We start from the raw sequence: 52,969 nt of genomic DNA, 5'->3' as shown, positions 1-52,969 counted from the left end.
TCGCGAGGGCGAGGCCATCTCCTGGCACGTTCTGGAGGTGCTGAAGGAAAAGCGCGCGCTCAAGGACCAGCCGGTCTCCCGCGTGGTGTTCAACGCCATCACCAAGCAGTCGGTGCTGGACGCGATGAAGCATCCGCGCATCATCGACGCGGCGCTGGTCGATGCGTATCTCGCCCGCCGGGCGCTGGACTATCTCGTCGGCTTCACGCTGTCGCCGGTGCTCTGGCGCAAGCTGCCGGGCGCGCGTTCGGCCGGGCGCGTGCAGTCGGTTGCGCTGCGCCTCGTCTGCGACCGCGAACGCGAGATCGAAACCTTCGTCCGCCGCGAATACTGGTCCATCGCCGCCCAGCTGGCGACGCCACGGCAGGAGACGTTCGAGGCCCGCCTCGTCGGCGCCGACGGCAAGAAGATCACCCGGCTCGACGTGGGCACGGAGGCGGAGGCGCAGGATTTTCGCGCCGCGCTGGAGCGTGCCGCCTTCAAGGTGCAGTCGGTCGAGGCGAAGCCGGCCCGCCGGCACCCCTCGCCGCCCTTCACCACCTCGACCCTGCAGCAGGAGGCAAGCCGCAAGCTCGGCCTGGCTCCGGCCATCACCATGCGGATCGCGCAGCGGCTGTATGAAGGCATTGATGTGGGCGGCGAGACGGTCGGCCTCATCACCTATATGCGAACCGATGGCGTCGATATGGCGCCGGAAGCGGTGGCCGAGGCGCGCACGGTCATCGGGCGCGAATATGGCGACCGCTACGTTCCCTCCGCCCCGCGCAAATACACCGCCAAGGCGAAGAACGCCCAGGAGGCGCATGAGGCGATCCGCCCGACCGAACTTGCGCGCCGGCCCAAGGATGTCGCCCGCCAACTGGAGCCCGACCAGGCGAAGCTTTATGAGCTGATCTGGCTGCGCACCATCGCCAGCCAGATGGAATCGGCCGAGCTGGAGCGCACCACCGTTGACATCGAGGCCGCCGCCGCCGGGCGCGCGCTTGAGCTGCGCGCCACCGGCACGGTTGTGAAATTCGACGGCTTCCTCACCGTCTACCGCGAGAGCAGCGACGATGGCGAGGAGGACGAGGAAAGCCGCCGGCTGCCGGCCATGTCGGCTGGTGAAGCGCTGGCCAGCAAGGGCATCAAGGCCGACCAGCATTTCACCGAGCCGCCGCCGCGCTATTCGGAAGCCTCGCTCGTCAAGCGCATGGAAGAGCTCGGCATCGGTCGACCCTCGACTTATGCCTCCGTGCTCGCCGTGCTGCGCGACCGTGAATATGTGAAGATCGACAAGCGCCGGCTGGTGCCGGAGGACAAGGGACGGCTCGTCACCGCCTTCCTAGAGAGCTTCTTCGACCGCTATGTCGAGTACGACTTCACCGCCGACCTTGAGGAGAAGCTCGACCGCATCTCCAATGGCGAGCTGCAATGGAAGGACGTGCTCCGGGACTTCTGGCGCGATTTCGCGGCGGCCGTCGGCGAGACAAAGGAACTGCGCGTCTCCGACGTCATCTCGGCGCTGGACGGCATGCTGACCGCGCACATCTTTCCGCCCCGGGAAGACGGCGCCGACCCGCGCATCTGCCCGACATGCGGCACCGGCCGGCTCTCGCTGAAGGTCGGCAAGTTCGGCGCCTTCATCGGCTGCTCGAACTATCCCGAGTGCAAGTACACCCGTCCGCTCGCGGTTCAGGGCGGTGACGACGAGAATGGCGGCGAGGGCAATGGCACGCGGGTTCTCGGCACCGATCCGGTCTCCGGGCTGGAGGTGACGATCCGCGCCGGGCGCTTTGGCACCTATCTCCAGCTCGGCGAGGCCAAGGACGGCGAGAAGCCCAAGCGCTCCAGCTTGCCCAAGGGGCTCGCACCCGCCGATGTGGATATCGACACGGCGCTCTCGCTGCTCTCCCTGCCACGCGAGATCGGCAGTCATCCCGAGACCGGCGAGCCCATTCTCGCCGGCATCGGCCGCTTCGGGCCCTATGTCCAGCACGGCAAGACCTACGCGAATATCGAGCCGGGCGACGATATCCTGGCGATCGGGCTGAACCGCGCGGTGGCTTTGATCGCTGACAAGCAGAGCAAGGGCCCCGGCCGGCGCGGCGCGGTCGGCGGGCGCGAGCTGGGCGAGCATCCCACGCTGGGAGGGCCGATAACGGTGCGTCCGGGCCGGTTCGGCGCCTATGTGAACCATGGCAAGGTCAACGCCACGCTGCCCAAGAGCATCGAGCAGGACGCGGTGACGCTGGAGCAGGCGGTAGAACTCATCACCGCCAAGGCCGCCACCATGCCCGTCAAGCCGGCGCGCCGGGCGCCGGCCAAGGCAGCGGCCAAGTCTGCCGGCAACGAGACGGCGACGAAGAAGCCCGCCGCCAAAAAGTCTGCAGCAAAGAAGCCGGCTGCCAAAAAGGCAGCGGTCAAGAAAGCGGCTGGCGCCTGAGCGCCGGCTGCCGGCCCCGCCGGATCACTCCGGCAGGGGCGCCGGGGAGTGGCCCGAGCGCAGCGGGCGCTCTTCCATGGCCATCATCGCGATGAGCGAGACCAGCAGCGAAGCCGCCGCCGCGACGAACACCCAGCGGAACGCGCCGGCGAGCGGCGCCACCTGCGCCCGCCCTTCCAGCAACCGCTCCAGAAGCGCGCTGGTCTCGATGCCCGACATGCTGATCACGATGGCGCCGAAGCCGGCGGTGAGCACGGCCGCGCCGAGCGAGCGAAAAAGGTTCACCACGCCCGTCGCCGTGCCCATCTGCGGCAGCGGCACGGCGTTCTGGATGGCGACCGTGGAGACCGGCAACACCGTACCCAGCCCCATACCAGCAATACCCATGGCGATGGCAACGGCGTAGATCGGCATGCCGAGCGGCACCAGCGCCAGGACACCCAGCGCCGCGATGCTCGCCAGAAGACCGATGATCGGCAGGCGCTTGTAATGGGTGAAATGGCCCATCACCCGGCCCGCCCCCGTTGCTCCGACCACGACGCCGGCCATCAGCGGGATCAACGCCACGCCTGATTCCGACGCCGTCAGCCCCATGACGCCTTCGAGATAAAGCGGCATCTGGATGGAGAGGCCGACCAGCGTTCCCATGGCGAAGGCGGCCGAGGGCACGCCGGTGCGGACCACCTGGTTCGACAGCACCGTCAGGGGCACGAGAGGCTCACTTGCCGTTGCCACGCGAAAGGCGAACCCGATCCACAGCACCACCGCCGCCATGACCAGGGCAAAGACCGGGAGCGAGAGCCAGGGAAAATAGGTCCCGCCCCAGCTCAGCGCCATCAGCAGCGAGACGGTGCCCGCGCACATCAGCAGCGCCCCGAGAATGTCGAGCCGGTGGGGATGGTGGTGCGCCGGCAGGCGCCGCAGCGCCCGGTCGCTCATCGCCGCCGCCACAAGGCCGAGCGGCACGTTGATCCAGAAGATCAGCGACCAGTGCAGATGCTCGGCGAAGAAGCCGCCGAGGATCGGGCCGGCAATGCTCGATGTAATGAAAACGATGGCGAAATAGCCTTGATACCGGCCCCGTTCGCGCGGCGCGATCAGAATGCCGATGATGGTTTGCGCCAGCGCGATCAGCCCGCCGCCCCCCAGCCCCTGCACCGCGCGCGCCACGATCAGCCATGGCATGCTCTGCGCCGTGGCGCACAGCACCGAGCCGATCAGGAACGTGCCGATGGCCACCAGCAACACCGGGCGCGGACCGTGAATATCCGCCAGCTTGCCGACCAGCGGGGTGATCGCCGTGCCGGTAAGCAGATAGGCGGTGACGACCCAGGACAGATTTTCGAGGTCGCCGAACCCCGCGCCGATCGTCGGCAGAGCCGTTGCGATGATTGTCTGGTCCAGGGCGCTCAGAAACATCGCGACCATGACGCCGATCACGATGACGCGGATATCGGCATGGGAAAGAGGGGCGTCGACGGCCTCTGGCGCGCGGGCATCCATGGTACAGAATCCAAATCGGCGCCTCGATGCGCCGCGAAAGGCCGGCAAACTTGTCCCATCGGGTCCGAATTGCAAGCGCTGTCGACAGGTTGCCTATGGGGAAGCCAGCCACGCCGGTCGACGCGAGGCGTCTATGCCGCTAGCCTTGGGCTGCCCCTCCCACTCGCGGTGAATCGTGCGTAAGCCAATAAAAGCCAAAGGGCGCAAGCCCGCCCGCCCGGTCCTGCCCGCCGGCCTCACAAAGGGCCTGCCCGGTCGCGAGGAGTTGATGACGTTCATCGCCGCGCATGGCGGCGATGTCGGCAAGCGGGAGATTTCGCGCGCTTTCGGCCTCGACGGTGGCGACCGCATCGCGCTCAAGTCGCTGCTGCGCGAGCTAGCCGACGAGGGCGTGCTGGGAACCAAGCGCCGCAAGATCCACCTGCCGGGCGCCCTCCCCGCCGTGGTGATGTCAGAAATTGTCGAGCGCGACGAGGACGGCGAACTCATCGCCACGCCGGTGGACTGGGACACAGAGGAGAATGGCGAGGCGCCGCGCATCCTGGTGCGCCTCGCACGTCGCGGCCGGCTTGCCGGTCCCGCGCCCGCCCTCGGCGACCGGGTGCTGCTGAAGACCGAGGAGATTGCCGAGGCGGATGGCCCCATCCGCCACAATGGCGTCGTGCTCAAGCTGCTTGAGAAGGCCCGCTCTCTCACCCTCGGCATCTTCCGCCGCGATGCTCAGGGTGGCGGCCGTCTCATCCCCATCGACAAGCGCAATATGGGTCGCGAACTGTCCATCCCGCCCGACTTCGCCAGCGACGCGCAGGAAGGCGACCTCGTCTCGGTCGAAATCGTGCGCCACCATGCCTATGGCCTGCCCACTGCCAAGGTGAAGGAGCGTCTCGGCTCGGTTTCCACCGAAAAGGCCATCAGCCTCATCGCCATCCACGCTCACGGCATTCCCAGCGTGTTTCGACGCGAGGCACTGGCAGAGGCGGAAGCCGCCAAGGCCGCCACGCTGGCCGGCCGCGAGGACTGGCGCGACCTTCCCCTTGTCACCATCGACCCGCCCGACGCCAAGGACCATGACGACGCCGTGCATGCGGCGCCGGACCTCGACCCGGACAATGAGGGCGGCTTCATCGTCACTGTCGCCATCGCCGATGTGGCGGCCTATGTCCGCCCGGGCAGCGGGCTGGACCGCGAAGCGCTGGCGCGCGGCAATTCGGTCTATTTTCCCGACCGTGTCGTGCCAATGCTGCCCGAGCGCATTTCCAACGACCTGTGCTCGCTGCGCCCGCTGGAAGATCGCCCGGCGCTGGCGGTACGCATGGTGATCGGCGCCAATGGTCGCAAGAAGCGCCACGTCTTCCACCGCATCATGATGCGCTCGGCTGCCAAGCTCGCCTATGCGCAGGCGCAGGCGGCGATCGACGGGCGCCTCGACGATATCACCGGACCGCTGCTGGAAGACGTGCTGCGCCCGCTCTGGGCGGCCTATGGCGTGGTGAAGAAGGCCCGCGACATCCGCGCCCCGCTGGACCTAGACCTGCCCGAGCGCAAGATCCTGCTGAAGCCGGACGGCACGGTCGACAAGGTGATCGTCCCCGAGCGGCTCGACGCCCACCGGCTGATCGAGGAGTTCATGATCCTCGCCAACGTCGCCGCAGCCGAGACGCTGGAAGAGAAGCACATCCCGCTGATCTACCGCGTTCACGACCAGCCTTCGCTGGAGAAAATGTCCGGCCTGCGGGACTTTCTGCAGACGCTCGACATCAAGCTGGCGAAGACCGACAGCATTCAACCGGCCCAGCTCAACGACATTCTCGCCCGCGTCGCCGGCTCGGAACTGGCGCCGCTGGTCAATCAGGTGATCCTGCGCAGCCAGGCGCAGGCAGAGTACGCCAACGAGAATTACGGCCATTTCGGCCTGCACCTGCGCCGTTACGCGCATTTCACCTCGCCCATCCGCCGCTATGCCGACCTCATCGTGCATCGGGCGCTGGTGCGAGCGCTTGGCCTTGGGCGCGACGGGCTGCCGGAAACCATGACGCCCGAACAACTGGCCGAGATCGCCGCGCGCATTTCCGCCAGCGAGCGCCGGGCCATGGCGGCCGAGCGCGAGACCATCGACCGGCTGATCGCCCACCACATGGCCGAGCAGATCGGCGCCACCTTCAAGGCCCGCATTTCCGGCGTCACCAAGGCCGGGCTGTTCGTCGCGCTCAACGACACCGGCGCCGACGGTTTCATCGCCGCCGTTACCCTCGGGCAGGACTATTATCGCTATGACGAAGTACGCCACGCCCTCGTCGGCGAGCGCACCGGCGAGATGCACCGGCTCGGCGACCGCGTCGAAGTGAAGCTCGTTGAAGCGGCGCCGGTGGCTGGCGCGCTGCGGTTCGAGCTACTATCAGAGGGGAGGTTCGTTGCGCCCGACAAGCGCCGTCCCGGCGGCGGACGCGGGCGTTACGGAAGGCCGGACGAGCGCCCCCACGGACCGAGGCGCATCGGCAAGCGCAAATAGCGCCGGAGGCACCACGCCATGCAGGATCACGCCCACAAGCCCCACCGCCCGGTCGGGCCGGCCATGATGAACGGCTTCCGCCTGCGCTGCCCCGCCTGCGGCAAGGGGGCGATGTTCTGCGCCTACCTCAAGGTGAACGAGCACTGTCCGGACTGCGGTGAAGAGTTCTGGCACCACCGCGCCGACGATGCGCCGCCTTACATGGTGATCACCATCGTCGGCCATATCGTCGTGCCGCTGCTGCTGGCGGTGGAGATGGCGCTGCACCCGGCCCTGTGGATTCACCTGGTCATCTGGCTGCCGATGACGGTGATCCTGTCGCTGCTGCTGCTGCCGCCGATCAAAGGCGCGCTCATCGCCTTTCAGTGGGCACTGCACATGCACGGGTTCGACCCGACCGATTCCGAGTATGAGCCCGAGCCCCCGAGCCGCCGGAACGAGGTGGCGCTTGCCGGCCCGTCCGCCCGACACAGCTGACTTCACCGGCATCCGATTTTCATGAGCCTGACCGACGTCTCCGAGCATTTTCCGCGCGACCGCCCTGACGCGGTGCATCCGCTCGTTCGCCCGACCGACGCCGCTGCGCTGATTCTGGTGGACCGCTCGAAACGGACGCCCCGCGTCCTGCTCGGACGCCGCAACCCGGCGCTGCGCTTCATGCCGGGCAAATACGTGTTTCCGGGCGGGCGGGTCGATGCGGTGGACCGGCGGGTCCCGGTTTATGGCATGCTCGACCCGGAGAGCGAGCGCCGCCTGCTCGCCCGCGTCGCCCGCCCCAGCCCCGGTCGTGCCCGAGCCCTCGCGCTGGCGGCCATACGGGAAACCTGCGAGGAGACCGGCCTCCTGCTCGGCACGGACGAGGCCGGCGATCCCGGCCGGCTTCCGGGGACGTGGAGTGCCTTTGGCGAGGCCGGACTGTTTCCCAATCTGGAGGCGTTGACCTTCGTGGCGCGCGCGGTCACCCCGCCGCGCCTTGCCCGCCGGTTCGATACCCGCTTCTTCATGGCGGATGTCGCGCAGGTGGCGCACCGGCTGGAGGGCGTGGTCGGCCCCGACGCCGAATTCGTCGAGGCCGGATGGTTCTCGTTCGAGGAGGCGCGGGCCGCCGAGGTGCCGGCCATCACCCGGGCCATTCTTGACGAGGTTGCGGCGCGCCTCGCTGGCGGCAACCGGCCCTGGCAGCCGGTGCCGTTCTATTTCTCCCGCGCCGGAAAGGTCTTGCGCGAAACCATCGCGTGAGCCGCGCGGGGCGGTACAAATTTCCCACATGAAGTCATTTCCAAAAGTCATTCGACTTTTGCCGTCCATCGGCTAGTGGCAGCGGTCCGGGAATCGATGTCCCGCGCCAGGTGCCCGTCATGCATGTCCCCGCCCTCTCGCCTCCCGTAAATGTCGCCTCCATCGCGGCGGCCATCGCTGCCATATCAGTGGTGGGGCTAGGTCTTGCGCTCTCCATTCCGCTGCTTGCGTTCGAGCTGCACGACCGGGGCATCTCCTCGACATGGATCGGCATCAACACGGCGGTGGGCGGGCTCGCCACGATCGTGCTCGCGCCCTTCCTGCCAAAGCTGGTGCGCCGCATCGGCGCCGGGCCGTTGCTGCTGGCGGCCCTCCTCAGCGCGGCGGTGAGCCTGCTCGCCTTCAAGGTCACCGCGTCCTTCGTGCTGTGGTTTCCGCTGCGCTTCATCTTCGGGGCGGCGCTGTGCGTGCTGTTCGTGGTCAGCGAGTTCTGGATCAACGCCGCATCGCCGAACCACCGGCGCGGGCTGGTCATCGGCATTTACGGGACGGTGCTGTCGATGGGTTTCGCCGGAGGTCCCGCGATCCTCAGCCTGGTGGGGACGCAGGGCTGGGCGCCCTATGTCTGCGGTGCCGTCTTCTTCGCACTGGCCGGCATCCCGGTGCTGATCGGCGCGGCCGGCGCGCCGGCCATCGAGGAAGACCATTCCGGCGGCGGCGTGTGGACGCTCATGCGGATCGCCCCTGCGGCTACCCTCGCCGCTTTCATTTTCGGGGCTGTGGAGACGGGGATGATCAATTTCCTGCCGCTCTACGGCCTGCGGCGTGGGCTGGATGCCGGCGAAGCCGCGCTACTGCTCACCATCGCCGAGCTTGGCAATGTCGCCCTGCAACTGCCGCTCGGCCTGCTGAGCGACAGGGTCGACCGGCGCCGGCTTCTGCTCGGCTGTGGAATCGTCGGCGTGCTCGGCTCCTTCCTGATCCCGCACCTCGCCATCGACAGCTGGGCGATGTGGATCGCGGCGTTCTTCACCACGGGAATCGTCGCCGGCCTCTACACGGTCGGCCTCGCCCTGCTCGGTGCGCGCTTCAACGGGGCCGCGCTCGCCACCGCCAATGCGGCCTTCGTGATGCTCTATTCCATCGGCCTGACGGTGGGGCCAACCGCCGTCGGCGGCAGCATGCAACTGGTCGATCCGCACGGCTTCGCCTGGGCGATCGGCGCCTTCCTCCTGCTTTATGTGCTGGTGGTCGCCGGGCAGATTTGGCGCGATCGCTGACCGCGCTTCCTTGACATTCGCGCGCCGATCACGGATACGGACGCGCAACGAGCGGCGGAACTGCCGCGCGAACCCGTTTACTTCGGCGTGGCGCCCCCACGTTCGAGAGCCACGCTCCAGGAGACCCGGTCATGGCCAAGGCAACGACCATCAAGATCAAGCTCGTGTCGAGCGCCGACACCGGCTTCTTTTACGTGACCAAGAAGAACTCGCGCACCATGACGGACAAGCTCGTGGTCAAGAAGTACGACCCGGTCGCTCGCAAGCATGTCGAGTTCCGCGAAGGCAAGATCAAGTGATCTGAGCCGCCATACGGGCCTTGCCCGAGACGCAAAAGGCGCCGCGAGGCGCCTTTTCTTTTGGCCGCACGCGCCTGACGCGAACCGCCTGTCGTGTTCTGGCGAGGACCGCCTGTTCTGTTGGGGGCGGACCGCTCGTCCTGGAATTGAATTTGGGGGAGCTATCCGCGGGGACGAGGCTGGAATCGGCGGGCAGTGAACGGAGAGGCCATCCGTAGACACCGCCCGCCGACCAAACCCTACGGACCCGGGAGATGCGGCGGACCCGAGCACTCCGCAGGGGAACGGATACCGCGAAAAGCCTATCCGAACCGGCGCCAATTGCAACGGGGATTCGCGGCTGATTCGCGGTGGCAGTGGCGGGGCCCGTCGTGTCCCCGGCCCGCCCTTCAGGGAAGCGGGGCGAACTGGCGCACGGTCTCCAGAAATTTCGCTACCGAGATCGGCTTGGAAAGATAGGCCTCGCAGCCGCCCTCGCGGATGCGTTCCTCGTCGCCCTTCATGGCGAAGGCGGTGACGGCGATGACGGGAATCGCCTTCAGCTCCGGATCGGCCTTGAGCGCGCGGGTCACGTCGAGGCCTGAAACTTCGGGAAGCTGGATATCCATCAGGATCAGGTCCGGCCGGTGCTTGCGCGTCAGGTCCATGGCCTCGATGCCATTGCGCGTGCCAACCGTGATATAGCCATGGGCTTCGAGCAGATCGTTGAAGAGCTTCATGTTGAGCTCATTGTCCTCGACGATCAGAACGGTCTTGGGCATTGCTCGACGGTCCTTGCGACGACGGCACGTTCTGGCGAGCCGGAATCGCTCGCCCATCCGCCGGTCGATGCCCTAGCTTTACCCACCCATTCCTTACGGAACCGGAAATGAAAAGCCGCAACTCCCGTACACCCACCCAGGTCGAGGCCGCCCGGCAGGTCGCCCTCGGCGCCCTCGCCTTTCTCGCGAGCGATCCCGAGCGCATCGGTCCCTTTTTGGCGGAGAGCGGCCTCTCGCCCGGGGATCTGCGCGGGGCGGTGGGCTCGGCCGCCTTTCATGTGGCGCTGCTCGACCATCTGATCAACCACCAAGAACTGCTCATCGCCTATGCCGGCGAGGCGGAGATTGATCCCGGCCATGCGGTGGCGGCGCGTGAAATCCTGTTTCACGCCGATATGGGCGAGGACTGAGCGAGGCAAAGGGGGCACGGGCCACGGAGCACGAGCATGGCGCGCCTGCCGGCCTTCTGCCGCGACTGCCTGAGCGAGGCCGGCGAGGAACGCCGCTGCGCCCGCTGCGGCAGTCCGCGCCTGCTGCGCCATGCCGAGCTCGACACGCTGCACGTCGCCCATATTGATTGCGACGCCTTCTACGCCTCTGTGGAGAAGCGCGACGACCCGGCGCTGCGCGACGTGCCTGTCATCATCGGCGGCGGCAAGCGCGGCGTGGTGTCGACGGCCTGCTACCTCGCCCGCGTGAAGGGCGTTCGCTCGGCCATGCCGATGTTCAAGGCTCTCGCCCTCTGCCCGGAGGCGGTGGTGATCAAGCCGAGCATGGCGAAATATGTCGCTGTCGGCCGCCAGATCCGCGAGCGCTTCCTGCGCCTGACGCCGCTGGTCGAGCCGCTCTCCATCGACGAGGCCTTCTTGGACCTCGCCGGCACCGAGCTGCTGCATGGAGAAAGCCCGGCGCGGGCACTGGCCCGGCTTGCCCGCGCGGTCGAGACCGACATCGGCGTGACAATCTCGGTCGGTCTCGCGCCCAACAAATTCCTCGCCAAGATGGCCTCCGAGCTCGACAAGCCGCGCGGCTTCGCGGTGATCGGCACGCAGGAGGCGGTGGCGTTCCTCGCGCCGCACAGCGTCGGCGCGATCTGGGGCGTCGGCAAGGCGACGCAGGAGCGCCTCGCCCGCGAGGGCTACCGGACCATCGCCGACCTACAGGCGGCCGACGAGACGGCTCTGGCCCGCCGCTTCGGCAATGAGGGATTGCGGCTGTGGCGCCTCGCGCGCGGCGTCGACAGCCGAATGGTGAACCCGGAGCGCGAGACCAAGAGCGTCTCGACCGAGACCACCTTCGACACCGATATTGCCGATTACCGGACGCTGGAGCAGGAACTGTACCGGCTCACCCGCAAGCTCTCCGACCGGCTGAAGGCCGCCGACCTCGCCGGCCGCACCGTCACGCTGAAGCTGAAGACGTCCGATTTCCGCCTCGTCACCCGCGCCCGCTCGCTGGAGGACCCGACGCGGCTCGCCCACCGCATTTTCGACCATGCCCGCGAACTGCTCGCCCGCGAGACGGACGGCCGGCGCTTCCGGCTGATCGGCGTGGGTGTTTCCGAACTCGCCGACCCGGTGCTGGCGGACCCGGCGGACCTCGTCGACACCTCCGCCACCAAGCGCGGCCTGGCGGAACTGGCGACCGACGCGCTGAGGGCGCGCTTCGGCAAAGAGATCATCGACCGCGGGATCGCGCTCGACGCGCCGCGCCGGCGGGAGCCCGAGCAGCCACACCGCAACCGGCCCGACGACGGGCCATCGGGAGCCAACGCCAGCGGCGGAGAGGCCTCCGCCACGCCTATTTCGCGCAGTCTTCCTTCGCCAACGCCTCGTAGGAAATGAGCGTGCCGTTCAGCGCGAACTCGCCATAGTCGAGCGTCAGCTTACGGCTCACGCCATTGTCGAACATGTCGAAGCTGATGACGTAGTCCGGCGTCTCGCTGGAGCCACCGCGCTCGTAATAGCTGATGGTCACGGGAAAGCGCGGGCGCCCGGCAAGGTCGCCGGCGGTCGCGGCGTCTTCCAGCCCCTTGGCGTCGCGGGTCTCGCGGCCAATGACCGCCAGCGTGTCGTAGACCTTCCTGGCGTCGGGCGAGCCATCGAAAACAGGCGCCTCCAGCACCGCCTCGCCGCTTTCCGCACTGCGGATAAGGCGAAGCACGTGCTGTGTCGGCAGCAGGATGTTCTTGCCGAGCGCGAGGGTGCGCTCTTCCGGCTTGGTTGCCATCACCGTCAGGTCCCCCTCCTTGCGTTCGGCCACGCCGTCGGCCTCCTCAGAGGTTTCGCCATTGACCCTGTTGGTGACGCGGAAGCGGTAGGACTTGCCTTCGCCATCCTCCCAGGTGGCCGTCGTCACCTCGCTGTTGACCCGTCCCCCCTCGGTCGCAAGAGCCGTGTCCTGCCGCAGCTGGACCGAATACCCGTCGCAGGCACTGCCGCGCATCTCGTAGACGATGCGCCCCTCGGCACCGTTGATGCGGGTTCCGGATTTGGAGGCGTCGAGCGAGACCGCATAGGTGGCACGGTGCGGCGAAAGCTGGATCGCCATGGCCGGAAGGGCGGACGCGCCGAGCAGAAGGGCGGTAACAACAAGGCGAGTGGAAGATGCGGATGGCATAGGCAAAGGGCTCCTCGCAGACGTCAGACGCAGCTTGCGAATGGCGAACCGATCCGCCAAACATGACCCGTCGAAGATGGCAATTGCAGGTCGATTGCCGCTCATTGGCCGCCGCCGCATGCCGGACGGGCGTGCTCGCTCAAGATAGCAGGAGATCCCCATGACCGGAACGGTTGAGGCCAAGCTCGCGGCCCTCGGCATCACCCTCCCCGAGGCCAGCGCCCCTGCGGCGAATTACGTGCCCTTCGTCATCAGCGGCAACCTTCTGTGGATCTCCGGCCAGATTTCCATGGCCAATGGCAGCTTGATGACCGGAAAGCTCGCGGGCGAGGCCGACATCGAGGCCGGGCGCGCCGCTGCCCGCCAGTGCGCGATCAACCTCATCGCCCAGATCAAGGCGGCGCTCGGCGATCTCGACCGGGTGAAGCGGGTGGTGAAGCTGGTGGGATTCGTCAATTCGGCGCCTGATTTCACCGACCAGCCCAAGGTGGTCAATGGCTGCTCCGACCTGTTCGTCGAGGCGTTCGGCGATGCCGGGCGGCATGCGCGCTCGGCCGTCGGCGTCGCCCAACTGCCGTTCAATGTCAGTGTCGAGGTCGAGGCCGTCATCGAGATAGCCTGAGGCCACGCCAATGGCCGACGCCCCCGCCCCCAACGCGCCGGCCTGGCTCACCGCCCGGCCGATCGCCCACCGCGCGCTGCACGACGCCGCGCGCGGTGTGATCGAGAACACGCCCTCGGCGGTCGACGCCGCGCTGGCGCGTGATTACGCCATCGAGGTGGACATCCAGCTCTCCGCCGATGGCGAAGCGATGGTGTTTCACGACGACACGCTGGAGCGGCTGACTCTCGCGGAGGGGCCGGCGAAGGCGCTTTCCGCCGCGCAACTCAAGGCCGCAGAGATGCGCGGCACGACCGACCGGATGATGACGCTTGACGACCTGCTCGCCCGCATCGCCGGGCGCGTGCCGCTCATTATCGAACTGAAGAGCCGTTTCGATGGCGACACAGCGGTGGCCGCCCGTGCCGTGGCTGTGCTCGCCGGCTATGACGGGCCGGCGGCGCTGATGTCCTTCGATCCCGATCTGGTGGCCGCGGTGCGAACCCTGGCGCCCCACATCCCGCGCGGCATCACCATGGAGCACCTTTACGACGATCCCGAATGGGGCATCCTCAGCGCCGACACCCGGCACGAATGGGGCAACCTGCTGCACCTGCCGCGCACGCGGCCCGACTTCATCGCCCACTACGTGAAGGAACTGCCCTCCGCCGCCGTCGACCGGGCACGTGCCGGCGCACCCTTGCCCGTCCTCGCCTGGACGGTGCGGACGCCGGAAGACCGTGCCGTGGCGGCGCTTCATGCCGACCAGATGATTTTCGAGGGCTTCCTGCCCTGACCGGCGCCGCCTTCGCGATTGCGTGAGCGGCCTTCCGCCAAGACTGTGTGCGGCGCAAAATAGAAACCGGGACTGTGAACCCGTTCCGCCGATCGACGCCTGCCAAGCCTACGCCGCGAGCCCTTCTGCATGTCCGACGAAACCTTCCGTCTGCGCGTCGAGAGCGACATCCGTTCGCTCGCAGCCGACGCCTGGGATGCCTGTGCCGGCGCCTCCGCTTCGCAGGCCGATTCAAAAGACACGTATAATCCCTTCGTAAGTCACGCTTTCCTCTGCGCACTGGAGGAATCGGGTTCGGTCTGCGCGGCGACGGGCTGGCTGCCACAGCACCTTGTCCTGGAGGGGGAAGAAGGCGAGGTGATGGGCGTCTGCCCCGCTTATCTGAAGTCCCACTCGCAGGGTGAATATGTGTTCGACCATGGCTGGGCGGAGGCCTTCGAGCGGGCGGGCGGGCGTTATTACCCCAAGTTGCAGGTCAGCGTGCCCTTCACCCCGGCCACCGGCCCGCGCCTTCTGGCAGGCGCCGGGCCACAGGCCGGCACCGTGCGCGCGGCATTGGCAGGCGGGCTCGTGGCGCTGGCGAAGCTGCGCAAGGTCTCCTCGGTGCACGCCACCTTCCTCACCGAGGCGGATGCCGGAACGCTGGAGGCGGAGGCGTTCCTGCCGCGCACCGACCAGCAATTCCACTGGCGCAATCAGGGCTATGCCGATTTCGAGGACTTTCTCGACGCCCTCGCCTCCCGCAAGCGCAAGCAGATCCGCCGCGAAAGGCGGGAGGCGCTGGAGGACGGCATCACCATCCATTGGCTCACCGGCTCCGACCTGACCGAGGACGTGTGGGAGGCGTTCTACGGCTTCTACAGGGAGACCGGCTCGCGCAAATGGGGCCGTCCTTATCTCACCCGCGCCTTCTATTCGCTGATCGGCGAGCGCATGCCCGAACGCATCCTGCTGGTCATGGCGAAGCGCGCCGGGCACTGGATCGCCGGGGCGATCAACTTCATCGGCGGGGATACGCTCTATGGCCGCCATTGGGGCGCTATTGAGCATCACCCCTTCCTGCATTTCGAGGTCTGCTACCATCAGGCCATCGACTTCGCCATCGCCCACGGGCTTTCAACGGTGGAGGCCGGGGCACAGGGCGAGCACAAGCTGGCGCGCGGCTACATGCCGGTCATCACCCGCTCGGCGCACTACATCGCCGATCCGCAATTCCGCTCCGCCGTCGCCCATTATTTGGAGCGCGAGCGCCGCTATGTCGCCGAGGCCGGCGCCGAACTGAGCGAACTCGGCCCCTTCCGCCAGCAGGTTTTGGGTGAGCACGCCGACGAGCCTTGACCCGCGCGTGGCGGCTTGCGATCAGGTCAGGCCGACAGGGAGGAACCCATGGCTTACGATCCCGGCAATATCTTCGCGAAGATCCTGCGCGGGGAAATTCCCGCTCACAAGGTCTATGAGGACGACCGTGTCCTCGCTTTCCTCGACATCATGCCGCGCGCGGCGGGACACACGCTGGTCATTCCCAAGGCGCCGGCGCGCAACCTGCTGGATGTGGACGCCGGCGACCTCGCCGCCGTCATGGCGGTGGCGCAGCGCATCGGGCAGGCGCAGATGAAGGTGTTTGCGGCGGAAGGCATCACCCTCACCCAGCACAATGAGAAGGCCGGCGGGCAGGAGGTGTTCCACCTGCATGTCCACGTCATTCCGCGCCATGCCGGCGTCGAGCTGCCGGCGCCGCTGTCCTATAATGAAGCGCCCGACGTGCTGGCCGAGCAGGCGGCGCGGCTGAAGGCGGCGCTTACGGGCTGACGCCGAGCCACCAGGCACCCGCCACCAGCACCGCCTCGGCGACGAGCACGCCGGCGAGGACAGAGCGGCGCAGGATGAGGAAGCCGGCAATGCCGCTTCCCACGGCGCCGACGCGCAGCCAGAGCGGCAGAGCGACCAGCGCGCCGCTCGGCACCAGCAGAAGCCGCGCCACCACAGCCGCCAGCAGCGCCGTCGCCACCGCCTGCACCCATTGCATCCACGCGCTACCGGGATCAATTCGCCGGCCGAACAGCACGCCGAGCACGCGCCAGACCTCGTTCGGCAGGAAGCCGATGAAGATCACCACGAGCATGGCGCCAAGTTCGGTGGAGTAAAAGCTCATGCCCGACGCCCGGGCAGATAGCGGGCGATGAAAAAGGCCAGCGTCCCGCCACCCACGCCTGCCCAGAACAGGTCGAGCCCGCCCGGCGAGTTGGCGACCAGCGGCGAGATTGCGGTTCCGAGGCCGATGGCGAGCCAGTCGACCGGCTGGCGCGCGTTGCGCACCAGAAGGATGGCGAAGGAAATCGGCGTTAGCAGGAGCAGAGCCACTGCGAGCGGGCCCGGGAGGGCGCCGGTGAGATAGAAGCCGATCGCCGTGCCCGTCATGCTGAGCGCGGTGAGGCCGCAACCGAGCCCGACGGCATAGGAAGGACGCCCCTCCAGCGCCACCTTGGGCAGCAGCCGGAAGCCCTCGGCCCACAGGGTGACAGCGACGAAATGGGCGCAGACGAGTTCGCTCAGCAGCCTCGGGCGAGGGCCGCGCATCAGCGGCATCAGCGACACCACCATGGGCAGAAGCCGCACGCCGGAAAGACACACCGCCACCGCCAGGGCCGGCAACGACGCCCCGGCCGCGAGGCCGCCGACCAGAATCACCTGCGCCGGCAGCGCCCAGACCAGCAGCGTCGAGAGGATGCCGGCGAGGACGGGAAAGCCGAGATCATGGAGCAGCCCGCCAAAGCCGATGAAGGTCGCCACCAGTACAAGACCGGGCGTCGACACGGCGGCGCGCATCCCGCGCGCAAACCAGCGCGCCGGGCGGGCGGGGTCGTCGGGATGAGAATCCGGGAGGGCATTCATGTGAACTCGCGCCGGCGTTCTGCGGCGGGGCCCCCCTGCCCGTCAAGCAGAACGACGCGCCACGTGCCGCATGGCTGCCATGACCGTACTCCGCCCCGGCCCACGATACCGCCGCACGGAAATTGACACGAAATCGCCCGCGACAGCGTCGCGGGCGATTCCTCAGTTCGGGTTCCGGCGATGAGCCGGACGGGATCAGGCCTTGACCAGCGGCACCTTCGGCACCTTCGAGGAGCCGGGCTTGGCACGGCTCGCCGTCGCGGCCGGCTTCTTGGCCTTGGCGGCGGGTGCCTTGCGGCGCGGCGCGCGCTTGGCCTTGGGCGGCTCGATCTTCTCCGGCTTGGGCGTGATCGGGCCTTCCGGGAACTCGAAGGCAAGCGAGGTCTCGCCCTCCTCATCGGTCTTGAGGACCACGCGAACATGGCCACCCGAGCGCAGCCGACCGAACAGCACCTCGTCGGCCAGCGCCTTCTTGATATGCTCCTGGATCACCCGGCCCATGGGCCGCGCACCCATCTGCTGGTCGTAGCCACGCTCCACCAGCCAGGCGGTTGCTTCGTCCGACAGCTCGATGGTGACGTTGCGGTCGGCCAGTTGCGCCTCAAGCTGCAGCACGAACTTTTCCACCACCAGCGAGATGACCTCGTTGGTGAGATGGGCGAAGGGGATGATCGCGTCGAGGCGGTTGCGGAATTCCGGCGCGAACAGCCGGTTGATCGCCTCCACGTCGTCGCCCTCGCGCTTGGTGCGGGTGAAGCCGAAGGCCGACTTCGACAGGTCGGCGGCGCCCGCATTGGTCGTCATGATGAGAATGACGTTTCGGAAATCCACCTGCTTGCCGTTGTGGTCGGTCAGCTTCCCGTGGTCCATCACCTGCAACAGGATGTTGAACAGGTCGGGATGGGCCTTCTCGATCTCGTCCAGCAGCAGCACGCAATGCGGGTGCTGGTCGATGCCATCGGTCAGGAGCCCGCCCTGGTCGAAGCCGACATAACCGGGAGGCGCGCCGATCAGCCGCGAGATGGTGTGCCGCTCCATGTATTCGGACATGTCGAAGCGCAGCAGCTCGACACCGAGGCTGGAGGCCAGTTGCTTGGCCACCTCGGTCTTGCCAACGCCGGTGGGACCCGAGAACAGGTAGGAGCCGATCGGCTTCTCCGGCTCGCGTAGGCCCGCCCGCGCCAGCTTGATCGCCGACGACAGCGCCTCGATCGCCTTGTCCTGCCCGTAGACCACCCGCTTGAGCGTCGTCTCCAGCGCGGAGAGTATCTCGGTATCCGACTTCGACACCGACTTTGGCGGGATGCGGGCGATAGTGGCCACCGTGGCCTCGATCTCCTTCACGCCGATGATCTTCTTGCGCCGCCCCTCCGGCAGCAGCATCTGCGCCGCACCCGATTCGTCGATGATGTCGATCGCCTTGTCCGGCAGCTTGCGGTCATGGATGTAGCGGGCAGAGAGTTCCACCGCCGCCTTGATGGCGTCGTTGGTGTAGCGCAGCCGGTGGTAGTCCTCGAAATAGGGCTTCAGCCCCTTCAGGATCTCGATGGCGTCCGGCACCGTCGGCTCCGGCACGTCGATCTTCTGGAAGCGGCGGACCAGCGCACGGTCCTTCTCGAAATACTGGCGGTATTCCTTGTAGGTGGTCGAGCCGATGCAGCGCAGCGTGCCCGCCGCAAGGGCAGGCTTGAGCAGATTGGAGGCATCCATGGCCCCGCCCGAAGTGGCGCCGGCGCCGATCACCGTATGGATCTCGTCGATGAACATGATGGCGTCGGGATAGGCCTCGATCTCCTTGACCACCTGCTTGAGGCGCTCCTCGAAATCGCCGCGGTAGCGGGTGCCGGCGAGCAGCGCGCCCATGTCGAGCGAGAAGACGGTAGCCTTCGCGAGAACCTCGGGCACCTCGCCGGCGATGATGCGGCGCGCCAGCCCTTCGGCGATGGCGGTCTTGCCCACGCCGGGATCGCCCACGAAGAGCGGGTTGTTTTTGGAGCGGCGGCAGAGCACCTGGATGGTGCGCTGGATCTCGCTGTCGCGGCCGATCAGCGGGTCGATCTTGCCCTCGCGCGCCTTCTTGTTGAGGTTCACGCAATAGGCCTCAAGCGCATCGGCCTTCTTCTTGGTGTCCTCCCCGGTCTTCGTCTCCGTCTCCTCCTCGGCGCCGCGAACGGGTCGACTTTCCGACATGCCGGCGCGCTTGGCGATGCCGTGGCTGATGTAGTTGACGGCATCATAGCGCGTCATGTCCTGCTCTTGCAGGAAATAGGCCGCATGGCTCTCACGCTCGGCGAATATCGCCACGAGCACGTTCGCGCCGGTGACTTCCTCGCGGCCGGAGGACTGCACATGGATGACGGCGCGCTGGATCACGCGCTGAAAACCGGCCGTCGGCTTGGAATCCTCGCCGGCGTCCTGAACCAGATTGTCGAGCTCGGTATCGATGTACTCGATGAGATTGCGCCGCAGCTTGTCGATGTCGACATTGCAGGCCCGCATCACCGCCGCCGAGTCCTGGTCGTCAACCAGCGACAGCAGCAGGTGCTCAAGCGTCGCGTATTCGTGGTGGCGCTCATTGGCGAGCGCGAGGGCCCGGTGAAGCGACTGTTCGAGGCTTCGGGAGAAGGTGGGCATCGGGACCTCTTCGTTTAGCCGTCGCGGGGCGTCACTTCTTCTCCATGACGCACTGCAAAGGATGCTGGTGCTTTCGCGCGAAGTCCATCACCTGCGTGACCTTTGTCTCGGCCACCTCGTAGGTGAAGGTACCGCATTCCCCCACGCCATGCTGATGCACATGCAGCATGATCTGGGTGGCTTCCTCCCGATTCTTACTGAAAAAGTGCTCCAGTATGTGCACGACGAACTCCATTGGCGTGTAGTCGTCGTTGACCAGAAGCACCCGGTAGAGATTGGGCCGCTTCACCTGCGGCTTGGTGCGCGTGATGACAGCCGTGCCGGGCGCGTTGTCGCCCCGGCGGCGGCGTTCGTCTTCGGCCATCATGGTCTCACGCGGCTGAATTTCGGCGTGGTCGGACATTCGTGCATTCCTCAACCGGCGAGCCGGCCTTCGCTAGCTATAATAAGTACACATCCCCGCTCACGCCAGAGGCCCGAACGGAACCGACTGTCGCATTCCGGTGACAATTCCATGAGGCAGGCGGCTGATCGGCCACCATTGCGGCTGCAATTCACGGGGTAGCGGCCGCGCGCGTGCGCAAAGAAAAAGGCCCGGCACTGGGGCCGGGCCTTTTGAAACACATGGACAGCCCGAACTCCCGTTCCGAGCCACCCTCGACACCGGAGAAACGTCCGGCGCCGGAATGTCAGTCGCAACCCATCAGTCGTCGTCCGTCACTTGGTGACGGAGACCTTGGCAAGGGCGCTCTCATACGGCTTGTAGGTTTCCTTGGCGAGGTCGGCATAAAGCTCGCCCATCTTGGTCGCCTGAGCGACGAAGCTCTCATAGGCGCTCTTGAAATAGGCCGACTGAATCTCGACAGCCTTGTCCAGCGTCTTGGCGCCGAACAGCTTCTCAGCGGTGGCCGTGCCTTCCTCGAACGACTTCTTCGAGTAGTCGGCAACCTCGACGGCGATCGCCTGAACGCCCTTGGAAACCGTGCCGAAGCTCTTCGTCGCAAGCTCGAGATTGTCCTTGCCGGCCTTCTGGATGTCTTCAAAATTCTGCAGCATGAGCCAACTCCTGTGGTGTTTCGCCACGCGCGTCGCGCATCAGCCGCACGCGCCCGCCCGGGAATTCTCCCTGGAGTTTTTGTAATGCGCCGCACCACGGTACGTCAAGGAAAATTGTGCAACGCAACATAGTGCCCGGCCACACTCCGCCCCCGCACCATCTTCGCGCCATATCAACAGGGTTGATGGCATTCTTTACGACTCTGTAACCGTGCCCTTTTTAAGATTTGGGAAGTGATGGTTCGGCAGGGTTCCTTAACCGGTCGAGGCCTTCGCAAAGGCAGCAAATGCCGTGCGATGCCTCGTCCCTGGCGAATGTGTGGAGTTCCCGGCGTCAGCCGGCAGAAAAGTGACGGGACGGTCAAATGCGGGTTCCGGGAATGGTTGGCACCACGTTCATGCGTGCCGCCGTGGCAGTTCTGGCGGTCTCCCTCCTGGGAGCGGGCGTGGCGGAAGCCGCGTCCAAGAAGAAGAAGTCGGTGCGCGCCAAGGCGGCCGTCACGCGCAGCGTGGCAAGCACGGGCAACTGGCAACGGGGCTATTCCCATATCGTCGTAGACGCCAATACCGGACGCATTCTCGACGGCGAAAATGCTGACGCCCTCCGTCATCCGGCTTCCGTCACCAAGGTGATGACGCTCTATCTGCTGTTCGAGCAGATGGAGAGCGGCCGCATGAAGCTCAACACGCCGCTTCGCGTCTCCCCTTATGCCGCCGCGCAGCAGCCGTCCAAGCTCGGGGTGAAGGCGGGTTCGACCATTTCCGTCGAGGATGCGATCCAGGCCCTCGTCACCCGCTCCGCCAACGACGTTGCCGTCGTGATCGCCGAAAACATCTCCGGAAGCTCGTCCAGCTTCGCGAACCTGATGACGCGCCGCGCCCGCCAGCTCGGAATGTCGCGCACGGTCTTCAAGAATCCCAACGGCCTGCCCAGCGCCGAGCAGGTCACGACGGCCCGCGACCTCGCCACGCTCGGCCGTGCCGTGCAGGAGCGCTTCCCGAAATATTACGGCTATTTTGAAATTCGTAGCTTCCAGTATCGCGGCGTCGCCATCCGCAACCACAACCGACTGCTGGGTCGCGTCGAAGGCGTCGATGGCATCAAGACCGGCTACACCAACGCCTCCGGCTTCAACCTGCTCACCAGCGTCAAGAAAAACGGACGCTACGTGATCGCGGTGGTGATGGGCGGCAAGAGCGCAGCCTCGCGCGACAACCAGATGGTGGCGCTGCTCAACCAGAATCTCGGCAAAGCCCAGTCCGGTCGTCAGCTGGTCGCCCGCATGAGCGGCCCGCCGCAGGGAGCTTCGACCGACGACGCCGTCGCGCCCGTCGCGTTTGCTGCCGAAGCGGAGCCCAAGACCATTCCGGTTCCCACTGGCAGCCCGCGCGTGGCCATGGCGTCGGCCGTTGCCAGTCCGGACGTCGTTGTTACGGTTCCCACTCCCGCCCCCTCCCCGGCCCGTCCGGCCCAGGTCCGCCCGGCTCAAACGGTGGCAAGCGCACCGGCCCGCAACGCACCGCCTGTTGGGTCTGTTGCGCCGATCGTGCCGGTTGCTGTGAAGACGGTGGCCGTGGCCCGGCCGAGCGAGCCCGTCGCTTCGTTCAGCAACCAGCCGGGCATTCTCGGCACCCTGTCCTTCACCAATGGCTTCGTCTCCGACGCCACCGAAACGCAGGCGGCGGCGCCGGCCCAGCGCGCCATCAAGCAGCAGCAGGTTCAGGTGGCGAGCGCCGGCCCGATCGAGATTCCCCGCATGGACGCCGAGAGCGCCGAGCAGTCCGCCGCGCCGCGTGCGGGATGGGCGATCCAGATCGGCGCCTTCGGCAGCGAGGCCGATGCTCGCGCCCAGATCGCCAAGGCGCAGCAGAAGGCCGGTGGCGCGCTTGCCAAGACCGACGCGTATACCGAACAGGCGGTCAAGGGCTCCACCCGAATCGTGCGCGCCCGCTTCGCCGGCTTCGACGCCGAATCCGCTGCCCGCAAGGCCTGCCAGGCCCTCAAGCGCAGCGACTTCGGTTGCATGGTCTTCCGCAACTGAACCGGGGGGATGGGATCAATGGCGGTCGAGCAGGACATCCTTCGCTTCGTTTACCCGGGCAGCGAGATAGTTCGACCCGCCCTGGTCGGGATGGAGTTTCTTCATAAGGGATCGGTGAGCCTGGCGGATCTCATTCGCCCCCGTCCCCGGTTGAAGCCCCAGGATCTGGTAGGCCTCCTCTTCCGTCATCGCGCTGCGGCGCGGCGCGTCAGCGCTCCGCCCGCCCGCATGTCCCTCCACGTTCTCACGCCAGCCGGGCGACCGGCGGTCAAGATAAGCTTCGAGTAACTGGCGGCTCTCGACATCCACGTCGAGCGCGAAACGCGCAAGGCTCGGCACGTCAAGCGTTTCCAGGGCCGCGCCACTGAGCGGACCGTTGATCACCTTGCCGCCCAGTCGCCCGCTGTCATGGTCCAGTTCCATGTGGAGAAAGGCCGTCCGCACCTTCGAGGTCCGCCCCTGGCTGGGCTCGGCGCGCGCCGAGGTGAACGCCTTGCGGATGTCCCACCCGAAAAGCGACAGGCCGAAGATGCCGAGCGGCAATGCCGTCTCGATATGACCGCGCATCCCGAGAAAGCCGGCCACGAGGACAAGCGCTCCACCGCCGACGCGGCGGCCGAGCTTGGCGAGAATGGCCGGGTTGGAACGACCGAACGCCTTCAGCCCATAATAGAGCAGAGCGACGATCGCCGCCCCGATAACCAGATTGATCATCGCGTATCCTGCATCGCGGAAATAAGCCGGCGCGCGCCCGGCGAGGCGCCCGCCAGGGCTGCCAGCGCCTTCGCTCCGCCTGCGGCATAGGAGGCGGCCGCGCGCAACAGGGCCCGCAACTCGGCGGAGGCCCCGGCGTCGAACCGGCAATAGGCACCCTTGGTCAACCGCGCAATCTCGCGAAAGGCGCGCTCGGCAGTGGGGTCCGGGCCTTCCTGGAACATGAAGGCCGGCACGCCGCGCAACGCGAGAGGCCCGGCCTCGGCGCAGAGCGCATCGACATTCTCTTCCATGGCGTCGCCCACGAACACCAGCGCGCCGACAGGTCCCTTGGCGGCTTGCATGCCGGCATGGTTCAGCACACGCCCGATCTGGGTCCGCCCGCCCTGAACCTGAATGCGCGCCATCAGCGCCCCGAGCTTCGTCCCGTCGCCCATCCAGGGCGAGGCGCGGCACTCGCTGAGGCCGCGATAATAAACGAGCTGCATGTCGAGCCCGCCGATGCGGGCCGCCTCCTCGAACATCTCCATCTGCAAGGCGCAGGCGAGATCCCAGGTCGGCCCCCGGCTCATGGTCGCATCGAGCCCGAAGATGAGACGCCCGCGCCGCTCGGCGGTCAGCGGCGCACGCTGCTCGAGCTCCGCGAGGAAGGCGGATGTATCGGCCGAGAGCGCGGCCGGCGCCCCGGAGGCGCCTTTGGTCGGTGTGGTCTTGTCGGCGGCCATTGCGGTTCCCGATGCGGATTCGGCGCGAGTGTAGCGGGGGACATGGCCCGGCGAACAGCCCACTCGCCAAGGGTTGACCTCGGGGGCCTCGCCGCGCGGCAGGTTGACGCTCAAGGCGGCTCTGCTAGCTTCCGCGCCCCGACCGAATGGGGCTATTGAAATGACGAGCGCTCGCGCTATCCGCACTGTCCACACCGTCGCCGCGCTGCGTGAGCAGGTACGCCAATGGCGGGCGGCGGGTGAGCGGGTTGCGCTCGTGCCGACCATGGGCGCACTTCATGCCGGTCATGTCGCCCTGATGGACGCCGCGCGGGAGAAGGCGGACCGTGTCGTCGTGTCGATCTTCGTCAACCCGACCCAGTTTGCGCCGACGGAGGATTTGTCGCGCTATCCGCGCACGCTGGAGGCCGATCTCGGCAAGGCGGAGAGCGCCAGCGTCGAACTGGCCTTCGTGCCTGACGTCGCGCAAATGTATCCCGAGGGATTTTGCACCACGATCTCGCTGGCCGGCCCGGCGCTGGGGCTTGAGACGGATTTTCGCCCGACCCATTTCGCCGGCGTCGCCACGATCGTGACCAAGCTGCTGATGCAGGCACTGCCGGATGTCGCCCTTTTCGGCGAGAAAGACTATCAACAGCTGCAGGTGATCGCCCGCATGGCCCGCGATCTCGACCTGCCGGTTGATGTTGTCGGCTTTCCGACCGTGCGGGAAGCGGACGGCCTCGCCCTCTCCTCACGCAACGTCTTTCTGTCCGCTGCCGACCGCGCCGCCGCGCCTGCGCTGCATCGGGCGCTGACGGCAGCGGCGCTGAGGATAGGCAGGGAAGCCACCACCACTGATGCCATGGTCGAGGCCCGCGCGGCGATAATCGCCGCCGGCTTCGAGCTCGACTATGCCGAGGCGCGTCATGCGGAGACGCTGGCCCCCATCGCCTCCTCCATGGAAGGCCCGGTGCGCCTGCTCGTCGCCGCCCGCATCGGGGTTACGCGGCTCATCGACAATGTGCCGGTTGAGCAAGGCGCCGGGCGCTAGATCATGACCGCGTAGGCAATCACCATGCCGAGGATGACCAGCGCAAGGCCAACCCCGAGCACGTAGCGCATCGGCTTGACCTCGACGGCCTGCCGCTCTTCGGTGTTAGCCTTGACCACCACCTCGCCATTGTCGACCACGCGGTGATCGTCCGAGTTGGTGTGGGTCATGCCGTCAGTGTTTGTCTGGCTCATTGCAAAGGTCCTTTCGCGTTCCGTATGGGAATAACGTGCGAAAGGGTGTTCGGGTCCCTCGGTACGTCAGAGAAGCCCCAGCGAGCGCAGTTCGCGGCGGAGTTCGTCCGGCAGCGCTGGCGCGGTGCCCAGTGTGGCAAGGTCCGCCGGCGCGTCCTTCGCTGCCAAGTAGCGCCAGCCCTGGAACGGCCGGTTGGGGCGCGGATCGACGCGGTGGACGGTCGGGTCGAGCACAAGATGGCAGCGGCGGATGCCGTCGCCATCCACGAAAGGCCGGATGCCGGTCAGCGTCTGCCGACAGGCCACCTCGCCCTTGATGACCCAGTAGAGCGAGCCGCCATCCAGCAATTCCTCTGTCCGCGTCGGCACCATGCGGGTGGTGTGGGCCTGCTCGACCGGCAGCCTTCGGGCCGCCTTGGCTTTGAGCGATTCGGCGATCCACGCTTCGAGATCCTCGATGGACTCGGCGCCGACGCAGAGTTTGAGCAGGTGGAGCGGCATGGCAGGGGGCCCGTTGAGCGACCCGCGCTCTATACCCGCTTGACCACCGGCCAGTCGACTTCGTCCTCGGCCAGCGCGCCGGTCTCTTTCAGCGCCGCCTCTTTCCATGCCACGAAAGCGGGATGGGCATGGAGCGCCTCGACATAGGCGGCGGCCACCGGGTCGATCTCGATGGCATAGGTGCGCAAACGGGTTGCGACCGGCGCATACATCGCGTCGGCGCCGGAAAAGGCTCCGAACAGGAAATCGCCCCCTGCGCCGAAGCGTGCGCGGGCCTCGCCCCAACGGCGGACGATGCGGCGAACATCCTTCATCGCCTCGTCGGAAAAGGTGCGAGGCTCGACCGGACGCCAGAGGTTCATCGGCGCCACGCTGCGCAGCGCTCCGAAGCCGTTGTGCATCTCGGTGGCGAGCGAACGCGCATAGGCGCGGGCGACGGGCTCCGCCGGCCAGATGCCCTTGTCAGGGAAGCGCTCGGCCAGGTGCTCCAGAATGGCGCTCGATTCCCACACCACAGCGTCGCCATCGATCAGCACCGGCACCTTGCCGGCCGGCGAGCGTTCGCGGATGCGATCCTTGAAGTCCGGCGCGTCGAGCGGCACTAGCTCTTCCTTGAAGGGAATGCCCAACGCCGTCATCGCCAGCCACGGCCGCAGCGACCACGAGGAATAATTCTTGTTTCCGATGATGAGCCTGAGCACCGCGTCACCCCCTGTTCCAGTCCGGCGGGAGGTTCCATCATTTGGCGATGCAGGGCAAACGCAGCCCTGTGATGGCGGCGATCAATCCCGGTGATCCTCGCGGCGCGGCAAGGTCCGGAAATGAAAACGGCCCGGCCATGCGGGCCGAGCCGTGTCATGCAACTGAGAAAACCTCCGGCCCGAAGGCCTCCGGGTCAACCGACGGCGAGCTGCGCCGCCTGAAACCCGCCGAACAGGTAAATGAGGGCAATGGCCACCAGGAAGGCGGCGACGGCCCAACGGGCGACTCCCCAACAGGAGCGCTCGGGAATGGAATTCATGATGATCCTCGGAACGATACGTTCACTACGATGCACCGAAGCACGACTCTGCATACCGGCACGATCTGAAACAGTATTTAATAAATCGTTACGTCCTTCGCAACCGCGAAATCGCCACATTCCGCTGCGGCCCGTGCAGTGCAGCCCTGCCTGCGCCGCATGGAACCCCGCTCGACAAGCCGTCCTCGGAGCTGTTGAAAGCACTCGTCACCCCGCTCACCCCGGCATAAGGGCCGCCCGACGGCACCCGAACGACCGGCGGATATCCAGGTAACACCATGCTCGGCTTCACCACTATCGACGCGATCGCCTTCTCCACGTTCTGCCTGGCCTGGGTGGCCTATCACATGGTGATGGAGGGAAGCTGGGCCGAATCGCGCACGCTGAACCGGCGCATGGACGCGTACCGGCACGAGTGGATGCGGCGCATGCTGGAACGCGAGAACCGCATCGTCGATGCTCAGATCATCGCTGCACTGCAGAATGGAACGGCCTTCTTCGCTTCCACATCGCTGCTGGCCATCGGCGCCACGCTCGCCATCCTGCAATCCACCGAAGCGGTGATGGCGCTTTTCCGCGACCTGCCCTTCGGCGCCCCGAACCGCACGAGTTGGGAGCTGAAGACGCTTGGCCTGACGCTGATCTTCGCCAACGCCTTCTTCAAGTTTGCCTGGGCCTACCGGCTGTTCAATTACTCGACAATCCTGCTCGGGTCGACGCCGCCGCCCTCCGAGGCCGGAACGCCGCAGGCTAAGGCCCATGTCATCAAGCTTGCCCGCATGGCGACGATCGCCGGGCGACACTTCAACCGTGGGCAACGCTCCTTCTTCTTCGCCATCGCCTATCTCGGCTGGTACATCAATGGCTGGGCGCTGATGGCCGCGACGCTCGCCATCTTCCTCGTCATGATCAACCGGCAGCTTGGCCGGGATTCGCACTGGGTACTCGACAATGACGGATAGTCCTTCCCGCCCCTCCGAAGAAGCCGTGGAAGCGGCCATCCTCGCTGTCGCCGGCCAGCCTGGCGCGGCAAAGTCGGTGACGCCGGAGGATGTCGCGCGCAGCGTCGCCACCGGGCCCGACTGGCAGAGCCTGCTTCCCTCCGTGCGGCGTGGCGCCCTGCGCCTTGCACAGACCGGGCGCCTGGTCATCTATCGCAAGGGCAAGCCGGTCGACCCGGCGGAACTTCGCGGCGTCTACCGGCTCGGCCTGCCGCCCGCCTCCTGAGGGGGAGGCACCGGCCGTGGAGCGCTCGCCCTCGCCTCCTTGTAGAGGTCCTTAAAGGGCGAGAGCCCGATCGATTTCGCGCAGATGTACTTCCTGTAGAGGTAGAGCCCCAAGGGCATTTGCGCGATCAGGCCCTTGATGACGGCCTTGGCACGTCTCTCCTGCCTCCAGCTCGCGCTGAAATGGTGCACCGTGTAGTTCCTGCGCCAGAGAAAGGACGGATGTTCAAAGGTGGTCTTGTCGTAGACCGCCACGTTCTTTCCCCGCCATGCACGCCCGTCGAGCCGGAAACCCTCGACCGTGGCAATAAAGGCGGCCGTCATCATGTCGTTGTTGGGAACATCCGTCGATATCTCGTCGGGTCGAACGACATAGGTCTCCAGCAGGCCTTCTATGATGGGATGTCCCGCCCGGGCACCAATGATCGCCGTGCCGAGATTGCAGTCCCACATATATCCCAGGAACATTTCGTTCGACAGCAATGGTGTAAAGGTCCGCACGACCTCGACATCCGTGTCGAGATAAATCCCCCCGATCTCAAACAGCTTGATCAGCCGAACCATGTCGGAAAGATGGGCGAAATGTCTCGACTGATGGCATTTTGCGAGGAACGGAAATCTTGCGAATTCTATATTTTTCTCGTTCCATTCGACATGCTCATAGTCATGAAGCGTCTGCTTACGAAGCCGCTCTAATTTGAGCATCTTCGCGGATTTCCGACCTCCACCGAACCAGCAGGTATGGATGATCTTCGGGATAATTTGGTCGTCTTCTTGCGGCATGGGCGCCGCCCTCCGTTAAGCTGATCTCGCACGAACGACGTTTAAAACATGCACGCGGCTGTCAGCCCGGTTGCGGCCCCGGCAGCGGGCTGCCGATGCGGCCGGTAAAATAATACACGGAAAGCCCGATCCACTCACGCAGCGCCAGCTCGAAGAAGCCCAACCCTTCCGCTACCGAGCTGAAGAGGCGGAAATAGCCGGGGTTTCCGGTCGTGCGGAAGTCCACCGGATAGGCCGTGACCGGAAAGCCGGCCGCCCGGAAGCAGCCCACCGCGCGCGGCATGTGATAGGCGGAGGTCACGAGAAGCCAGTTTTCGTCCGGGCCGGGTTTGACCAGAGCCTTCGCCAGACGTGCATTCTCCTCCGTATTGCGCGAGGCGGTCTCGAATGTCACGCGCTCTTCCGCAAGCCCGATCTGCGGCAGCGCCATACGCACCACATCCGCCTCCTGCATCGGTGACTCGCCCAGGCGACCGCTGCCGCCGGCGACGACGATGCGGGCCTGCGGATAGCGCCGGGCGAGCTCACCCATCGCCAGAATACGCTCGGCCGATTCCTGGAAAGACGGCTGCCCCCGGGCAGCGCTGATGCCGGGGAGTTCCGATCCGCCAAGAACGACGATGCCATCGACACGTCGCCCGTCCTCGGAATAGGGCGGGAAGCGCCCCTCCAGCGGCACGAGCAGCATGCGACCGAACGGGCCGAGGCCGATCAACAGCAGGCCCACCACGCCGAGTGTGGCCAGCGTCATGCCAAGCCGGCGCCAGCGCAGGCTCACCGCCAGCCCCGCCAAGGCGATCAGGGGGAGCAGGGTGGAGGGCGCCGCGATCATCCAGAAGATCTTCGAGACGTAGAAGAACACGCAGCGCCTCCTCAGCTCACCGGACCCGTCGGCAGTACCAGCCTCAGGACCGGCCGCAGCCCCTGCCTAGAACCACAGAGACGCGATCCCGAGAAAGGCAAAAAAACCGACCACATCGGTGATGGTGGTCACGAACGGACCCGACGCGACCGCCGGATCGACCTTCAGACGGTCGAGCGCCAGCGGGATTAAAATACCACCCAATGCGGCAGCCGCCAGATTGATTATCATGGCAAGAGCGATGACGAAGCCGAGATCGGCCACGCCGAAGCGCGCAAACACGACCACGGCCATGATCACGGCGAAGACCACGCCGTTGAAGAGGCCCACCAGCAGTTCGCGCGCGATGACCCGCTTGGCATTGCTCGGCCGCAGCTCGCGGGTGGCGAGCGCCCGTACCGCCACCGTCATGGTCTGCGTGGCGGCATTGCCGCCCTGGCTGGCGACGATCGGCATCAGCACGGCGAGCGCCACCATGCGCTGGAGCTCGTCCTCGAACAGCGCAATGACGAAGGACGCGATGTTGGCGGCGATCAGGTTCAGCAGGAGCCAGGAGAAGCGGCTGCGGGCGATGTACCAAAAGCTATCGGACAATTCCTCGTCACCCGCCACGCCGCCGAGCGCCTTCAGGTCCTCCTCCGCCTCTTCCTGGATCACGTCGACGATGTCGTCGACGGTGAGCACGCCGACGAGGCGCCCCGCCTCGTCGACCACCGGCGCGGAGATGAGGTTGTAGCGCTCGAAGACGCGCGCCACGTCTTCCTGATCGTCGGTGGCGTTGACCACGTGACGGTCCGGCGTCACCACGTCGCTGAGCTTGGTGCCGCGCTTGGTGCGCAAAAGCCGGTCGAGCGGCACCGAGCCGTTCAGCCGATAGGTGGCGTCGACGACGAACACCTCGAAAAAGGTCTCGGGCAGCCCCTCGGTCTCGCCGATATAATCCAGCGTCTGGCCGACGGTCCAATAGGGCGGCAGCGCAATGAACTCCGTCTGCATGCGCCGGCCGGCGCTTTCCTCGGGATAATCCAGGCTGCGCTGAAGCGCCGCCCGCTCCGGGATCGACAGATTGGAGAGAATTTCCTGCTTGTCGGCGTCGTTGAGGTCTTCAAGAATATAGACCGCATCATCAGAATCGAGGTCGCGCACACCGTCGACGACGGTCTGGGTCGACAGCGCCTCAAGGATCTGCACACGCACCGTCTCGTCGAGCTCGGTCAGCGCGGTGAAATCGAAATCGCTGCCCAGGAGTTCGATCAGTTGGGGACGATCCGAGGCCGGGAGCGCTTCGAGCAGCCGCGCGACATCGGTCTCGTGGAGATCGCTGACGATGGCGCGCAAGGCCGCGACATCGCCGGCGTCGATGGCACCAACCACCGCCTCGACGAAGCCGGGCGTCTCGCTCGGATCGTTATCGTGCTCCGGCCCGCGCGGCGGGGTGGCGAGATCGTTCTCTTCGCGCATGCCTACTCCGGACGGGTCATGAGGAATGGACGGATCGGCCCGCGACGGGAACGATGCGCGTTCATGGACGGGCTGGTGTTAATGAAGAGTCGGCGCAGGGACAATTCCTTAAGCCGCCTGCGGTTTCGCGCTACCGAAACTTTGTTGAAGGAGCCCCCCTATGGCAAGCGTTGCGGCGACCCGGCTCCTCGTGCACGGACGGGTGCAGGGCGTAGGCTACCGTGCGTGGCTTGCGCGCGAGGCCGAGAGGCGGAGCCTGGCGGGCTGGGTCCGCAACCGGCGCGACGGCAGCGTGGAAGCGCTCATATTCGCGCCAGCGCCCACGCTGGCCGATTTCTTGGCGACCTGCCGCGCGGGGCCTGCGGCGGCTGATGTCACCGAGGTGACGGTCCGGGAAGCGGTCGTGCCGGTTGCGGAAGCCTTCGGCGGATTCGCCATCTGGCCGACGGTCTAGCCTAGACGGCCTGATCCACGGTAGGCCCGAACACCGTCTCGAAGGCGCGGCGCAGGGCGAGATCGGCATCGTCCATCGTCACCGGCAGGCCGAGGTCGACGAGGCTGGTGACGCCGTGTTCGCGCACGCCGCAGGGCACGATGCCGGCGAAATGCGAAAGGTCCGGCTCCACATTGAGCGACACGCCGTGCAGCGTCACCCAGCGGCGCACGCGGATGCCGATGGCGGCGATCTTGTCCTCGCCCGTGCCCGCCTTCTCCGGCCGGCGCACCCACACGCCGACGCGGTCCTCCCGTCGCTCGCCCCGCACATTGAACGAATCGAGCGCGCGAATCAGCCATTCCTCCAGCGCCGCCACATAGCGGCGCACGTCCGGCTCGCGCCGCTTGAGATCCAGCATCACATAGGCCACGCGCTGGCCGGGGCCATGATAAGTGAACTGCCCTCCCCGTCCGGTATCGAAGATCGGCAAACGGGCCGGATCGACCAGATCCTCGGCGCGGGCGCTGGTGCCGGCCGTGTAGAGTGGGGGATGCTCCAGCAGCCAGACGAGTTCGTCCGCCGCACCGGCGGCGATCGCCTCGGCCACCCGGTCCATCTCTGCCAGCGCCTCGGGATAGGCCACCGGCGCGGCCGACACGCGCCAGCGCACCGGGGCAGCGCCGGGTTTGGGCAGCAGCAGCGGGCGCAGGCCGTCACGTCTCGCGGCACCGGCATTTACGGGGATATCGGCAGCGTCTTCCATGGCCGATACATAATGGCTGCCCCCGCTTCTGTCGCCTGTACAGCCATGCGCGGCACGCGAGACTGTCCACAGGCGCGCGCCGGACCCCGGCGGCTCTTGTGGACCCCTATTCCATCTGCTAGACGATGCCCCGCTCGCGCAGGCCGCTGACGAAGCAGCCAAGCGCCAGCGATGCGGTCGTGGCGGAATTGGTAGACGCGCTGCCTTGAGGTGGCAGTGGGTAACACCGTGGAGGTTCGAGTCCTCTCGACCGCACCATATTCTCCGGTTTTCGGAACACACGGCGACCCTCGGGTCGCCGTTGTCGTTTCAGGGCCGAAAACGCGCTTGCGCGGCCGCCCTACGGCGCCGTCGCGGTCTGCGGGGGCGCCGGCACGATGTGGACGACGCGGTATCCCTTCTCCTTCAACGCCGTGAGAAATGCCGGCAGCATCCGGGCCGTCTGCGCCCGCGTGTCGTGAAAGAGAATGATCCCCCTTCCCGCATGGTCGAGGCGGGCCATGACCAGCGTGAGTTGCTCTTCCGGCGTCATCGGGTTCCAATCGGATGCCCAGAGATCGGCGCCGAACACGCCTATGCCACGCCCCTTCAGGTAATCGAGCAGTTCAGGCGAAGCACCAAACCCGGGAAAGCGGAAGAAGGGCACGCGCGGGCGGGTGCCGCTGGCGCCATAGGCGGCCTTGTCGTCCGCCTTGATCCCCTTCTCAATGTCCGCCACGGCCTTGTCGTAGGAGATGTCGGCCAGCGTCATCGGATGGGTCATGCTGTGATGGGCAACCGTGTGCCCTTCGGCGATCTCGCGGCGCAGCAGATCGGGATGGGCGGCAGCGTTGCGGCCGATGACGAAGAAGGAGGCCCGCACGCATTCGCGCGCCAGCGCCTTCAGCACCGCCGGCGTCGTGCCCGGAAGCGGGCCATCGTCGAATGTGAGCACGACTTCCCGCTCGGCGAGATCGAGCGTCTGCGGAAAATGCTTGGTCCCGACCTGAAGGCCAACCGGATCGACCTGCATCACCCGCGAGGTCCCCAGCTTGCCCGTGCAGTCCTGCGCCATCGCGGCGGCCGAGGGCGAAGCCGCGCCGAGGCACACTAACAGGGCAAGCGCGGCGCGGCAGGCGGCGGGCGACATGAGCGAGGCTCCGTGCGGAGGGCGATTGCGAAGCTGCGTAGCCCATCGCCAGCGGCCGCGCCATCCATGCAGGCGCGCATCCACTGCCATACGCTCCTCCGCCGCCAGCGACGGCCCCGCCCGCCCCGGCTCAGCTTTCCGGAGCGTCGACGATCGGGTCGTACTGCGAGGCGTCGAAGCCGAGCACATTCCAGCTCTGCTGCATGTGCGGCGGCAGCGGCGCCGAGACGTCGATCAGCTTGTCACCGCGCGGGTGCGGGATGACCAGCCGGCGCGCCAGAAGATGCAGCCGATTCTGCAGCCCACCCGGCAGCGGCCAGTTCTCGATGTCGAAATATTTCGGGTCGCCAACAATGGGGTGGCCGATATGGGCGGCATGGGCGCGCAACTGATGGGTGCGGCCCGTTACCGGCTTCATCGACAGCCAGGCGAGCTTCTGCGCTGCATTGTCCACCACGGCATAATAGGAGATGGCGTGGCTGGCCTCGTCGTCGCCATGGCGAGCGACGCGCATTTTTTCCGCCGCCTCGTCCTTGGCGAGATAGGTCGAGATGCGGCCCTGGGCGGGACGCGGCACGCCGGGAACCAGCGCCCAATAGACCTTGCGGGCCGAGCGCGAGCGGAAGGTCTTGGCCAGTGTCGAGGCCGACAGGCGGGACTTCGCCACCAGCAGGATGCCGGACGTGTCCTTGTCGATGCGGTGGACCAGGCGGGGCTTCTGCCCGTCGGAGCCGCGCAGCGCCTCCAGCATGCCGTCGACATGGCGATAGGTGCCCGAGCCGCCCTGGACCGCAAGGCCGAACGGCTTGTTGAGCACCAGCACGTCGCGGTCCTCATAGAGCGTCATGTCCTTGAGCGCGCGGGCGTCCTTGTCGTCGGAACTCGGGCGCCGCACCGCCGGCGTGGACAGCTCTTCCTCGCCATCGGTGGGAGCCGCGCGCGGGGACGGACGGGGCGGCGTCTCGCCACGCGCCTTCGCTTCCTCCGCCTCCAGATGGTCGGCGGCGGAGAGCTGCGGCTTTTCCTCCAGCGGAGGGATGCGAATGACCTGCCCGGCGGAGAGCCGGGTGTTGGTCTTCACCCGGCCACCCTCCACCCGCACCTGCCCGCCGCGCAGCAGCTTCTGCAGATGACCAAAGGAAAGGTCGGGAAAATGCGACTTGAACCAGCGGTCGAGCCGCATGCCCTCTTCGTCCGCGTCGACGCGGCGTGTCTCAACGGCCATGGATCGGTTACTCCTCGCCCCAGCACATAGCCGAGAGACGGCGCCACGTCACGCGAGAGCACGCATGAGCGCCAATCCACCGAACGCGCCCGCCAGCGCGAGCCCGACCGAACCGGCGACATAGAGAGCCGCCAGCCCCACTTCACCGCGCTCGACCAGCAAGACGGTGTCGAGCGAGAAGGTGGAGAAGGTGGTGAAGCCGCCGAGAATGCCGGTGATGATGAAAGCCCGCGCGTGCATCGTCCAGGCGCCGGTGGCCATGAAGGTGAGCCATCCGGCGACGATGCCTATCGTAAAACTGCCGATGACGTTGATCGCCAGCGTGCCATAGGGAAAGCCCATGCCGAATGTCCGCATGACGGCCATGCCGAGCGTGTTGCGCAGGACGCCGCCGATGCCGGCCCCGATGAAGATGAGAATGATGCCCTGCACGCCGTCAGCCCCGCCTGTCCAACTGCCCCGGCCTCGAGCATTTTCCACGAAAGTTGACAGACTTTCGCGACGATAAAATGCTCCAGCTTATTGATCATGAGCCCTTTCCGATCAGGGGATTCCACCTGATCGGAAAGGGCTCTAATCGCCGCCCTGCCGCTCCACCCTCAGCCGCGCCCAGTATTCCAGGCGCTTCTTGACCTCGCGCTCGAAGCCGCGCTCGTTGGGCGCATAGAACTCCGCCCGGGGGTCGCCGGCGAGCTCTTCCGGGAAGAACTGCTGGCCCGCGAACGCATCGGGGAAATCGTGATCGTACTGGTAGCCGGCGTGATAGCCGAGTTCCTTCATCAGCTTGGTCGGCGCGTTGAGGATAGCCTTGGGCGGCGCCAGCGAGCCGGTCTTCTGGGCGAGCGCCAGCGCCGCGTTGAACGCGGAATAGGACGCGTTGGATTTGGGCGCCGTCGCCACATAGGCGATCGCCTGCGCCAGGAACAGCCGCCCCTCAGGCCAGCCGACGCGCTCGAAGGCTGACCACGCCGCTACCACCTGTGGCATCGCCTGCGGGTCGGCCATGCCGACATCCTCGGACGCGGCGCAGCACAGACGGCGGAACACCGTGCCCGGGTCCTCGCCACCCGTCAGCATGCGCGCAGCCCAGTACATGGCGCCGTTCACGTCCGACCCGCGCAGGCTCTTGTGGAAGCAACTGAGCAGATTGTAGTGCTCGTCCTGCGCCTTGTCGTAGATCGGGGCCCGCTTCTGCATGGTCGCGGCGAGGCCCGCCACATCGAGATCCGGCCCGTCCGGCAGCGCCAGCAGTTCCTCGACGAGCCCGAGAAGATAGCGCCCGTCGCCATCGGCCATGCCGGCCAAAGCCTCCCGCGCATCCGCGTCGAGCGGCAGGCGCCGTTCCTCCAGCGTCTCCGCGCGCTGGAGCAGCCTGTCGATCGCCTCGGCGTCGAGCGCCTTGAACACCAGCACGCGGGAGCGCGACAGCAGCGCCGCGTTCAGCTCGAAGGACGGGTTCTCCGTCGTGGCGCCGATCAGCGTGATCGTGCCGTCTTCCATCACCGGCAGGAAGCCGTCCTGCTGGGCGCGATTGAAGCGGTGGATTTCGTCGACGAAGAGCAGCGTACCCTGCCCGATCGCCCGCCGGCCCCGCGCGGCCTCGAACACCTTCTTGAGGTCGGCGACTCCGGTGAAGATGGCGGAGACCTGCTCGAAATGCAGATTGACCTCTCGCGCCAGCAACCGCGCCACCGTCGTCTTTCCGGTGCCCGGCGGGCCCCAGAAAACGAGCGAGCCGAGCGAGCGGTTGGCGATCATCCGGGTGAGCGCACCGCCCTCCCCCGTCAGGTGCTCCTGGCCCACCACCTCGGCAAGCTTCTGCGGGCGCAGCCGGTCGGCCAGCGGCCGGGGTGCGGCATTCTCAAGTCCGGCAGAGGCGAACAGATCGGACAAGGCCGCCTCAACCCGGCAGCAGGGCGGAAATGACCCGCCCGCCGCGCTGGAGCGTCACCCGCCACGACCGCGACGGCACGCGGGTGACCCGCTGGAGATCCGCCGTCGTCGCGATGGCGGTGCCGTTGATGTCAAGAATGACATCGCCCGGGCGGAAGCTGGTGCGTTCGGCGGGCGAGCCCTCCTCGACCGTCAGGATCACCACGCCCTTCATGGCGTCGATGGTCCGCATCTCCTCGATCACCGCCGGCGAGAGATTGACCACGGTCGCCCCAGACAAGGGCGAGCGGCCCTGCAGTATCAGTTCGTCGCGCGGCACCGTCTCGGGCGCCGTCTCCAGTCCAACACGGATCGTCACCGGCTTTCCCTGCCGGATAATGCCGAGATCGACCGAACCGCCCAGCGGGCGGGTAGCGAAGCGAAAGCCGAAAGCGTCGGGATCATCGACCTCCAGCCCGGCGACAGCGACGATGAGATCACCCGCGCGCAGCCCCGCCTTTTCGGCCGGGCTGCCGGGGAAGATGTTCTGCACGAGCGCGCCGGTCGGGCGCACCACGTCGAGCCCCTCGGCGAGATCCGGCGTCATCTGCTGCAGATCGGCGCCGAGCCAGGGCCGGCGAACGACCTTGCTGCCGGAAAGCGCCGATTGCAGCACCACCCGCACCATATCGGCGGGAATGGCGAAGCCGATGCCCTGCGAGCCGCCGGAGCGCGAGAAGATCGCGGTATTGATGCCGACCACACGGCCCGCCCCGTCCACCAGCGCGCCCCCGGAATTGCCGGGATTGATCGCCGCGTCGGTCTGGATGAAGAAGCCGTAATCGGTAATGCCGCGCTGGGTGCGGGCCAGCGCCGAGACGATGCCCTGCGTCACCGTCTGGCCGACGCCGAACGGATTGCCGATCGCCAACACGATGTCGCCGACCTGAAGGTCGTCCGACGAGCCGAGCGTCGCCGAGGGAAAATCCGCCTTACCGCCCTTGATCTTGAGGATCGCGATGTCGGTGCGCGGGTCGCGCAGCACGACCTCGGCATCGAATTCACGCTTGTCGGACAGAGACAGGCGAATCTCGTCGGCGCCGTCAATGACATGGTTGTTGGTGACGACGATGCCGGAGCGGTCCACCAGCACGCCAGACCCCAGCGAGCGCTGGATGCGCTCGCGCGGCATGTCGAGTCCGGGCACATCGGGCCCGCCGCGATCGCCGAAGAAGCGGCGGAAGAAGGGGTCGTCCAGCAGCGGGTTGTTCCGCTGGGTTGTCTTCAGCGCATAGACATTGACGATGGCCGGCGCTGTACGCGCCACCACAGGCGCGAAGCTCAGGCCGATCTCGGCACGCGAGGACGGCACGCGCGGCCCGTCGGCGGCGGGGGGCTGGGCAGGCACCTGGGCGAGTGCCGGCGCGGCGGCGAGAAGCGAAGCGGCGATGAGGACAAAGCGTTTCATGACGCCAGATATAATCCCCGCCCTGTGGCGTAGGAAGGGCCGTGACGCACGGCTGGTGTTGCTGAGCACTGCCAAGGGGCACAGCCAAAAGAAAAGGGGCGGCAAAAGCCGCCCCGATCCGAAAATCTAACGTCCGGCTGCCGTCACGCTCACGCGGCGGCGGCTTCCTCGGCCTTGGCGGCCTCGTGACGGGCGATGTCAGCGGCGCCCTTGGCCGATTCGTCGCGATCGACCAGCTCGATCACGGCAATCGCCGCCGAATCACCGTGGCGGAAGCCCGCCTTGATGATGCGGGTGTAGCCGCCATTGCGCTCCTTGTAGCGCGGGCCGATCACGTCGAAGAGCTTGCGCACGACAGCGACGTCGCGCACTTCGGCGATAGCCTGACGGCGGGCATGGAGACCGCCGCGCTTGCCCAGCGTGATCAGCTTTTCCACAACCGGGCGAAGATCCTTCGCCTTCGGCAGGGTGGTCATGATCTGCTCATGGGTGATGAGCGCCTGGCACATGTTGGCGAACATGGCCTTGCGGTGCTCTGCGGTCCGGTTGAACTTGCGATACGTCTTGCCGTGGTTCATGGCAAAAATCCTAAATGCGGCGGCTTTCGAGCCGGGAGATACGGGTGACGGCTCGAACGCCGCGCTCAATGCTCAATAGTGATCTTCGAACCGCTTGGCGAGATCCTCGATGTTCTCCGGCGGCCAGCCCGGCACTTCCATGCCGAGGTGCAGGCCCATGCTGGCGAGAACTTCCTTGATCTCGTTCAGCGACTTGCGGCCGAAGTTCGGGGTACGGAGCATCTCCGCCTCGGTCTTCTGGATCAGGTCGCCGATATAGACGATGTTGTCGTTCTTCAGGCAGTTCGCCGAACGGACCGACAGTTCCAGCTCGTCCACCTTCTTGAGCAGCGCCGGGTTGAAGGGAAGCTCCTGCATGACAGGGCTTTCCGTCTCGCGCTTGGGCTCCTCGAAATTGACGAAGATCTCGAACTGGTCCTGCAGGATGCGCGCGGCATAGGCCAACGCATCCTCGGGGCCGACCGAGCCATTGGTTTCGATGGTCAGTGTCAGCTTGTCATAGTCGAGGATCTGACCCTCGCGGGTGTTCTCGACCTTGTAGGAGACCTTCTTGACCGGCGAATAGAGGCTGTCGACCGGGATGAGGCCGATGGGCGCGTCTTCGGGGCGGTTGCGGTCGGCGGCAATGTAACCCTTGCCGGTGTCGACGGTGAACTCCATGCGGATTTCGGCGCCGTCGTCGAGCGTGCAGAGCACGAGCTCGGGGTTCAGCACCTGCACGTCGCCCACGGTCTGGATGTCACCGGCGGTGACGACACCCGGACCCTGCTTCTTCACAACCATGCGCTTGGGGCCATCGCCCGCCATCTTGATGGCGATGTCCTTGATGTTGAGGACGATGTCGGTCACGTCCTCGCGCACGCCCGGGATCGACGAGAACTCGTGCAGCACCCCGTCAATATGCACGGACGTCACCGCCGCGCCCTGAAGCGACGACAGCAGGATGCGGCGCAGCGCATTGCCGAGCGTCTGCCCGAAGCCGCGCTCAAGCGGCTCGGCGACGACGGTCGCCAGGCGCTTCGGGTCGCTGCCGAGCGAGACTTCAAGCTTCTCGGGCTTGATCAGCTCTTGCCAGTTCTTTTGAATCACGACGTCACCCTTGGTTTCGACGGTGCCCCGGACTCCCTGCCCGGCACCTTCCACCCCAGTCCCGGCGGGAGGGGGAAGGCCGAATGCAGCGGCCCCTGCGGCGCCCGAAGCGCCGCTGGATGATTAGGCGTCAGACGCGCCGACGCTTGCGCGGACGGCAGCCATTGTGCGGGATCGGCGTCACGTCGCGGATCGACGTCACGGTGAAGCCCGCCGCCTGGAAGGCACGAAGCGCCGATTCACGGCCCGAACCGGGGCCGGAGACCTCGACCTCGATGGTCCGCATGCCGTGATCGGCAGCCTTACGGGCGCAATCCTCGGCGGCAACCTGCGCCGCATACGGCGTGGACTTGCGCGAACCCTTGAAGCCCATGGCACCCGCCGACGACCAGGCAATGGTGTTGCCCTGCGCATCGGTGATGGTGATCATGGTGTTGTTGAACGACGCATTCACATGCGCAACGCCGGAGGCGATATTCTTGCGCTCACGACGCTTGATGCGGGCAGCTTCTTTAGCCATAGACCATGGATCCTTCGGACGCGCCCGTCATTCCAGGCGCTCGGGACAGTAATCGTAACGAACGCGCCGGCCGCACGAGGCGCCGGCGCTGAAAGCAGGCCTCAGCCTGCCCTCCTCACTTCTTCTTGCCGGCGATCGCCTTGGCCGGACCCTTGCGGGTGCGGGCATTGGTGTGGGTACGCTGACCGCGCACCGGCAGACCGCGACGATGACGCAGGCCGCGATAGCAGCCGAGGTCCATCAGGCGCTTGATGTTCATCGAGACTTCGCGGCGCAGGTCGCCTTCGACCAGGAAATCGCGGTCGATCGTCTCGCGGATCTGCAGCACTTCCTGATCGGTGAGCTGGTTGACCCGGCGCTCGACCGGAATGCCGACCTTCTCCACGATCTCGGCCGCATTCTTGGCGCCGATGCCGTGAATGTACTGAAGCGCAATGATGACGCGCTTGTTGGTCGGGATGTTAACGCCTGCAATACGAGCCACGTCGCTCTCTCCATGTGAACCGGACGAGCCGGTGATGAAAATGCCCCGCGCCGGTGGAGGCCGGCCCTTGCGGAGTTACGCACGAGACCGCCCGACATCAGCGAATTGATGTCGATTGGCAGCACCCGCTTGAGTGAAGCGCGGCACATAGAGCGATTCCGCCCACATGTCAAGCCGCGACGAACTTTCAGGCCAGTTCGAGGACGTCCGCTATGGCTTTCGTCACCTCGTCGATAGGTTTCATCCCGTCGATCGTCGCCAGCATGCCGCGCTCCGCATAATAGGGCGCGACCACGGCGGTATCCCGATTGAAGGCATCGAGCCGGGTCTTGAAAACCTCCGGGTCGTCATCCTTGCGCACCGGCTCGCCGCGCGCGGCGGTTTCCTTGGCGCGCTGGATAATGCGGCCGACCAGCTTGTCCTGATCGACCTTCAACTCGATCACCGCGTCGAGCTTGAGGCCCTTTTCCGACAGGATGCGATCCAGCGCCTCGGCCTGGGCCACGGTGCGCGGGAACCCGTCGAGGATAAAGCCCTTGGTGCAGTCCGGCTGGTCGATGCGGTCGGAGATGATGCCGATCACGATCTCGTCCGAGACGAGGTTGCCGGCATCCATCACCGCCTTGGCCTTGAGGCCGATGGGTGTCTCGTTGCGGACGGCCTCGCGCAGCATGTCGCCGGTCGACAGTTGCACGATGCCGTGGCGCGCGACCAGACGCTGCGCCTGCGTGCCCTTCCCCGCCCCCGGAGGTCCGAGCAGTATAAGCCTCATCGGCGCTTCCCCTTGAGCTTGGCCTTCTTGACCAGCCCCTCATATTGGTGCGCCAGCAGATGACCCTGAACCTGGGCCACCGTATCCATGGTCACGCTCACCACGATCAGCAACGAGGTGCCGCCGAAGTAGAACGGGACCGCAGCGTAGGAGATGAGAATCTCCGGGAAAAGGCACACGACCGCTAGGTAAGCCGCACCGATGACCGTGACGCGAGTCAGCACATAGTCGATATACTCGGCCGTCCGCTCGCCCGGGCGGATGCCCGGCACGAAGCCGCCATGCTTCTTCAGGTTGTCCGCCGTCTCCGTCGGATTGAACACGATGGCGGTGTAGAAGAAGCAGAAGAAAACGATCAGCAGCACATAGAGCAGCATGAACAGCGGCTGTCCGTGGCCGATCAGCGTCGTCACCGTCGTCAGCCAGCCCGGGCCCGAGCTCTGCATGAAGCTCGCCACCGTGGTGGGGATGAGCAGCAGCGAAGAGGCGAAGATCGGCGGGATGACGCCCGAGGTGTTCAGCTTCAGCGGCAGGTGCGAGGACTGGCCCTCATACACTTTGTTGCCGACCTGGCGCTTGGGATACTGGATGAGCAGACGGCGCTGCGCACGCTCCATGAACACGATGAACATGATGATGCCGATGGCCATCAGGATCACCGCGAGGATGATGCCGGTGGACAGCGCGCCCTGGCGTCCGAGTTCAAGCGTGTTGGCGATTGCCGAGGGAAGCTCCGCCACGATGCCGGCGAAGATGATCAGCGAGATCCCGTTGCCGATGCCGCGCGAGGTGATCTGCTCGCCAAGCCACATCAGGAACATGGTGCCACCGGTAAGCGTGATCACCGTGGAGATGCGGAAGAACCAGCCCGGATCGGCCACGACGGCACCCGACCCTTCAAGGCCCACGGCAATGCCATAGGACTGGAACACGGCGAGCACCACGGTGAGGTAGCGGGTGTACTGGTTGATCTGCTTGCGGCCCGACTCGCCTTCCTTCTTCAGTGCTTCCAGCGTCGGGGAGACGGTGGTCAGCAGCTGAATGATGATGGAGGCCGAGATGTAGGGCATGATGTTCAGGGCGAAGATCGCCATGCGCGACACGGCGCCGCCCGAGAACATGTTGAAGAGCCCGATGATGCCCTGCTGCGCCGTGCTGAACACATCGGCGAGCGCGTCGGGATTGATGCCCGGCATCGGGATATAGGTGCCCAGCCGATAAACGAGAAGCGCACCCAGGGTGAACCAGATGCGCTTCTTCAGTTCGTCGGCTTTTGCCAGAGCACCGAAGTTGAGGTTTGCCGCGAGCTGTTCTGCTGCCGAGGCCATGGTGGCTCCGCTCCTCGTCTGTGCCCTGTAAGTTCGGTTAGGCCTGACTTAAGTGTCAGGCCGCCGTTTCGCCAGCGTCGGCCTTGGACGCCAGCAGCGTCAACTTGCCGCCGGCCTTCTCGATCGCCTCGACCGCCGACTTGGTCGCGTGGGCGACCTCGAACGTGACCTTGGCGGTCAGTTCGCCGGAACCGAGCACGCGCACACCGTCCTTGACGCGGCGAAGAACGCCCGCCTCGACCAGCGTCGCCTGGGTGACGACCGCGCTTGCGTCCAGCTTGCCGGCATCGATCGCGGTCTGGATACGGCCGAGGGAAACCTCGTTCCAGTCCAGCGCGAAGATGTTGGTGAAGCCGCGCTTGGGCAGACGACGATGGATCGGCATCTGGCCGCCCTCGAAGCCCTTGATCGCGACGCCGGTGCGCGAGGTCTGACCCTTCACGCCACGTCCGCCGGTCTTGCCCTTGCCCGAGCCGATGCCGCGGCCGACGCGCATGCGCTTCTTGCGCGCGCCGGAATTGTCCTTGATCTCGTTAAGGCTGCTCATCGCCAGTCTCCTTCTGCGCCGTCAGGCTTCGACGACGCGGACGAGGTGGCGGACCTTGTAGATCATGCCACGCACGGCCGGGGTATCTTCGAGCGTCGAGCGACGCCCAAGCTTGTTGAGGCCGAGACCGATCAGCGTCGCCCGCTGAGCCTCGGGGCGGCGGATCGGGCTGCCGGTCTGCTCGACCGTAACCGTATTGGTGCTGTTCGCCATGATTAGCTTCCCTACCTCTCAGGCGTCAGTCGGTCGCTTCGGCGTCGTCGATGCGACGGCGCGACTGAAGCTGCGAGACCTTGAGGCTGCGACGCGCCGCGACAAGACGCGGGCTGTCCTGGTTCTTCAGCGCATCGAAGGTGGCGCGGACCATGTTGTACGGGTTGGACGAGCCGAACGACTTCGCCACCACGTCCTGCATGCCCAGCGTCTCGAAGACGGCGCGCATCGGGCCGCCGGCGATGATGCCGGTACCGGCCGGGGCCGCGCGCAGAATGACCTTGCCGGCGCCGTGATGGCCATGCACGTCATGATGCAGCGTACGACCTTCGCGTAGCGGCACGCGGATCAGCGCGCGCTTGGCGGCTTCCGTCGCCTTGCGAATGGCCTCAGGCACTTCACGGGCCTTGCCGTGACCGAAGCCGACGCGGCCCTTCTGGTCGCCGACGACCACCAGGGCGGCGAAGCCGAAGCGACGGCCACCCTTCACAACCTTCGCGACACGGTTGATGTGGACCAGCTTGTCCACGAACGTGTTGTCGCGATCCTCGCGTTCACGCTCACGTTCACGAGCCATGATCTTATCCTCGTCGTTCTGCGGGGTGATCCCGCTCGTGATCTCAGAAGTTGAGACCGCCCTCGCGGGCGGACTCGGCGAGCGCCTTGACGCGGCCGTGATAGATGAAGGCGCCGCGGTCGAAGACCACGTCCTTCACACCGGCTGCGACGGCGCGTTCCGCCACGAGCTTGCCGATCGCCTGGGCCGCGGCGACATCCGCGCCGGTCTTCAGGCTTTCCCGCAGGGTCTTTTCGAGCGTCGAGGCGGACGCAAGCGTCACGCCGCGCGCATCGTCGATGACCTGCGCATAGATGTGCTTCGACGAGCGATGCACCGAGAGGCGCGGCCGCCCGTTCGCCGTCGTGCGGAGAGCACGACGGACACGCGCCTTACGGCGCTCGGTAGCGTCCTTGTACTGTGCCATGATTCGGGTCCGTTACTTCTTCTTGCCTTCCTTGCGGAAGATGAACTCACCCGCGTACTTCACGCCCTTGCCCTTGTAGGGCTCGGGACCGCGATAGGCGCGAATCTCGGCAGCGACCTGACCGACCTTCTGCCGGTCGATACCGCTGATGACGATCTCGGTCGGCTTGGGCGTCACGATCTGGATCCCTTCCGGGATCGCATAGTTCACATCGTGGCTGAAGCCGAGCGCCAGGCTCAGACTCTTGCCCTGCACGGCGGCACGATAACCGACGCCGCTGATTTCGAGCTTCTTCTCGAAGCCCTTGGTGACGCCTTCGACCAGGTTCGCCACCAGCGTGCGGGACAGGCCCCACATCGCCTTGTGGCGGTTGGTCTCGCCGTTGAGGGAGAACAGGAGCGCCCCGTCCTCCATCTTCACCGCGATTTCGTTGACGACGGTGGCATCAAGCGACCCCTTGGGGCCCTTTACGGTCACAGTCTGACCATCGATCGACGCGGTGACGCCGGCCGGAATGGTGATGGGGGCTTTACCGATCTTGGACATGTGCTCTCTCTCCTCCCCGATCAGAAGACCGTGAAGAGGACCTCGCCGCCCACGTTCTTGTCGCGGGCTTCGTGGTCCGCCATCACGCCCTGCGGCGTGGAGACGACAGCGACGCCAAGACCGTTGGCGACGCGGGGAAGGGTCTTGACGGACGAATACACCCGCCGACCCGGCTTGGAGACACGCGAGATTTCGCGGATCACCGGCTCGCCGTCATAGTACTTGAGTTCGATCTCGAACTCGCTGCGGCCATTGACCGGCTCGGAAGCCGAATAGCCGCGGATGAAGCCTTCAGCCGTCAGGACTTCCAGCACGCTGGCGCGAAGACGCGAACCCGGCGTGAGGATCTTTTCCTTGCGGCGCATCTGCGCGTTGCGGATGCGGGTGATCAGGTCGCTGATCGGATCGCCTTGAGACATGGGTCAGCCCTCCTCACCAGCTCGACTTGACGAGGCCGGGGATCTGACCCTGCGAGCCAAGCTCACGGAGCGCGATACGCGACATCTTCATCTTACGATAATACGCACGCGGACGGCCGGTGATCTCGCACCGGTTGCGAATGCGGACCTTCGCCGAATTGCGGGGAAGCTCAGCCAGCTTGAGGACCGCGGCGAAGCGCTCCTCGATCGGCAGTTCCTTGTTGCTCACCAGGGCCTTGAGACGCGAACGGCGGCCGGCATAGCTCTTCACGAGCTTCCGGCGCTGTTCGTTCTTCTCGACCGAGCTTTTCTTGGCCATATGATCTTGCTCCTAGTCTCCGCGTTTGGGGCTCCCGCCCCACAGCCGGAAGGGGATGCTTACTGACGGAACGGGAAGTTGAAGGCCTTCAGAAGCGCGCGCGCCTCGTCGTCCGTCTTCGCCGTCGTGCAGACGATGATGTCCATGCCCCACATCTGATCAACCTTGTCGTAGTTGATCTCGGGGAACACGATATGCTCCTTGATGCCGAGCGCGAAATTGCCGCGACCGTCAAAGCTCTTCGGGTTCAGGCCGCGGAAATCGCGGACGCGCGGCAGGGCGATATTCACCAGCCGGTCAACGAACTCGAACATGCGGGTCTTGCGAAGGGTGACCTTCGCGCCGACCGGCTGGTTCTCGCGCAGCTTGAAGTTCGAGATCGCGTTGCGGGCCCGGGTGACAACCGGCCGCTGGCCGGCGATCAGCGCCAGATCCGCCGCAGCGGTCGTCACCTTCTTCGTGTCGGCCGTCGCCTCGCCAACACCCATGTTGATGACGATCTTGTCGATCGTCGGCACTTCCATGGGGTTCTTGTAGCCGAACTGCTCGATCATCTGATTGCGAACGACGTCCTCATAGAGCGACTTCATCCGCGGGCTGTAGCTGGTCTCAGCCATCGATCTTCTCCCCCGAGCGCTTGGCGACGCGCACCTTGGTGCCGTCCGCCTGCACAAGGAAACCGACGCGAGTCGGCTTGCCATCCCTAGGATCGGCGAGCGCGATGTTCGACAGGTCGAGGGGGGCCTCCTTGGAGATGATCCCGCCTTCCTGGTTCGCGCTCTGCCGCTGGTGCCGCTTCACGAGGTTGACGCCGCGCACGCGCGCCTTGCCATCCTTCGGCAGCACCTCAAACACCTCGCCCGTGCGACCCTTGTCGCGGCCGGTGAGAATGACGACCTTGTCGCCCTTCTTGATCTTAGCGGCCATCAAAGCACCTCCGGCGCCAGCGAGATGATCTTCATGTGGTTCTTTGCGCGAAGCTCGCGCGGAACCGGCCCGAAGATACGGGTGCCGACCGGCTCCTTGTTGTTGTTGATCAGAACGGCCGCATTGCGGTCGAAGCGGATCACAGAACCATCGACGCGACGGATATCCTTGGCGGTACGAACGACAACCGCCTTCATCACGTCGCCCTTTTTCACGCGGCCGCGCGGGATAGCTTCTTTCACCGACACCACAATGATGTCACCGACATGGGCATACTTGCGCTTCGAACCGCCAAGCACCTTGATGCACATGACGCGACGCGCACCGGAATTGTCCGCCACGTCGAGATTGGTCTGCATCTGGATCATGACGCACCTATTTCTCGCAAAAACCGCGCGCAGCCGTCACCGGCGCGCGCCCCTCAATCCCGTTTCCGGGCGCTCAGACTTCAGCCCGCTTCTCGCCCTGGACAACGATCCAGTTCTTGAGCTTGGACAAGGGGCGGTGCTCCTCGATCCAGACGGTGTCGCCTTCCTTCCAAGCGTTGCCCTCATCATGGGCATGGTACTTCTTGGAACGGCGGACGGTCTTCTTCAACAGCGGATGGGTGAAACGGCGCTCGACGCGGACCACGACGGTCTTGTCCTGCTTGTCGCTCACCACGACGCCCTGCAGCATACGCTTCGGCATCGCCCTCTCCTCACTTAGCCTTGGCCGCAGACGCGGCCTTCTGCGCCTGGATGGTCTTGGTCCGCGCGATGTCGCGACGCACCTGGCGCACCCGGGCCGTGTTTTCGAGCTGGCCGGTTGCCCTCTGGAAGCGCAGGTTGAACTGCTCCTTCTTGAGGCCCAGCAGCTGGTCCTGCAGCTCGTCGGAGGTCTTCGTCCGAATGTCGGAAGCCTTGGTCATCTGTTCCTCCGTCACTCAGCGATGCGCTCGACGAAGCGCGTCTTGATCGGCAGCTTCGCCGCCGCCAGTCGAAGCGCTTCACGGGCGATATCCTGGCTCACGCCATCGATCTCGAACATGATACGGCCGGGCTTGATCTTGGCGGCCCAGAAATCGGGTGCGCCCTTGCCCTTGCCCATGCGGACTTCGGTCGGCTTCGACGAAACCGGCACGTCAGGAAAAATGCGGATCCACACCCGGCCCGCACGCTTCATGTGACGGGTGAGCGCGCGACGCGCAGCTTCGATCTGACGCGCGGTCACGCGCTCCGGCTCCAGGGCCTTAAGCCCGAACTGGCCGAAATTGAGGTCAGTTCCGCCTTTCGCAACGCCGTGGATACGGCCTTTGAACTGCTTGCGGAACTTCGTGCGCTTTGGTTGCAGCATGTCGCGCCTCTTATTCCTTCATCACTCTGTTCACGCCGCGTCGCGGCGCGACGAGCGACCACCCGAAGATTCACTTTCCGCCTGGCGCTTATCCTGCGCCATCGGATCGTGCTCCAGGATCTCGCCCTTGAAGATCCAGACCTTTACACCGCAGGTGCCATAGGTCGTGAAGGCGGTGGCCGTACCGTAATCTACGTCCGCGCGCAAGGTGTGAAGCGGCACGCGCCCTTCACGATACCATTCGAGGCGAGCGATTTCCGCGCCGCCGAGGCGGCCCGCGCAGTTGATACGAATGCCTTCCGCGCCCAAACGCATCGCAGACTGGACCGCGCGCTTCATGGCGCGACGGAACGCCACACGCCGCTCAAGCTGCTGCGCAATCGACTCGGCGACCAAACGCGCGTCGATTTCCGGCTTCCGAATCTCGACGATGTTGATGAACACTTCCGAGTTGGTCATCTCGGCAACCTTCTTGCGAAGCTTGTCGATGTCCGCACCCTTCTTGCCGATCACAACACCCGGACGGGCGGAGTGGATCGTCACCCGGCACTTACGGTGCGGGCGCTCGATCACGATCTTGGAGACCGCGGCCTGCTTGAGCATCTTCTGCAGCACTTCACGGATCTTGATGTCCTCGTGAAGCAGCTGGCCGTACTCGCCCTTGCTCGCGAACCAGCGCGAGTCCCAGGTGCGGTTGATGCCGAGCCGCAGCCCGACCGGGTTGACCTTCTGACCCATCAGGCCTTCTCCTCGACTTCACGCACCACGATGGTGATATGCGAGAACGGCTTCTCGATCCGGCTCGCACGACCACGGGCACGTGCCGCGAAGCGCTTCATGACCAGACCCTTGCCGACATGAGCCTCGGCGACGATCAGATCGTCGACGTCCAGCTCATGGTTGTTCTCGGCATTGGCGATCGCCGATTCGAGGCACTTCTTCACGTCGCCGGCGATCCGCTTGCGCGAGAACTGAAGGTCGGCCAGAGCGGTCGCGACCTTCTTGCCCCGGATAAGACCGGCGACGAGGTTGAGCTTCTGGGGGCTGACGCGAAGGTTACGCGCAACCGCCTTGGCTTCCGTATCCGCGAGCGTGCGCGGACGAGCTGCCTTTCCCATGACCCTGCCTCTACTTCCGCTTGGCTTTCTTGTCCGCCGCATGCCCGTAATAGGTACGGGTAGGCGCGAACTCGCCGAACTTGTGGCCAACCATGTCCTCGGAAACCGAGACCGGGACATGCTTGTTGCCGTTATAGACGCCGAAGGTGATCCCCACAAACTGCGGGAGAATCGTGGAACGGCGGCTCCAAATCTTGATGACGTCGTGTCGACCCGACGTGCGCGCGGCATCCGCCTTCTTGAGGAGGTAGCCGTCGACGAACGGACCTTTCCAGACCGATCGAGACATAGTTCAGTTTCCCTCGCTCACTTCTTGCGGGCGTGCCGGCTGGACACGATGAACTTGGTGGTCGACTTGTTCTTCCGGGTCTTCTTGCCCTTGGTGGGGAAACCCCAGGGCGTGACCGGATGACGTCCACCCGAGGTGCGGCCTTCGCCGCCGCCATGCGGATGATCGACCGGGTTCATCGTGACGCCGCGATTGTGCGGACGACGACCGAGCCAGCGCTTGCGACCGGCCTTGCCGAGATTGGTGTTCATGTGGTCCGGGTTCGACACAGCGCCGACCGTACCCATGCACTCGCCGTGAATAAGACGCTGCTCACCCGAATTGAGCCGGATGATAACATAGCCCTGGTCACGGCCGACGATCTGCGCGTAGGAGCCGGCAGAGCGGGCGATCTGTCCGCCCTTGCCGATCTTCATCTCGATATTGTGCACGATCGTGCCGACCGGCAGGTTGCCGAGCGGTGCCGCGTTGCCGGGCTTCACGTCGACGCTCTTCGAGGAGATGACCTGGTCACCGATCGAAATGCGCTGCGGGGCCAGGATATAGCCCAGCTCGCCGTCCTCATACTTGATGAGGGCGATGAACGCCGTGCGGTTCGGGTCGTACTCGATACGCTCCACGGTCGCCGCAACGTCGCGCTTGGCGCGCTTGAAGTCGACGAGGCGGTAGGCCTGCTTGTGGCCGCCGCCGCGGAAGCGCACGGTGATGCGCCCGGTGTTGTTGCGGCCGCCCGCCTCAGACTTGCCTTCCGTCAGCGTCTTGACCGGCTTGCCCTTGTACAGGGACGAGCGGTCGACGATGACGAGCTGGCGAAGGCTCGGCGTTACCGGCTTGAAGGTTTTGAGCGCCATGTCTCTGGTCCCTTAATTCCGGCTCACAGACCCGTCGTGATGTCGATGGAGTGCCCCTCGGCGAGGGTCACGACCGCCTTCTTCACGTCGTTCTGCACGCCCTTGCGGCCCTTGAAGAACTTCGTCTTCCCCTTGCGGACCAGCGTGTTGACTCTCTCGACCTTCACGTCGAAGAGCTTCTCGACCGCTTCCTTGATCTGCGGCTTGGTAGCCGTCAGAGCAACCTTGAAGACGACCTTGTTGTGCTCGGACGCCATCGTGGCCTTCTCGGTGATCACCGGGGACACGATCACGTCGTAGTGGCGCGGATCGAGACTCATTTGAAGCGCGCCTCCAGAGCGTCGACAGCCGCCTTCGTCAGAACCAGGGTCTGACGGCGCAGGATGTCGTAGACGTTGATGCCCTGGACGGGCAGCACGTCGAGATGGATGACATTGCGCGAGGCGAGGCCGAAATTGGCATCAACCTCGGCGCCGGACACGACGAGCACGCTCGACAGGCCGAGACCCGCCAGACGCTCCTTCAGCAGCTTCGTCTTCGGCTCGGACAGCACCGCATCCTCGAGGATGAAGATCTGCTGGTCCTTGGCCTTGGACGACAGGGCGTGCCGCAGGGCCAGCGCGCGCACCTTCTTCGGCAGCTCGCTCGCATGGCTGCGGGAGACCGGACCGAACGCCTTGGCGCCGCCGCGGAACTGCGGAGCGGAAGCCGCACCGTGGCGAGCGCCGCCGGTGCCCTTCTGCTTGTACATCTTCCGCTTGGTGCGGTTGACGTCCGCGCGCGACAGCGTCTGGTGCGTGCCGGCCTGGCGACGCGAGAGCTGCCACACCACGCAGCGGTGCAGGATGTCCTGGCGCGGCTCGAGACCGTAGATCTCGTCCGACAGGGTGATGGAGCCGGCCTCGGCCCCTTCGAGAGTCTTGACGGCGAGTTCCATCACACGTTCTCCTCAGCCGCAGCCTCGGTCGCGGGAGCCACGTCAGCCGCCGGCTCGTCGCTGGCCGCTTCCGCACCCGGAAGGCGGAACTTGCCCGGCTTCGGTGCCGCTTCCGGCAGCTTCTTCTTCACGGCGTCAGCCACGAGGATCCAGCCGCCCTTGTTGCCGGGAACCGCACCCTCGACCGCGATCAGACCGCGCTCGACATCGGTCAGCACGACCTTGAGGTTCTGCGTGGTCACCGTCTCGTGGCCCATATGGCCCGGCATCTTCTTGTTCTTGAAGGTCTTGCCGGGGTCCTGACGACCGCCGGTGGAACCGATCGAACGATGCGAGACCGAAACACCGTGGGTGGCGCGCAGGCCACCGAAATTGTGGCGCTTCATGCCGCCGGCAAAACCCTTGCCGATGGACGTGCCGGTCACGTCGACGAACTGGCCGACCACGAAGTGATCGACGGTCAGTTCGGCACCGACCGGGATAAGGTCGGTTTCCTCGACGCGGAATTCCGCCATCTTGCGCTTCGGCTCAACCTTCGCGACAGCGAAGTGGCCGCGCAGAGCGCGAGTGGTGTTCTGCGGCTTCGCCTGACCGACGCCGAGCTGAACGGCGGAATAGCCGTTCTTCTCGACAGTACGGTGGGCAACCACCTGGCAATTATCGACTTTCAGCACAGTGACCGGAACATGTTCCCCAGCATCGTTAAAGATGCGGGTCATGCCGACCTTCTGGGCGATGACGCCTGACCGCATGGCCGTGTCCCTTCGCCTTCTCTCAGAGCTTAATTTCGACGTCGACGCCGGCAGCCAGGTCGAGCTTCATCAGCGCGTCCACGGTCTGGGGGGTCGGGTCGACTATGTCCAGCAGACGCTTATGCGTCCGCATCTCGAACTGCTCACGGGACTTCTTGTCCACGTGGGGAGAACGATTGACCGTGAACTTCTCGATCCGCGTCGGAAGCGGAATGGGCCCGCGAACCTGGGCGCCCGTACGCTTGGCCGTCGAGACGATTTCGCGCGTCGAGGCATCCAGGATGCGGTGATCGAACGCCTTGAGGCGGATCCGAATATTTTGGCCGTTCATTGACTTCAGGCTCCCAGAGGGCTCGTCAGTCGGGCTCAGTAACGAGCTCCACGAAAAAGGGGCGCAGGCGTTCCAGCGCCCCTCGGGATTGTCGATGTCACTCGATGATGGACGCGACCACGCCGGCGCCGACGGTACGGCCGCCTTCGCGGATGGCGAAGCGCAGCTTTTCTTCCATCGCGATCGGAACGATCAGCGCCACGTCAACCGTGATGTTGTCGCCCGGCATCACCATTTCCGTGCCTTCCGGCAGGGTCACGATGCCCGTCACGTCCGTCGTCCGGAAGTAGAACTGCGGACGGTAATTGGTGAAGAACGGCGTGTGACGGCCACCCTCTTCCTTCGTCAGGATGTACGCCTCGGCCTTGAACTTCGTGTGCGGCTTCACCGAACCCGGCTTGCACACGACCTGGCCGCGCTCAACGTCCTCGCGCTTCGTGCCGCGAACCAGAATGCCGACATTGTCTCCGGCCTGGCCCTGGTCGAGCAGCTTGCGGAACATCTCGACGCCGGTGACCGTCGTCTTGATGGTCGGACGGATGCCGACGATCTCGACTTCCTC

68 protein-coding genes and 1 tRNA gene (1 of these 69 cut by a window edge) are annotated in these 52,969 nt (G+C 65.8%); 18 read left to right on the top strand and 51 right to left on the bottom strand.

Translation table 11 applies throughout. The features are described 5' to 3' along the window. A protein-coding gene (gene topA / locus EV667_RS09650) for a type I DNA topoisomerase (RefSeq protein WP_131835153.1) crosses the window boundary here: on the top strand, window positions 1-2,425 show its 3' portion. Its footprint begins 245 nt before the window's first position; the window shows 2,425 of its 2,670 coding nt (coding positions 246-2,670); its start codon lies off the left edge, out of view; it ends in the stop codon at window positions 2,423-2,425. 24 nt (window positions 2,426-2,449) lie between these two features. Here the strand turns inward: topA and EV667_RS09645 are convergent, their stop codons facing one another. Beyond that, complete coding sequence (locus EV667_RS09645; protein WP_131835152.1) at window positions 2,450-3,928, bottom strand: MDR family MFS transporter; 1,479 nt, start codon at window positions 3,926-3,928, stop codon at window positions 2,450-2,452. Between the two features lie 268 nt (window positions 3,929-4,196). Here EV667_RS09645 and rnr point away from each other — a divergent pair, with 268 nt between their 5' ends. The 5 genes from rnr to rpmG all read left to right on the top strand — a co-directional run bounded on the left by rnr (window position 4,197) and on the right by rpmG (window position 9,255). Next, complete coding sequence (gene rnr / locus EV667_RS09640; protein ID WP_131835151.1) at window positions 4,197-6,437, top strand: ribonuclease R; 2,241 nt, start codon at window positions 4,197-4,199, stop codon at window positions 6,435-6,437. Between the two features lie 18 nt (window positions 6,438-6,455). Further along, on the top strand, window positions 6,456-6,914 hold the full coding sequence (locus EV667_RS09635) for a DUF983 domain-containing protein (RefSeq protein ID WP_131835150.1): 459 nt from the start codon (window positions 6,456-6,458) through the stop codon (window positions 6,912-6,914). Between the two features lie 21 nt (window positions 6,915-6,935). Then, window positions 6,936-7,676 (top strand): NUDIX hydrolase, encoded by a 741-nt coding sequence (locus EV667_RS09630; RefSeq protein WP_131835149.1) that lies wholly within the window; start codon window positions 6,936-6,938, stop codon window positions 7,674-7,676. A gap of 119 nt (window positions 7,677-7,795) precedes the next feature. Beyond that, window positions 7,796-8,956, top strand: coding sequence for an MFS transporter (locus tag EV667_RS09625; protein ID WP_131835148.1), 1,161 nt, complete (start codon window positions 7,796-7,798; stop codon window positions 8,954-8,956). A gap of 131 nt (window positions 8,957-9,087) precedes the next feature. Then, window positions 9,088-9,255 (top strand): 50S ribosomal protein L33, encoded by a 168-nt coding sequence (gene rpmG / locus EV667_RS09620; protein WP_018390658.1) that lies wholly within the window; start codon window positions 9,088-9,090, stop codon window positions 9,253-9,255. 389 nt (window positions 9,256-9,644) lie between these two features. Here rpmG and EV667_RS09615 read toward each other — a convergent pair whose 3' ends face one another. After that, entirely contained in the window at window positions 9,645-10,016 is a 372-nt protein-coding gene (locus tag EV667_RS09615) for a response regulator (RefSeq protein WP_131835147.1), read from the bottom strand. Between the two features lie 107 nt (window positions 10,017-10,123). On the opposite strand from EV667_RS09615, the gene EV667_RS09610 reads away from it, so the two are divergent. Both EV667_RS09610 and EV667_RS09605 read left to right on the top strand, forming a co-directional pair. Then, entirely contained in the window at window positions 10,124-10,426 is a 303-nt protein-coding gene (locus EV667_RS09610; protein WP_131835146.1) for a DUF3572 domain-containing protein, read from the top strand. Between the two features lie 36 nt (window positions 10,427-10,462). Next, window positions 10,463-11,860: a DNA polymerase IV gene (locus EV667_RS09605; RefSeq protein ID WP_131835145.1), complete on the top strand. Its 1,398-nt coding sequence runs from the start codon at window positions 10,463-10,465 to the stop codon at window positions 11,858-11,860. Here the strand turns inward: EV667_RS09605 and EV667_RS09600 are convergent. Beyond that, a complete protein-coding gene (locus EV667_RS09600; protein WP_131835144.1) occupies window positions 11,817-12,635 on the bottom strand; it encodes a cell envelope integrity EipB family protein in 819 nt (272 codons plus the stop codon). The two genes, EV667_RS09605 and EV667_RS09600, sit on opposite strands and share 44 nt — an antisense overlap. Window positions 12,636-12,795: 160 nt before the next feature. Between EV667_RS09600 and EV667_RS09595 the strand changes: the two genes are divergently transcribed. The 4 genes from EV667_RS09595 (at window position 12,796) to EV667_RS09580 (ending at window position 15,841) form a co-directional block, all read left to right on the top strand. Further along, the gene (locus EV667_RS09595; protein ID WP_131835143.1) at window positions 12,796-13,257 is read left to right on the top strand and encodes a RidA family protein; all 462 of its coding nucleotides are present in this window, start codon (window positions 12,796-12,798) and stop codon (window positions 13,255-13,257) included. Between the two features lie 10 nt (window positions 13,258-13,267). Further along, window positions 13,268-14,032 (top strand): glycerophosphodiester phosphodiesterase family protein, encoded by a 765-nt coding sequence (locus EV667_RS09590; RefSeq protein ID WP_131835142.1) that lies wholly within the window; start codon window positions 13,268-13,270, stop codon window positions 14,030-14,032. A 129-nt stretch (window positions 14,033-14,161) separates the two neighbouring features. Continuing rightward, window positions 14,162-15,370 (top strand): GNAT family N-acetyltransferase, encoded by a 1,209-nt coding sequence (locus EV667_RS09585; RefSeq protein ID WP_131835141.1) that lies wholly within the window; start codon window positions 14,162-14,164, stop codon window positions 15,368-15,370. A 48-nt stretch (window positions 15,371-15,418) separates the two neighbouring features. Then, a complete protein-coding gene (locus EV667_RS09580; protein ID WP_131835140.1) occupies window positions 15,419-15,841 on the top strand; it encodes an HIT family protein in 423 nt (140 codons plus the stop codon). Here the strand turns inward: EV667_RS09580 and EV667_RS09575 are convergent. The 5 genes from EV667_RS09575 to EV667_RS09555 all read right to left on the bottom strand — a co-directional run bounded on the left by EV667_RS09575 (window position 15,831) and on the right by EV667_RS09555 (window position 20,614). After that, window positions 15,831-16,184 (bottom strand): AzlD domain-containing protein, encoded by a 354-nt coding sequence (locus tag EV667_RS09575; RefSeq protein ID WP_131835139.1) that lies wholly within the window; start codon window positions 16,182-16,184, stop codon window positions 15,831-15,833. The two genes, EV667_RS09580 and EV667_RS09575, sit on opposite strands and share 11 nt — an antisense overlap. Continuing rightward, window positions 16,181-16,924 carry an AzlC family ABC transporter permease gene (locus EV667_RS09570; protein ID WP_245516091.1) on the bottom strand — a complete coding sequence of 248 codons (744 nt, stop codon included), beginning with the start codon at window positions 16,922-16,924 and terminating at the stop codon, window positions 16,181-16,183. Before EV667_RS09570 ends, EV667_RS09575 begins: the two co-directional genes overlap by 4 nt. A gap of 195 nt (window positions 16,925-17,119) precedes the next feature. Further along, window positions 17,120-19,558: an ATP-dependent Clp protease ATP-binding subunit ClpA gene (gene clpA, locus EV667_RS09565; protein ID WP_131835138.1), complete on the bottom strand. Its 2,439-nt coding sequence runs from the start codon at window positions 19,556-19,558 to the stop codon at window positions 17,120-17,122. A 31-nt stretch (window positions 19,559-19,589) separates the two neighbouring features. Further along, the gene (gene clpS, locus EV667_RS09560; RefSeq protein ID WP_131835137.1) at window positions 19,590-19,961 is read right to left on the bottom strand and encodes an ATP-dependent Clp protease adapter ClpS; all 372 of its coding nucleotides are present in this window, start codon (window positions 19,959-19,961) and stop codon (window positions 19,590-19,592) included. A 314-nt stretch (window positions 19,962-20,275) separates the two neighbouring features. Next, window positions 20,276-20,614 (bottom strand): phasin family protein, encoded by a 339-nt coding sequence (locus EV667_RS09555; RefSeq protein WP_131835136.1) that lies wholly within the window; start codon window positions 20,612-20,614, stop codon window positions 20,276-20,278. A gap of 380 nt (window positions 20,615-20,994) precedes the next feature. Here EV667_RS09555 and EV667_RS09550 point away from each other — a divergent pair, with 380 nt between their 5' ends. Next, window positions 20,995-22,656: a D-alanyl-D-alanine carboxypeptidase family protein gene (locus EV667_RS09550; protein WP_131835135.1), complete on the top strand. Its 1,662-nt coding sequence runs from the start codon at window positions 20,995-20,997 to the stop codon at window positions 22,654-22,656. Window positions 22,657-22,671: 15 nt separating this feature from the next. Here EV667_RS09550 and EV667_RS09545 read toward each other — a convergent pair whose 3' ends face one another. After that, entirely contained in the window at window positions 22,672-23,370 is a 699-nt protein-coding gene (locus EV667_RS09545) for a DnaJ domain-containing protein (RefSeq protein ID WP_131835134.1), read from the bottom strand. Continuing rightward, on the bottom strand, window positions 23,367-24,095 hold the full coding sequence (locus tag EV667_RS09540) for a VWA domain-containing protein (protein WP_131835133.1): 729 nt from the start codon (window positions 24,093-24,095) through the stop codon (window positions 23,367-23,369). The genes EV667_RS09545 and EV667_RS09540 overlap by 4 nt, the downstream gene beginning before the upstream one ends. Window positions 24,096-24,255: 160 nt before the next feature. Here EV667_RS09540 and panC point away from each other — a divergent pair, with 160 nt between their 5' ends. Continuing rightward, window positions 24,256-25,128 carry a pantoate--beta-alanine ligase gene (gene panC / locus EV667_RS09535; RefSeq protein ID WP_131835132.1) on the top strand — a complete coding sequence of 291 codons (873 nt, stop codon included), beginning with the start codon at window positions 24,256-24,258 and terminating at the stop codon, window positions 25,126-25,128. Here panC and EV667_RS09530 read toward each other — a convergent pair. From EV667_RS09530 to EV667_RS23065, 4 genes are all read right to left on the bottom strand, one after another. Beyond that, the gene (locus tag EV667_RS09530; protein WP_131835131.1) at window positions 25,125-25,322 is read right to left on the bottom strand and encodes a hypothetical protein; all 198 of its coding nucleotides are present in this window, start codon (window positions 25,320-25,322) and stop codon (window positions 25,125-25,127) included. The two genes, panC and EV667_RS09530, sit on opposite strands and share 4 nt — an antisense overlap. Window positions 25,323-25,388: 66 nt before the next feature. After that, window positions 25,389-25,823: a DUF1489 family protein gene (locus tag EV667_RS09525; RefSeq protein WP_131835130.1), complete on the bottom strand. Its 435-nt coding sequence runs from the start codon at window positions 25,821-25,823 to the stop codon at window positions 25,389-25,391. Between the two features lie 29 nt (window positions 25,824-25,852). Then, the gene (locus EV667_RS09520) at window positions 25,853-26,524 is read right to left on the bottom strand and encodes a glutathione S-transferase family protein (RefSeq protein WP_131835129.1); all 672 of its coding nucleotides are present in this window, start codon (window positions 26,522-26,524) and stop codon (window positions 25,853-25,855) included. A gap of 194 nt (window positions 26,525-26,718) precedes the next feature. After that, on the bottom strand, window positions 26,719-26,844 hold the full coding sequence (locus tag EV667_RS23065; RefSeq protein WP_165901581.1) for a DUF5056 domain-containing protein: 126 nt from the start codon (window positions 26,842-26,844) through the stop codon (window positions 26,719-26,721). A 278-nt stretch (window positions 26,845-27,122) separates the two neighbouring features. Here EV667_RS23065 and EV667_RS09515 point away from each other — a divergent pair, with 278 nt between their 5' ends. Next, on the top strand, window positions 27,123-27,806 hold the full coding sequence (locus tag EV667_RS09515) for a DUF599 domain-containing protein (protein ID WP_131835128.1): 684 nt from the start codon (window positions 27,123-27,125) through the stop codon (window positions 27,804-27,806). Next, window positions 27,796-28,071, top strand: a complete 276-nt coding sequence (locus EV667_RS09510) for a DUF3253 domain-containing protein (RefSeq protein WP_131835127.1) — start codon at window positions 27,796-27,798, stop codon at window positions 28,069-28,071. Before EV667_RS09515 ends, EV667_RS09510 begins: the two co-directional genes overlap by 11 nt. Here EV667_RS09510 and EV667_RS09505 read toward each other — a convergent pair. From EV667_RS09505 to mgtE, 3 genes are all read right to left on the bottom strand, one after another. Then, entirely contained in the window at window positions 28,041-28,853 is an 813-nt protein-coding gene (locus EV667_RS09505) for a glycosyltransferase family 32 protein (RefSeq protein ID WP_131835126.1), read from the bottom strand. The genes EV667_RS09510 and EV667_RS09505 overlap by 31 nt on opposite strands. Window positions 28,854-28,914: 61 nt before the next feature. Beyond that, complete coding sequence (locus EV667_RS09500; RefSeq protein ID WP_131835125.1) at window positions 28,915-29,715, bottom strand: YdcF family protein; 801 nt, start codon at window positions 29,713-29,715, stop codon at window positions 28,915-28,917. A 66-nt stretch (window positions 29,716-29,781) separates the two neighbouring features. After that, complete coding sequence (mgtE, locus tag EV667_RS09495) at window positions 29,782-31,176, bottom strand: magnesium transporter (RefSeq protein WP_131835124.1); 1,395 nt, start codon at window positions 31,174-31,176, stop codon at window positions 29,782-29,784. A 160-nt stretch (window positions 31,177-31,336) separates the two neighbouring features. On the opposite strand from mgtE, the gene EV667_RS09490 reads away from it, so the two are divergent. After that, window positions 31,337-31,630: an acylphosphatase gene (locus EV667_RS09490; RefSeq protein WP_131835123.1), complete on the top strand. Its 294-nt coding sequence runs from the start codon at window positions 31,337-31,339 to the stop codon at window positions 31,628-31,630. Window position 31,631: 1 nt separating this feature from the next. Here EV667_RS09490 and lipB read toward each other — a convergent pair whose 3' ends face one another. Continuing rightward, the gene (gene lipB, locus EV667_RS09485; RefSeq protein WP_131835122.1) at window positions 31,632-32,375 is read right to left on the bottom strand and encodes a lipoyl(octanoyl) transferase LipB; all 744 of its coding nucleotides are present in this window, start codon (window positions 32,373-32,375) and stop codon (window positions 31,632-31,634) included. 173 nt (window positions 32,376-32,548) lie between these two features. Between lipB and EV667_RS09480 the strand changes: the two genes are divergently transcribed. Next, window positions 32,549-32,633: transfer RNA gene (locus EV667_RS09480), tRNA-Leu, on the top strand. An 82-nt stretch (window positions 32,634-32,715) separates the two neighbouring features. Here the strand turns inward: EV667_RS09480 and EV667_RS09475 are convergent. The 33 genes from EV667_RS09475 to EV667_RS09315 form a co-directional block, all read right to left on the bottom strand. Further along, window positions 32,716-33,504, bottom strand: a complete 789-nt coding sequence (locus EV667_RS09475) for a polysaccharide deacetylase family protein (RefSeq protein ID WP_131835121.1) — start codon at window positions 33,502-33,504, stop codon at window positions 32,716-32,718. A 130-nt stretch (window positions 33,505-33,634) separates the two neighbouring features. Continuing rightward, on the bottom strand, window positions 33,635-34,729 hold the full coding sequence (locus EV667_RS09470; protein WP_131835120.1) for an RluA family pseudouridine synthase: 1,095 nt from the start codon (window positions 34,727-34,729) through the stop codon (window positions 33,635-33,637). A 48-nt stretch (window positions 34,730-34,777) separates the two neighbouring features. Further along, the gene (gene crcB / locus EV667_RS09465) at window positions 34,778-35,161 is read right to left on the bottom strand and encodes a fluoride efflux transporter CrcB (protein WP_131835119.1); all 384 of its coding nucleotides are present in this window, start codon (window positions 35,159-35,161) and stop codon (window positions 34,778-34,780) included. Window positions 35,162-35,302: 141 nt separating this feature from the next. Next, a complete protein-coding gene (locus EV667_RS09460; protein ID WP_131835118.1) occupies window positions 35,303-36,622 on the bottom strand; it encodes a replication-associated recombination protein A in 1,320 nt (439 codons plus the stop codon). A 7-nt stretch (window positions 36,623-36,629) separates the two neighbouring features. Further along, window positions 36,630-38,069, bottom strand: a complete 1,440-nt coding sequence (locus tag EV667_RS09455) for a DegQ family serine endoprotease (RefSeq protein WP_131835117.1) — start codon at window positions 38,067-38,069, stop codon at window positions 36,630-36,632. Window positions 38,070-38,218: 149 nt separating this feature from the next. After that, window positions 38,219-38,647 (bottom strand): 50S ribosomal protein L17, encoded by a 429-nt coding sequence (gene rplQ, locus EV667_RS09450; protein WP_018390625.1) that lies wholly within the window; start codon window positions 38,645-38,647, stop codon window positions 38,219-38,221. Between the two features lie 72 nt (window positions 38,648-38,719). Then, window positions 38,720-39,790, bottom strand: a complete 1,071-nt coding sequence (locus EV667_RS09445; RefSeq protein WP_207907729.1) for a DNA-directed RNA polymerase subunit alpha — start codon at window positions 39,788-39,790, stop codon at window positions 38,720-38,722. 76 nt (window positions 39,791-39,866) lie between these two features. After that, window positions 39,867-40,256, bottom strand: coding sequence for a 30S ribosomal protein S11 (rpsK, locus tag EV667_RS09440; RefSeq protein ID WP_018390623.1), 390 nt, complete (start codon window positions 40,254-40,256; stop codon window positions 39,867-39,869). A 115-nt stretch (window positions 40,257-40,371) separates the two neighbouring features. Then, complete coding sequence (gene rpsM / locus EV667_RS09435) at window positions 40,372-40,740, bottom strand: 30S ribosomal protein S13 (RefSeq protein ID WP_131835115.1); 369 nt, start codon at window positions 40,738-40,740, stop codon at window positions 40,372-40,374. A 187-nt stretch (window positions 40,741-40,927) separates the two neighbouring features. Further along, entirely contained in the window at window positions 40,928-41,512 is a 585-nt protein-coding gene (locus EV667_RS09430; RefSeq protein ID WP_131835114.1) for an adenylate kinase, read from the bottom strand. After that, complete coding sequence (gene secY / locus EV667_RS09425; protein WP_131835113.1) at window positions 41,509-42,840, bottom strand: preprotein translocase subunit SecY; 1,332 nt, start codon at window positions 42,838-42,840, stop codon at window positions 41,509-41,511. Before secY ends, EV667_RS09430 begins: the two co-directional genes overlap by 4 nt. Before the next feature lie 55 nt (window positions 42,841-42,895). Continuing rightward, on the bottom strand, window positions 42,896-43,387 hold the full coding sequence (rplO, locus tag EV667_RS09420) for a 50S ribosomal protein L15 (protein ID WP_131835112.1): 492 nt from the start codon (window positions 43,385-43,387) through the stop codon (window positions 42,896-42,898). A gap of 21 nt (window positions 43,388-43,408) precedes the next feature. Then, complete coding sequence (rpmD, locus tag EV667_RS09415; RefSeq protein WP_018390618.1) at window positions 43,409-43,600, bottom strand: 50S ribosomal protein L30; 192 nt, start codon at window positions 43,598-43,600, stop codon at window positions 43,409-43,411. Window positions 43,601-43,625: 25 nt separating this feature from the next. Further along, window positions 43,626-44,177, bottom strand: coding sequence for a 30S ribosomal protein S5 (gene rpsE / locus EV667_RS09410; protein WP_018390617.1), 552 nt, complete (start codon window positions 44,175-44,177; stop codon window positions 43,626-43,628). Window positions 44,178-44,220: 43 nt separating this feature from the next. Further along, a complete protein-coding gene (gene rplR / locus EV667_RS09405) occupies window positions 44,221-44,583 on the bottom strand; it encodes a 50S ribosomal protein L18 (RefSeq protein WP_131835111.1) in 363 nt (120 codons plus the stop codon). A 12-nt stretch (window positions 44,584-44,595) separates the two neighbouring features. After that, on the bottom strand, window positions 44,596-45,129 hold the full coding sequence (gene rplF / locus EV667_RS09400; protein WP_131835110.1) for a 50S ribosomal protein L6: 534 nt from the start codon (window positions 45,127-45,129) through the stop codon (window positions 44,596-44,598). A 20-nt stretch (window positions 45,130-45,149) separates the two neighbouring features. Next, the gene (rpsH, locus tag EV667_RS09395) at window positions 45,150-45,548 is read right to left on the bottom strand and encodes a 30S ribosomal protein S8 (protein WP_131835109.1); all 399 of its coding nucleotides are present in this window, start codon (window positions 45,546-45,548) and stop codon (window positions 45,150-45,152) included. A gap of 13 nt (window positions 45,549-45,561) precedes the next feature. Continuing rightward, on the bottom strand, window positions 45,562-45,867 hold the full coding sequence (gene rpsN / locus EV667_RS09390; protein ID WP_131835108.1) for a 30S ribosomal protein S14: 306 nt from the start codon (window positions 45,865-45,867) through the stop codon (window positions 45,562-45,564). Window positions 45,868-45,926: 59 nt separating this feature from the next. Next, window positions 45,927-46,484, bottom strand: a complete 558-nt coding sequence (gene rplE / locus EV667_RS09385) for a 50S ribosomal protein L5 (protein WP_131835107.1) — start codon at window positions 46,482-46,484, stop codon at window positions 45,927-45,929. Continuing rightward, a complete protein-coding gene (gene rplX, locus EV667_RS09380) occupies window positions 46,477-46,794 on the bottom strand; it encodes a 50S ribosomal protein L24 (protein ID WP_131835106.1) in 318 nt (105 codons plus the stop codon). The genes rplE and rplX overlap by 8 nt, the downstream gene beginning before the upstream one ends. Next, window positions 46,794-47,162, bottom strand: a complete 369-nt coding sequence (gene rplN, locus EV667_RS09375) for a 50S ribosomal protein L14 (protein WP_018390610.1) — start codon at window positions 47,160-47,162, stop codon at window positions 46,794-46,796. Before rplN ends, rplX begins: the two co-directional genes overlap by 1 nt. Window positions 47,163-47,235: 73 nt before the next feature. Next, entirely contained in the window at window positions 47,236-47,484 is a 249-nt protein-coding gene (gene rpsQ, locus EV667_RS09370; protein WP_018390609.1) for a 30S ribosomal protein S17, read from the bottom strand. A gap of 10 nt (window positions 47,485-47,494) precedes the next feature. Beyond that, window positions 47,495-47,704, bottom strand: coding sequence for a 50S ribosomal protein L29 (gene rpmC / locus EV667_RS09365; RefSeq protein WP_131835105.1), 210 nt, complete (start codon window positions 47,702-47,704; stop codon window positions 47,495-47,497). A gap of 11 nt (window positions 47,705-47,715) precedes the next feature. Continuing rightward, entirely contained in the window at window positions 47,716-48,129 is a 414-nt protein-coding gene (rplP, locus tag EV667_RS09360) for a 50S ribosomal protein L16 (protein WP_091444501.1), read from the bottom strand. A gap of 30 nt (window positions 48,130-48,159) precedes the next feature. Further along, the gene (gene rpsC / locus EV667_RS09355) at window positions 48,160-48,867 is read right to left on the bottom strand and encodes a 30S ribosomal protein S3 (RefSeq protein WP_018390606.1); all 708 of its coding nucleotides are present in this window, start codon (window positions 48,865-48,867) and stop codon (window positions 48,160-48,162) included. After that, window positions 48,867-49,247, bottom strand: coding sequence for a 50S ribosomal protein L22 (gene rplV, locus EV667_RS09350; protein WP_018390605.1), 381 nt, complete (start codon window positions 49,245-49,247; stop codon window positions 48,867-48,869). Before rplV ends, rpsC begins: the two co-directional genes overlap by 1 nt. A gap of 10 nt (window positions 49,248-49,257) precedes the next feature. Then, a complete protein-coding gene (gene rpsS, locus EV667_RS09345; protein ID WP_131835104.1) occupies window positions 49,258-49,536 on the bottom strand; it encodes a 30S ribosomal protein S19 in 279 nt (92 codons plus the stop codon). A 17-nt stretch (window positions 49,537-49,553) separates the two neighbouring features. After that, on the bottom strand, window positions 49,554-50,387 hold the full coding sequence (rplB, locus tag EV667_RS09340) for a 50S ribosomal protein L2 (protein ID WP_131835103.1): 834 nt from the start codon (window positions 50,385-50,387) through the stop codon (window positions 49,554-49,556). A 23-nt stretch (window positions 50,388-50,410) separates the two neighbouring features. After that, window positions 50,411-50,707, bottom strand: coding sequence for a 50S ribosomal protein L23 (locus EV667_RS09335; RefSeq protein ID WP_131835102.1), 297 nt, complete (start codon window positions 50,705-50,707; stop codon window positions 50,411-50,413). Beyond that, on the bottom strand, window positions 50,704-51,324 hold the full coding sequence (gene rplD / locus EV667_RS09330) for a 50S ribosomal protein L4 (protein WP_131835101.1): 621 nt from the start codon (window positions 51,322-51,324) through the stop codon (window positions 50,704-50,706). Before rplD ends, EV667_RS09335 begins: the two co-directional genes overlap by 4 nt. After that, window positions 51,324-52,076, bottom strand: a complete 753-nt coding sequence (gene rplC, locus EV667_RS09325) for a 50S ribosomal protein L3 (RefSeq protein ID WP_131835100.1) — start codon at window positions 52,074-52,076, stop codon at window positions 51,324-51,326. Before rplC ends, rplD begins: the two co-directional genes overlap by 1 nt. A gap of 22 nt (window positions 52,077-52,098) precedes the next feature. Next, a complete protein-coding gene (gene rpsJ, locus EV667_RS09320; protein ID WP_013166261.1) occupies window positions 52,099-52,407 on the bottom strand; it encodes a 30S ribosomal protein S10 in 309 nt (102 codons plus the stop codon). Between the two features lie 97 nt (window positions 52,408-52,504). After that, on the bottom strand, window positions 52,505-52,969 hold a 465-nt coding region (locus EV667_RS09315), incomplete at its 5' end, for an EF-Tu C-terminal domain-related protein (RefSeq protein WP_245516090.1).

Origin of the sequence: Ancylobacter aquaticus (genome assembly GCF_004339465.1) — a bacterium.
GTDB classification, from domain to species: domain Bacteria; phylum Pseudomonadota; class Alphaproteobacteria; order Rhizobiales; family Xanthobacteraceae; genus Ancylobacter; species Ancylobacter aquaticus.
Note: the sequence above shows the minus strand (reverse complement) of the source record. Positions and strands in the feature narration are given on the sequence as shown.

Bases quoted from the DNA above. Each gene is read 5' to 3' on its own strand.
- EV667_RS09645 (WP_131835152.1), bottom strand. From the start codon at position 3,928: ATGGATGCCCGCGCGCCAGAGGCCGTCGACGCCCCTCTTTCCCATGCC.
- rnr (WP_131835151.1), top strand. From the start codon at position 4,197: ATGACGTTCATCGCCGCGCATGGCGGCGATGTCGGCAAGCGGGAGATT.
- EV667_RS09635 (WP_131835150.1), top strand. From the start codon at position 6,456: ATGCAGGATCACGCCCACAAGCCCCACCGCCCGGTCGGGCCGGCCATG.
- EV667_RS09630 (WP_131835149.1), top strand. From the start codon at position 6,936: ATGAGCCTGACCGACGTCTCCGAGCATTTTCCGCGCGACCGCCCTGAC.
- EV667_RS09625 (WP_131835148.1), top strand. From the start codon at position 7,796: ATGCATGTCCCCGCCCTCTCGCCTCCCGTAAATGTCGCCTCCATCGCG.
- rpmG (WP_018390658.1), top strand. From the start codon at position 9,088: ATGGCCAAGGCAACGACCATCAAGATCAAGCTCGTGTCGAGCGCCGAC.
- EV667_RS09615 (WP_131835147.1), bottom strand. From the start codon at position 10,016: ATGCCCAAGACCGTTCTGATCGTCGAGGACAATGAGCTCAACATGAAG.
- EV667_RS09610 (WP_131835146.1), top strand. From the start codon at position 10,124: ATGAAAAGCCGCAACTCCCGTACACCCACCCAGGTCGAGGCCGCCCGG.
- EV667_RS09605 (WP_131835145.1), top strand. From the start codon at position 10,463: ATGGCGCGCCTGCCGGCCTTCTGCCGCGACTGCCTGAGCGAGGCCGGC.
- EV667_RS09600 (WP_131835144.1), bottom strand. From the start codon at position 12,635: ATGCCATCCGCATCTTCCACTCGCCTTGTTGTTACCGCCCTTCTGCTC.
- EV667_RS09595 (WP_131835143.1), top strand. From the start codon at position 12,796: ATGACCGGAACGGTTGAGGCCAAGCTCGCGGCCCTCGGCATCACCCTC.
- EV667_RS09590 (WP_131835142.1), top strand. From the start codon at position 13,268: ATGGCCGACGCCCCCGCCCCCAACGCGCCGGCCTGGCTCACCGCCCGG.
- EV667_RS09585 (WP_131835141.1), top strand. From the start codon at position 14,162: ATGTCCGACGAAACCTTCCGTCTGCGCGTCGAGAGCGACATCCGTTCG.
- EV667_RS09580 (WP_131835140.1), top strand. From the start codon at position 15,419: ATGGCTTACGATCCCGGCAATATCTTCGCGAAGATCCTGCGCGGGGAA.
- EV667_RS09575 (WP_131835139.1), bottom strand. From the start codon at position 16,184: ATGAGCTTTTACTCCACCGAACTTGGCGCCATGCTCGTGGTGATCTTC.
- EV667_RS09570 (WP_245516091.1), bottom strand. From the start codon at position 16,924: ATGAATGCCCTCCCGGATTCTCATCCCGACGACCCCGCCCGCCCGGCG.
- clpA (WP_131835138.1), bottom strand. From the start codon at position 19,558: ATGCCCACCTTCTCCCGAAGCCTCGAACAGTCGCTTCACCGGGCCCTC.
- clpS (WP_131835137.1), bottom strand. From the start codon at position 19,961: ATGTCCGACCACGCCGAAATTCAGCCGCGTGAGACCATGATGGCCGAA.
- EV667_RS09555 (WP_131835136.1), bottom strand. From the start codon at position 20,614: ATGCTGCAGAATTTTGAAGACATCCAGAAGGCCGGCAAGGACAATCTC.
- EV667_RS09550 (WP_131835135.1), top strand. From the start codon at position 20,995: ATGGTTGGCACCACGTTCATGCGTGCCGCCGTGGCAGTTCTGGCGGTC.
- EV667_RS09545 (WP_131835134.1), bottom strand. From the start codon at position 23,370: ATGATCAATCTGGTTATCGGGGCGGCGATCGTCGCTCTGCTCTATTAT.
- EV667_RS09540 (WP_131835133.1), bottom strand. From the start codon at position 24,095: ATGGCCGCCGACAAGACCACACCGACCAAAGGCGCCTCCGGGGCGCCG.
- panC (WP_131835132.1), top strand. From the start codon at position 24,256: ATGACGAGCGCTCGCGCTATCCGCACTGTCCACACCGTCGCCGCGCTG.
- EV667_RS09530 (WP_131835131.1), bottom strand. From the start codon at position 25,322: ATGAGCCAGACAAACACTGACGGCATGACCCACACCAACTCGGACGAT.
- EV667_RS09525 (WP_131835130.1), bottom strand. From the start codon at position 25,823: ATGCCGCTCCACCTGCTCAAACTCTGCGTCGGCGCCGAGTCCATCGAG.
- EV667_RS23065 (WP_165901581.1), bottom strand. From the start codon at position 26,844: ATGAATTCCATTCCCGAGCGCTCCTGTTGGGGAGTCGCCCGTTGGGCC.
- EV667_RS09515 (WP_131835128.1), top strand. From the start codon at position 27,123: ATGCTCGGCTTCACCACTATCGACGCGATCGCCTTCTCCACGTTCTGC.
- EV667_RS09510 (WP_131835127.1), top strand. From the start codon at position 27,796: ATGACGGATAGTCCTTCCCGCCCCTCCGAAGAAGCCGTGGAAGCGGCC.
- EV667_RS09505 (WP_131835126.1), bottom strand. From the start codon at position 28,853: ATGCCGCAAGAAGACGACCAAATTATCCCGAAGATCATCCATACCTGC.
- mgtE (WP_131835124.1), bottom strand. From the start codon at position 31,176: ATGCGCGAAGAGAACGATCTCGCCACCCCGCCGCGCGGGCCGGAGCAC.
- EV667_RS09490 (WP_131835123.1), top strand. From the start codon at position 31,337: ATGGCAAGCGTTGCGGCGACCCGGCTCCTCGTGCACGGACGGGTGCAG.
- lipB (WP_131835122.1), bottom strand. From the start codon at position 32,375: ATGGAAGACGCTGCCGATATCCCCGTAAATGCCGGTGCCGCGAGACGT.
- EV667_RS09475 (WP_131835121.1), bottom strand. From the start codon at position 33,504: ATGTCGCCCGCCGCCTGCCGCGCCGCGCTTGCCCTGTTAGTGTGCCTC.
- EV667_RS09470 (WP_131835120.1), bottom strand. From the start codon at position 34,729: ATGGCCGTTGAGACACGCCGCGTCGACGCGGACGAAGAGGGCATGCGG.
- EV667_RS09455 (WP_131835117.1), bottom strand. From the start codon at position 38,069: ATGAAACGCTTTGTCCTCATCGCCGCTTCGCTTCTCGCCGCCGCGCCG.
- rplQ (WP_018390625.1), bottom strand. From the start codon at position 38,647: ATGAACCACGGCAAGACGTATCGCAAGTTCAACCGGACCGCAGAGCAC.
- rpsK (WP_018390623.1), bottom strand. From the start codon at position 40,256: ATGGCTAAAGAAGCTGCCCGCATCAAGCGTCGTGAGCGCAAGAATATC.
- EV667_RS09430 (WP_131835114.1), bottom strand. From the start codon at position 41,512: ATGAGGCTTATACTGCTCGGACCTCCGGGGGCGGGGAAGGGCACGCAG.
- secY (WP_131835113.1), bottom strand. From the start codon at position 42,840: ATGGCCTCGGCAGCAGAACAGCTCGCGGCAAACCTCAACTTCGGTGCT.
- rplO (WP_131835112.1), bottom strand. From the start codon at position 43,387: ATGAGCAGCCTTAACGAGATCAAGGACAATTCCGGCGCGCGCAAGAAG.
- rpmD (WP_018390618.1), bottom strand. From the start codon at position 43,600: ATGGCGAACAGCACCAATACGGTTACGGTCGAGCAGACCGGCAGCCCG.
- rpsE (WP_018390617.1), bottom strand. From the start codon at position 44,177: ATGGCTCGTGAACGTGAGCGTGAACGCGAGGATCGCGACAACACGTTC.
- rplR (WP_131835111.1), bottom strand. From the start codon at position 44,583: ATGGCACAGTACAAGGACGCTACCGAGCGCCGTAAGGCGCGTGTCCGT.
- rplF (WP_131835110.1), bottom strand. From the start codon at position 45,129: ATGTCCAAGATCGGTAAAGCCCCCATCACCATTCCGGCCGGCGTCACC.
- rpsH (WP_131835109.1), bottom strand. From the start codon at position 45,548: ATGTCTCAAGGCGATCCGATCAGCGACCTGATCACCCGCATCCGCAAC.
- rpsN (WP_131835108.1), bottom strand. From the start codon at position 45,867: ATGGCCAAGAAAAGCTCGGTCGAGAAGAACGAACAGCGCCGGAAGCTC.
- rplE (WP_131835107.1), bottom strand. From the start codon at position 46,484: ATGGCTGAGACCAGCTACAGCCCGCGGATGAAGTCGCTCTATGAGGAC.
- rplX (WP_131835106.1), bottom strand. From the start codon at position 46,794: ATGGCCGCTAAGATCAAGAAGGGCGACAAGGTCGTCATTCTCACCGGC.
- rplN (WP_018390610.1), bottom strand. From the start codon at position 47,162: ATGATCCAGATGCAGACCAATCTCGACGTGGCGGACAATTCCGGTGCG.
- rpsQ (WP_018390609.1), bottom strand. From the start codon at position 47,484: ATGCCGAAGCGTATGCTGCAGGGCGTCGTGGTGAGCGACAAGCAGGAC.
- rpmC (WP_131835105.1), bottom strand. From the start codon at position 47,704: ATGACCAAGGCTTCCGACATTCGGACGAAGACCTCCGACGAGCTGCAG.
- rplP (WP_091444501.1), bottom strand. From the start codon at position 48,129: ATGCTGCAACCAAAGCGCACGAAGTTCCGCAAGCAGTTCAAAGGCCGT.
- rpsC (WP_018390606.1), bottom strand. From the start codon at position 48,867: ATGGGTCAGAAGGTCAACCCGGTCGGGCTGCGGCTCGGCATCAACCGC.
- rplV (WP_018390605.1), bottom strand. From the start codon at position 49,247: ATGGGAAAGGCAGCTCGTCCGCGCACGCTCGCGGATACGGAAGCCAAG.
- rpsS (WP_131835104.1), bottom strand. From the start codon at position 49,536: ATGTCTCGATCGGTCTGGAAAGGTCCGTTCGTCGACGGCTACCTCCTC.
- rplB (WP_131835103.1), bottom strand. From the start codon at position 50,387: ATGGCGCTCAAAACCTTCAAGCCGGTAACGCCGAGCCTTCGCCAGCTC.
- EV667_RS09335 (WP_131835102.1), bottom strand. From the start codon at position 50,707: ATGAGTCTCGATCCGCGCCACTACGACGTGATCGTGTCCCCGGTGATC.
- rplD (WP_131835101.1), bottom strand. From the start codon at position 51,324: ATGGAACTCGCCGTCAAGACTCTCGAAGGGGCCGAGGCCGGCTCCATC.
- rplC (WP_131835100.1), bottom strand. From the start codon at position 52,076: ATGCGGTCAGGCGTCATCGCCCAGAAGGTCGGCATGACCCGCATCTTT.
- rpsJ (WP_013166261.1), bottom strand. From the start codon at position 52,407: ATGAACGGCCAAAATATTCGGATCCGCCTCAAGGCGTTCGATCACCGC.